This is a genomic window from Streptomyces sp. NBC_01089 (assembly GCF_045162975.1).
Taxonomy (GTDB): domain Bacteria; phylum Actinomycetota; class Actinomycetes; order Streptomycetales; family Streptomycetaceae; genus Streptomyces.
This window is the reverse complement of the sequence record NZ_CP108660.1, coordinates 1,031,489-1,089,159: the sequence shown is the minus strand read 5'-3', so window position 1 is coordinate 1,089,159 and position 57,671 is coordinate 1,031,489. Positions and strand designations below refer to the sequence as shown.

The window sequence follows — 57,671 nt, the reverse complement described above, 5'->3', positions numbered from 1 at the left end:
CGGCGCCCGGCTCACCCTCGCCATCCAGCCGGACGAACTGGGCCGGGTCCCCGCCGACGTCACCGCGCAGATGCTGCCGACGACGCTGTTCGGCGAGCGGTACGTGGCACTCGTACCCCCGGCCCACGCCGCCACCCGGGCGCTGCGGGCCGGCGACACCATCCCGCAGGACCGCTCCCGCAACGCCATCGAACTGGAGCAGGTGCTCGACCACGTACTGCCGCTGCTCACCGCGGTCGAGCCGCAGAAGCTCTCCGCCACACTGACCGCGGTCTCACAGGCCCTGAGCGGACGGGGGCAGCAGCTCGGCGACACCTTCGTCACGCTCGACACGTACCTCAAGAAGCTCAACCCTCAACTGCCCACGCTCAACCGGGACATCGCGGAACTGGTCAAGGTCACCAAGGTCTACTCGGACGCGGCGCCCGACATCCTCACCGCGCTCACCGACTTCACCACCACCAGCTCCACCCTCGCCGAGAAACAGGCCCAGCTGGCGGGCCTGTACGGCACCACCACCAAGACCGCGCAGGACGTCACGGCCTTCCTCCAGCAGAACAAGGACAACATCATCCGGCTCTCCGCGACCGGCCGGCCGACCCTGGAACTCCTCGCGAAGTACGCCCCCGAATTCCCCTGCACGCTGAGCACCCTGGCGGGCTTCGTCCCCGCCATGGACAAGGCGCTCGGCAAGGGCACGGACCAGCCGGGACTGCACGTCAGCCTCGACTCCGTCCCCTCGCTCGGGAAGTACACCCCGGGCAAGGACACCCCCTCCTACACCGCGAGCGGCGGGCCGCACTGCTACTCCGTCCCCTACATCGGCAAGACCATGCCGACCGCCGCCACCGCGACGGGCACGTCCGACAGCCTCGGGCTGCCCAACTCGCCCCAGGAGAACCAGCTCGTCAACGAACTGCTCGCCCCCGGCACGAAGACAGCGGCGCAGTCCCTTCCCGACTGGAGCAGCCTGCTGGCAGGCCCGGTCTTCCGCGGTGCGGAGGTGAAGCTCAAATGAAGCGCCGCAGCCTGACGGCCCCGCTCGTCAAGTCCCTGGTCTTCATCCTGGTGACCTCGCTCGCCACCGTGGTGCTCGGGCTGAGCATCGCCAACACGGACGTCGGCGACACCGTCTCCTACCGGGCCCGCTTCACCGACGCCACCGGGCTGGTCGAAGGGGACAGCGTACGGATCGCCGGGGTCAAGGTCGGCCAGGTCGAGTCGGTGAAGGTCGCCGACCGGCGGCTCGCCGAAGTGCGCTTCGCGGTGCGGAAGGGGCGTACGCTGCCCGCTTCGGTGACCGCGTCGATCAAGTACCTCAACATGGTCGGCCAGCGGTACGTCGACCTGGAGCAGGGCAGCGGTCCCGTCGGGAAGCTCTTCCCGCCCGGCCACACCATCCAGCTCTCGCACACCACACCGGCCCTGGACCTCACCGAGCTGTTCAACGGCTTCCAGCCGCTCCTCCAGGGGCTGGCACCGGCCGAGATGAACCAGCTCGCCAACTCCATCGTGCAGGTGCTCCAGGGCGAGGGCGGCACCGTCGACAGCCTGCTCCAGCACGTCGGATCGCTGACCACCACGGTCGCAGCCAAGGACAAGGTCATCGGGCAGGTCATCAAGAACCTCAACACCGTGCTGACCACGGTCAACAGCCGGGAGTCCCACTTCAATGACCTCGTCGTCACCCTCCAGCAGCTCGTCTCCGGCTTCGCCGCGGACCGCAAGCCCCTGGGTGACGCGATCACCGCGATGGGCGCGCTGACCACATCGACCGCGGGACTGCTCCAGGACGGCCGGGCGCCCCTGAAGAAGGACATCAGCGAACTCGGCCGGGTCTCGAAGCAGTTGGGCGACAGCACACCCCAGCTGCAGGACTTCCTGCGCAACACACCCGCCAAGATGCAGGCCGTCACCCGGCTCGCCTCCTACGGATCGTGGCTCAACCTCTATCTCTGTGAGGCCCGGGTGACGGGTGTGACCACATCGGACGGCAGCAAGCCGCCCACCGGCATCGGGGTCACCGAATCGAGGTGCCAGGGATGAACCGGCCCCGTCCGCGGCTCCCGCGGATCAAGCCCGTACGGGAGCGCAACCCGGTCGCCGTGAGCCTCGTCGGGCTGCTGGTCCTCGCACTGATCGGGCTCGCCGCCTACCGCGCCGACTCACTGCCCTTCATCGGCGGCGGCACCACGTACACCGCCGACTTCACCGAGTCGGCCGGGCTGGGCGCGGGTGACGAGGTACGGATCGCCGGGGTCAGGGTCGGCCAGGTGAAGGCGGTCGCGCTCGACGGCGCCAAGGTCAAGGTGTCCTTCAAGGTCAAGGGCGCCTGGGTCGGGAACTCCAGCACGGCAGCCATCGCCATCAAGACACTCCTCGGCGACAAGTACCTGGCACTCGACCCGGTCGGCACCGGCCCGCAGGACCCATCGGCCAGGATCCCGCTGAGCCGCACCACATCTCCGTACGACGTCACCCAGGCGTTCAGCGGGCTCAGCGACACCATCGGGGACCTCGACACCAAGCAGCTCGCGAAGAGCTTCGAGACGATCTCGGACACCTTCAAGGACTCCCCGCCCGATGTGAAGAACGCGGCGACCGGCCTCTCCGCGCTGTCGCGGACGGTCTCGCAGCGCGACGCCGAACTGGCGAAGCTGCTCAAGGGCAGCAAACAGCTGACCAAGACACTCTCCGACAAGAACAGCAGCTTCGACGCCCTCCTCAAGGACGGCAATCTGCTGCTCGGCGAGATCCAGAACCGGCGGGACTCCATCCGCAGGCTGCTCACCGGAACCACCGACCTCGGCACGGAACTGACCGGTCTTGTCAAGGACAACAACAAGCAGCTGAAGCCGACCCTGACCGCACTCGACAAGGTCACGGCCGTCCTGCTGAAGAACCGCAAGAGCCTGGACAAGGCGCTGTCGCTGGCCGGTCCCTACTACCGGCTCGTCGGCAACACCCTGGGCAACGGCCGCTGGTTCGACACCTACATCTGCGGGCTCGTCCCGAAGAACTACCTGCCAGCGGGGACACCTCCGGCCACCGGATGTGTGTCGCCCCGGCAGCCCGAGGGAGGCAGCCGATGAACTACACCACCAGGCGGCTCGTGGGCATCGGAGCAGGACTCGTCCTGGTTGCCGGGGTGACCACCACCGGGGTCCTCGCCCTCGACAGCTCCGGCGGCCACCGGATCACCGCCTACTTCGACCGGGCCACCGGCCTCTACGCGGGCTCCGACCTGCGGATCCTCGGAGTGAAGGTGGGCCGGGTCGACTCCGTACGGCCGGAGGGCCGCGAGGTGCGGGTGGTGCTCGTCCTCGACCAGGGCGTGAAGGTGCCCGCCGGTGCCCGCGCGCTGATCGTCGCACCGAGCATCGTCGCCGACCGGTACGTCCAGCTGTCACCCGCGTACGCGGGCGGCCCGCAGCTCAAGGACCGGGCGACGCTCGCCGCCGACCGCAACGCCGAACCGGTCGAGGTCGACCAGCTGTACGCGAGCGTGACCCAGCTGGCCACCGCACTCGGGCCGAAGGGCGCCAACTCGCAGGGCGCGCTGAACGATCTGCTCAAGACCGGCGCGGCCAACCTGGACGGCAACGGCAAGGCGATCGGCGACTCGATCGAGCAGTTCGGCAAGGCGGCCAAGACGCTCGACAAGAGCAGCGGCAACCTCTTCGACACCCTGGCCTACCTCCAGTCCTTCACCTCGATGCTCAAGGGCAACGACGGAAAGGTGCACACGGCGGAGCAGCAGCTCGCCACCGTCTCCGGCTTCCTCGACGACGACAAGGACGACCTCGGCACCGCGCTCAAGCAACTGGGCACCGCGCTCGGCCAGGTGAAGACCTTCATCGAGGAGAACCGCGGCTCCCTCAAGAAGAGCGTCAGCCGGCTGCGGCCGATCACCGACACCCTGGTCGAACAGCGGGCCTCACTCGCCGAGATGCTGGACGACGCCCCGCTCGCCGCCGACAACCTGCTCAACGCCTACGACCCCGTGCACCGCACCATCGACGGCCGGGGCAATCTCAACGAGATCAGCATGAACGGCCAACTCAACGGTACGGGCGCCGCCTCCACGAACGGAGCCGGGACCGGAACCGCGAGCGGAGCCGCCGGTGGTGTCCCGGCCGGGGCCGGGCTCGACGGGCTGGTCCCCGTACAGCCGTCCCAGCAGAAGGCGCTGCCCACGCTGCCGCTCCCGGCGGTGGGTGACGTGTACGGCTCCCCGGCGAAGACGGCCGCGAAGCCCACCGGCCACAAGGGGGCCGAGCGATGAGCCGTACCTCCCGTACCTCCCGTACGGGGATCGCCGTCGCGGTCGCCCTGGCTCTCGGCTGCACCGTCGCCATCGGCGGCTGCGCCGCGCCGTCCTTCTCCGGCGTCGAGAACCTGCCGCTGCCCGGCGGAGCCGACCTCGGCGCCCACCCGTACGAGATCACCGCCGACTTCGCGGATGTCCTGAACCTCGTCCCGCAGGCCGCAGTCAAGGTGAACGACGTGGCCGTCGGCCGGGTCTCGAAGATCACGCTCTCGCCCGGGCACTGGTCGGCGCGGGTCACCATGCGCGTCAACGGCAAAGTACGCCTGCCGCGCAACGCCTACGCCCACCTCGAACAGTCCAGCCTGCTCGGCGAGAAGTTCATCCAGCTCACCGCACCGGACCAGGGCGCCTCGGCCGACCGGCTCACCGACGGCCAGACCATCCCGATCTCGCGCACCAACCGCAACCCGGAGGTCGAGGAGGTCTTCGGCGCGCTCTCGCTGCTGCTCAACGGCGGCGGGGTCCAGCAGCTCAAGACCATCAGCACCGAACTCAACAAGACCCTGGGCGGCCGGGAGCCGCAGATCCGCTCCACCCTCCGGTCCGTCAACACCCTGGTGACCAGCCTCGACGGGCACAAGAGCGACATCACAGCGGCGCTCGACGGAGTCAACCGGCTCTCCGCGACCCTCGCCACCCGCAAACAGGACATCGGCAAGACGCTCACCGGCCTCAGCCCAGGACTGAAGGTGCTGGAGAAACAGCGCGGCTCCCTGATCACCATGCTCAAGGCCCTCGACACCCTCTCCGGGGTCGCCGTCGACACGGTGAACAAGAGCAAGGCCGACATGGTCGCCGACCTCAGGGCGCTCGCGCCGACGCTCCAGCAGCTCGCCGACTCAGGCAAGGACCTGCCCGACTCGCTGCAGGTGCTCTTCACCTACCCGTTCACCGACGAGGTGCTGCGCGGGGTGAAGGGCGACTATCTCAATGTCTATCTGGATGTGACGGCCGTGCCGGGGACCCGGATCGTTCCGCCGATCACCCTCACCGGGGGAGGGGCCCAGACCGGGGGCGCCACAGCGCAGAAGCCCGGCGCCGGTGCGCCGCCCCTGCCGCTGCCCTCCGTCACCGCACCGTCCACGGAAGGCGGCCACTGATGGTCACCAGGGCCACCCGGCTGAAGAACATCGCCTTTCTGCTGCTCACGGTGCTCGTCCTGGGCTACCTCGGGGCCCGCTACGCCGACCTGGGGCATCTGGTCGGGCTGCGCGGCTACTACGTGGTGAAGGTTGAACTCCCGGAGACCGGCGGCCTGTTCACCCACGCCAACGTCACCTACCGGGGCGTCTCGGTGGGGCGGGTCGGACCGATCCGGCTCACCGGCGACGGGGTCGAGGCCGATCTGCGGATCAGTAACTCGGCGCCCCCCATCCCCGCCGACCTCAAGGCGTCCGTCGCCAACCTGTCGGCCGTCGGCGAGGAGTACATCGATCTGCGGCCGGCCGCCACCGGCAGCCCGTATCTGGAGGACGGCTCCCGGATCACCCGGGCCGACGCCAGTATCCCGGCCCCGGTGACCAACGTCCTCACCAGCGTCAACGACCTGACGTCATCGGTGGATCTGGACGCCCTGCGCACGGTCGTGGACGAGTCCGGTGCCGCGTTCGACGGGCGCGGCGAGGACCTCCAGGTCCTGATGGACAGCAGCAAGGACTTCCTCAAGGCGGCGGACAAGGCGCTGCCCACCGACACCAAGCTGATGACCGACGGCGAGACCGTGCTCCGCACCCAGACCCAGGAGGGCGACGCGCTCAAGTCCTTCGCCAGGGGCGCCAAGGGGCTCGCCGGGCAGCTGGTGGAGTCCGACACCGATCTGCGGGCGCTCATCGCGGCCACACCGGAGGCGGCGACACAGGTCAGCGGATTGCTCAGAGATCTGAACCCCGATCTGAGCGTGGTCGTCGCCAATCTGCTGACGACATCCGATGTGGCGGTCACCCGGCAGCGCGGCACCGAGGAACTGCTGGTGAAACTGCCCGCGGTGGCCGCTGCGGGGTCGACAGCGATCAACGCCGATGGAGCACGTTTCGGGATGGCCGTCACCTTCTTCTCACCGCTGCCGTGCACCGCCGGGTACGGCGGGACGACGTACCGCAACGGTCTGGACACCAGCGCCACTTCGGAGCTGAACACCGCTGCCCGCTGCACCTCGCCGCCCAGTACGGGCAAGGAGGTGCGCGGTTCGGCGAACGCACCGAGCGGCGGCCCGGTCCCGGCGCCCGCCAAGCCCGGATCCCTGCTCCTGGGGACCGACGCGGGAGGGGCTGGCTCGCTCCCCGGAGCCCTCGGCTCACCCGCGCTCCCCGCCGCCGGCCCCACCGGTCTGGGCGGCCTGCTCGGTCTTGGAGGCCGCTCATGACCACCCGTACGAAGGCGCTGGCCTGGGTGGCCTGCGCGGTGGCCGTCCTCTTCTGTGCTGTCGCCGGCCGGGTGTACTGGCTGGCGCGCCAGGACGATTCCCTGCGGTACGCGGCGTCCCGGGACGCCGCGCTGGCGGCCGGCCGCGAAGGGATCGCCGAGCTCAACACCCTGGACGCGAAGAACATCGACAGCGGGCTTGGGGTGTGGCTCCACGCCTCGACCGGCGCGCTCCACGACAAGCTGGCCGCCAGCCGCGCCACCGACCGCACCACGCTGGCCAAGGCGGGGACCTCCGCACGCGGCACCGTCACGGATGCCGCGCTCACGGCGCTCGACTACCGGGCGGGCACCGCGGCGCTGATCGCCACTGTCAAGGTCGCGGTCACCCCCAGGGGCGGTACGGCCACGACCGACCGCAAACGCTTCACGGCCACGCTCGCCCGTACCCGGGAAGGCTGGAAAGTCACCGCACTCAGCGCAGTGCCGGTCGGTAAGGAGGGCACGTGAGCAGCACCGTCGAGGACAGCGGAGTGGACGCCTCCGGCGCGTCGGACGAGCCGGAGGCCCCGGATGCGCCCGACGCCCCGGAGGCGGAGGCGCTGGATGCCCCTGATACCCCTGATGCCCGTGAGACGGGGGCGCCGACCGCGCCGGGTGGCCGTGGGCACCGCCGGGCTCTGATCGCCGGGGGCCTGGCCGTGCTGCTGGTGCTCGGCGGCGCCGGGATGCTGTTCCGCGCCCACCAGTTGAGGAACACCCCGGCCGCCGGCAACCGGGCCCTGACCGACACGGAGGCCACCTCGCAGGTCACCGGGGACGTCAGCGACACGCTCGGCAAGGTCCTCTCGTACACACCGCAGGCCACCGACGTCACGGCCCAGTCGGCGCGCGCACTGCTCGCGGGGAAGGCCGCGAAGCAGTACACGGCGCTGTTCGGACAGGTCGGGAAGCGCGCGAAGGAGCAGCAGCTGACGCTCACCACCCAGGTGGTACGGGCCGGAGTCACCCGGCTGACCGGCACCGAGGCGCGACTGCTGGTCTTCCTCGACCAGACCGCACAGCGCAAGGGGAAACCGGCCGGGGTGGTGGCCGCGCAGCTGTCGGTGACCGCCGAACTGCGCGGCGGCAACTGGCTGATCACCGACATCACGGCCCGCTGAGGGAGACGTACATGACGCCCACATCGCTGAGGACACTCAGGACACGCAGGACGCCCGAGGTGCCCAAGGCGCTCAGGACGGCAAGGAATCCGCTGACGGTCGTGGCACTCACGCTGGCGCTGCTGGCCGCCGGTGCGGCGGGCTGGGGCGGATGGTCCTGGTATGCGGCCGCGCACGACGACTCCGCCGCGTACGCACGGTCGCGTGACCGGGCGCTGGCGGCGGGGGAGCAGGCCGTACAGAACATGAACACGCTTGACCACCGGAAGCTCGCGGCCGGGCTCGACACGTGGGAGGCGTCGACCACCGGAGATCTGCACAAGCAACTCACCGACGGAAGGGCCGGGTTCGAGAAGCAGATCAAGTCGGCGCAGACCGTGTCCACGGCGAAGGTGCTGTCCGGAGCGGTCACCGAACTGGACGACCGGGCGGGCAAGGCGAGCGTGATGGTGGCGCTGCGGATCACGGTGACCGCGCCGAAGGGCAAGCCGGCCGAGAAGGAGAGCCGGCTGCTCGGCGAACTCACGCGTACGTCCGGGGGCTGGAAACTCAGCGGCCTGGGCCAGGCGCCCGTCGGCAACACCGCCGGCTGACCAGGAGAGGAGCTGAGGACGACATGTCGACCACCCGTCATCTCATCAACCGGCAGCGGCGCCTGGCGGCCGTGGCCCCGGTGCGCGTCACGCCACGGGGGACGGAGGCACCGCCGCCGTCACCGCGAGCGGAGCCCGGGCCGCCCGGGCCGCCCGGGACACCCGACGAGACCGGCCCGGACCAGTCAGCCGCGGAGCAGTCAGAGCCGGACCAGGCAGCCGCGGACCGGACCGGCCCGGACCAGCCAGCCCCGGAGCAGTCAGAGCCGGATGCGGCCGGGCCGGATGCTGCCGGTGCCGCGTCCGGGAGTGTCCCGGCGGCGCGCCGTCCGCTCCGGGCCTGGGTGCGGCTGCCTGTGGTGCTGGCCGTTCTCACCGTGCTGCTCGGCGGGTTCGCCGCGTACGCATGGACACAGGCGTCCGCGCTGCACGACGACGACGCGGCCAGCAATGGCGCGCTGAGCGACGTGGCCCGTACGACCGAGGTGAAGGGCCAGGTCACCAGCGCCGTCAACGCCCTCTTCTCGTACGACTACGCCAACACGGCCAAGGCCGACCGGGCCGCGGCGACCCTCCTCACCGGCAAGGCCGTCGAACAGCACAAGGACATGCTGGCGGCCGTACGCGCGCAGGCCGCCAAGCAGAAGCTCGTGCTGACCACCACCGTCACCCAGAGCGGGGTGGAGCTGATCGACGGCGACCGCGCCCGGGTGCTCCTCTACGCCGACCAGAGCAACACCGGCACGGCGGCCAAGAAGGACCGGACGACCTATGCGGCGGCGATGTTCGCCGTCGACGCGGTGCGCGGCGGCGGCAAGTGGCGGATCGCGGACATCGACACCTTCACCCCCTGATCCCTGATCCCCGATTCACCCCCTGATCCCTGACCCCATGACCCAGCAGAGGGAGCGGCGTATGAGGCACGTGCGGCGGATGCGGCGAGGACTGGGGGGCAGCGCGGTGGCCGCGGTGGCCATGGCGGCGCTCACCGCCTCGCAGGCGCCCGGGCTCGTTCACCATCAGCAGCCGCTGCAGGGGAGAGCGTCCGTACCGGCGGGCGAGCCGACGGCACAGGTCGCGGGCCCCACGGACAACTCGTTCCACACCGAGATCCCGCCCCTGGTGACCCCGCCCCCGCCGGGCAACCCCGTCGACGCCGGTGACGCGGGACCTGTGTACGAACAGTCGGGGATCCCGGCGACCGTGCTGGCCGCCTACCGGTCGGCCGAGGCACAGCTGCGGCGCAGCGACCGGGCCTGCGGACTGCCCTGGCAGCTGCTCGCGGCCATCGGCAAGGTCGAGTCGGGGCAGGCGCGGGGCGGGGCGGTCGACAAGCACGGCACCACCCTCGCGCCGATCCTCGGCCCGGTGCTCAACGGCTCGGGCTTCGCACACATCCCGGACACCGACCACGGGGCGTACGACGGGGACACGACGTACGACCGGGCGGTGGGCCCGATGCAGTTCATCCCGTCCACCTGGGCCACCTGGGGACAGGACGGGAACGGCGACGGCAAGAAGGACCCCGACAACGTCTTCGACGCCGCGCTCGCCGCCGGTCACTACCTCTGCGCGGGCGGCCGTGATCTCCGCAGCGGCGACGGCCTGGACAGCGCGGTCCTCAGCTACAACCACTCCGACGCCTATCTGCGGCTGGTGCTGTCCTGGCTCTCCTTCTACCGGAACGGGACGCATGAGGTCCCGGACGGCGAAGGGGTCCTGCCGCACAGCCCGGGCGCGGGCAGCGCGTCCGACGGCACACCGTCCGCCAAGAGCCACGGACACGGGGACGGACACGGAGACGGGCACGGCGGACATGCGGGCGGCGGACATGCGGGCGGCGGACACGGTGACGGGGGCGGCGGCGGGATCGTCATCGGCCCGCCGCCCTCCCACACCCCGTCCCCGAGCCCGACCGGCGGCGGCACACCGACGCCGCCGGGCAGTTCACCGGGCGAACCGGGCGATCCGGGCGGCTCGGGCTCGCCGTCGTCCGGTCCCACATCGGGGCCGCCGGACACCTCGTCGCCCGACCCCGGCAGCGGCGGCAGCACACCGCCGGACTGCCCCACGCCCTCCCCGTCCCCGACCCCGTCCGACTCGCCCACCGCGGACCCGAGCCCGTCGGGTACGCCCGGCGACGGCTGCCCCTCCGCTCCCGGGGCCCCGGGAACGCCGTCCTGATCCGTACCGACTGTGCCGTTCTGTAGGGGGCGGCGGGTGCGGGTGCTCCACATTGTCCGGTCACGCGGGCCGCGGATTCCGTGAGGCTGGGGTGCATGCTGCGCAACTACATCAACGGTGAGTTCAAGGAGGCGGCCGACGGCCGCGCTCTCGATGTGATCGACCCCTGTACCGGAGAGGTGTACGAGACGTCCGCGCTGTCGGGCGCCGCCGACGTCGACGCCGCCATGGAGGCCGCGGCCGCCGCGTTCCCCGCGTGGCGCGACGCGACCCCCGCCGCCCGGCAGAAGGTGCTGCTGCGTGTCGCGGACGTCTTCGAGGAGCGGGCGGCCGAGCTGATCGCGGCCGAGGGGCGCGACACGGGCAAGCCGCTCGCACAGCTGACGGACGACGAGATCCCGCCGGTCGTGGACCAGCTCCGCTTCTTCGCGGGTGCGGCCAGGCTCCTGGAGGGCCGGTCGGCCGGTGAGTACATGGAGGGGCTGACCTCGATCGTCCGGCGCGAGCCGGTCGGCGTCGTGGCGCAGGTCGCACCCTGGAACTACCCGCTGATGATGGCGGTCTGGAAGTTCGCCCCGGCCCTCGCGGCCGGCAACACGGTCGTCATCAAGCCGTCCGACACCACCCCCGCTTCGACCGTCCTGGTCGCGGAGATCATCGGCGGTGTGCTGGCCGAACTCGGCCACAGCCAGGGCGTGTTCAACGTCATCTGCGGGGACCGCGAGACCGGCCGGCTGATGGTCGAGCACGCCACCCCCGCGATGGCCGCGATCACCGGCTCGGTGCGGGCGGGCATGCAGGTCGCCGCCTCGGCGGCCAAGGACGTCAAGCGGGTCCACCTGGAGCTGGGCGGCAAGGCACCGGTCGTCGTCTTCGACGACCTCGACGGCGAAGCCCTCACCAAGGCCGCCGACGACATCGCGGTGGCCGGTTACTTCAACGCGGGCCAGGACTGTACGGCGGCGACCCGTGTCATCGTGCACGAGTCCGTCCACGACGCCTTTGTCGCGGCCCTCGCCAAGGCAGCGGCAGCCACCACGACCGGCGGCCCCGACGTCCCCGACGCGTTCTTCGGCCCGCTGAACAACGCGAACCAGCTGGCCCAGGTGACCGGCTTCATCGACCGGCTCCCCGGCCACGCCACGGTCGAGGCGGGCGGCCACCGGGTCGGCGACCAGGGGTACTTCTACGCCCCCACGGTCGTCTCGGGGCTGCGCCAGGACGACGAGATCATCCAGAACGAGGTGTTCGGACCGGTCATCACCGTCCAGTCGTTCAGCACCGAGGAGCAGGCCGTGGCCTACGCCAACGGCGTCGACTTCGCCCTCGCGTCGTCGGTGTGGACCAAGGACCACCAGCGCGCGATGCGGATGTCCAGGAGCCTGGACTTCGGCTGTGTGTGGATCAACAACCACGGCGCGCTCGCCGCGGAGATGCCGCACGGCGGGTTCAAGCTCTCCGGCTACGGCAAGGACCTCTCGGCGTACGGCTTCGAGGACTACACGCGCATCAAGCACGTCATGACCGCGCTCTGACACCCGGCAGCGCGCGGTCGGGTGCTGACACCCGGCAGCGCGCCGTGCCACCGGTGAAGGCCCGCGGAGACGCGGGCCTTCACCCTTCCCCGGCAGTCTCCGGCGCGGGCAGCGGCTCCGGCTCAGGCTCCGGCTCCTCGGGAGCGGCAGGTCCGGGAACGGCCGCCCCGGGCGCGCCCTGCCGCGGGATCTCCCGCCCGGTGCTCTCCTGTGTCGCCAGGAACAGGCGCAGCTGCTCCTCCTCCACGATCCGCCGGGCCAGGCTCCCGTCGGAGACGTCCACGGCGTCGGGCGTCGCCTCGGCGACCTCGCTGCGCCGGGCGTACGCGTCGAACAGCCGCGTCTTGTCGGCCAGTACGCCGAGTATCCGCGTATCCACGCTGTCGGCGGCCAGCAGCCGGTGCACCCGCACCGTTCTGACCTGGCCCATCCGGTGGGCGCGTGCCACGGCCTGGTGCTCCATGGTCGGTTTGATCTGCGGCTCGCACAGGATGACGACGGAAGCCGCCTGCATGTTGAGGCCCACCCCGCCCGCCTGGAACTGGCTGAGCAGCACCGCGTGCCCGGGGGCTGCCGAGAACGCGTCGACCAGTTCCTGGCGGCGGGCCGCAGGCAGAGCGCCGTCGACCGGCCCGTAGGCCGTCCCGCCGAGTGCCGACCCCACCGTGGCCAGTACCTCGCGGAAGTACGAGAAGACCACGACCTTCAGCCCGTTGGCCGCGGCTTCACCGACGACCTCGCGCAGCCGTCTGAGCTTCGCCGAGCCCTCCGGGCTGGCGTACGCGGCCCGGCGCATCCGCATGAAGTGCCCGTCGGCCACGGCCTCCCGATAGGCAGCCAGATCCTCCGCGCTGAGCTCCTCCCACTCGTCCACGTGCACCAGCGCGGGCAGCTCCATGAGGACGTCCTCCTGGTTACGGCGCAGATAGGCCGGAGCGACAGCCCTGCGGAACACCTGGGAGCCGGCCGCCGCGTCACGGTCGCGTACCGCGGGCACCAGCTCGGGCTGGAGCCGGTCCACCAGACTGCGGAACTCCTCGACCCGGTTCTCCATCGGGGTGCCGGTCAGGAAGAGCACCCGCCCGGACACGCCGGCCCAGTCCGCCACGGCCCTCGCCCGCCGGGTCTGCGGGTTCTTGACGAAGTGCGCCTCGTCGACGACGAGCATCTCCGGGCGCACGTCGTCCGGGACCGTGAGCAGATGCAGCACATCGAAGGTGGTGACCGCCACCCCGCCCTGCTCGCACCACTCGGCGAACGCCGCCCGGCGCCCAGGACCGTGGACCGGCCGGGCGGTCAGCGTGGAGCGGGATCCCACCTCGCGCGTCCAGTTGATCAGTACGCTCGCCGGGCAGACGACCAGGAAGTGTGTCGCGCCGCCCGCCGCCAGGTGGGCCAGCGCCGCGATGGCCTGGACCGTCTTGCCGAGCCCCATCTCGTCCCCGATGATCACCCGGCGCTGCACCAGAGCGAACCGCGCCCCGAAGGACTGGTAGCCGCGCAGGGAGACCCGCAGCCTGCTGTCGTCCAATTGCTGGGCACGGACCCGCCCGGCGATACCGGAGGGTACGAACCCCTCGGCCGCGGCGAGATCGGGGCCCTGGCCGGCGAACTCCGCCAGCAGGCTGTAGTAGTCGGCCGAACTCAGCTCGAAGCCGACCCATGCCTCGGCGTCGGACGCGGGCACCCGGAGCAGATCGGCCGAGACCTGGGCGAACAGCAGCGGCAGCCCGTCCGCCGCCGACTGCCCGACGAGGTCCCCGACGGCTTCGAGCGCGGCGAGCGCCTCCGCACGCCTGGTCCGGCCCGCCAGCGCCATCCGGAACCTGCTGCGGGCCGGCCCGGCCTGCGGCAGGAGCCCGTCGAGCCCGGCCGTGAGCCGCTGCGCCGTGTCGTGGGCGCGGCGCAGCTCGGGCCCGGCCTGCGCCAGTACGTGCAGGGCTCTGACGAGCGCCGTCGTACGCGGCTCGGGGCGGTCTATGTCGATCCGTACGGTGACGGTCTCCTCCACCGCCCTGGCGATCTGCCCGGCGGCGGCGACCGCCTGGTCAGCGGTGTGGGCGCCGACGCCGGGCAGCTGGCGCAGCGCGTAGCGGCCGGCGTCGTGCACCTGGGCGACCGTGGTGAAACCGGCCTGCTCCAGGGCGCCCAGCCGCAGCCGCCCCTCGGTGACGTCCCGCAGGCGTGACAGCGGGATCGGCTCCAGCTCGCTCCTGGCCAGCTCCCGCTGGAGCGGGGCGAGCGCATCGCGTACGGCGCCGGCCGCGGCGGCCCGGTCGGTGACGACGGCCCGCGCCGCACCGAGCAGCCGCTCCGCCTCCAGGAGGAGGGCCCGGGCCGTTCTGCCGTCTCTTCGGCCGGCCGGGGCCGGGCCGCGCATCTCGCCGCTCACCGGACGGATGATGTCACGCGGTACGGGGCCAGGGCCTTCTGTTCTGATCGGGCCGGCGTCCGGAAGCGGGAAGGGCGGCTGCGGACCGTCCGGGATGTGCGCCAGGTACGCCATTGGGGTCGCCCGGCTACCCGCCCGGCCGTACCCGGAAGCCCTTGGCGCGCCGGACTGTCAGTGCCCGGTGCAAGACTCGGAAACGCAGTCCGACAGGGGAGACCGCCCCAAGCCGAGGAGCGCACCATGCTGAGCATCCCGTTCGTCGCAGGCTCGCCCAACTGGATCGATCTCGCGACCCCCGACCAGGAGGGGGCCAACGCCTTCTACGGCGGGCTGTTCGGCTGGGACTTCCTGTCGGCGGGCCCCGATTTCGGCGGCTACGGCATGTATGTCCTGGACGGGAAAATGGTCGGCGGGGTGATGCAGGGGATGGAGGGCCCGGCGGGCAAGGGGGCCTGGAACGTCTACTTCCAGACGCCGGACGCCGAAGCGACCGCGCGAGCCGTCGAAGCGGCGGGCGGCGGCTCGCTGTTCGGACCGCACGACGTGGCGGCGCTGGGCCGCATGTCCGGATTCACGGACACGACAGGTGCGCCCTTCTCGACCTGGCAGCCGGGGGAGAACAGAGGCATGGGCGTGGTGAACGACCCGAACGCGCTCTGCTGGACCGAGCTGTACACCACGGACATCCCCGCCGCCGCGGCCTTCTACCACGCGGTCTTCGACTGGGAGACCAACTCCGCGCCCTACCCCGGGGGTACGTACACGATGGCGGCCCCGGCGGGCCGCGGCCCCGAGGCCAACTTCGGGGGCTTCGTCCAGACCGGAGCGGCCGACGCCGGCTACTGGCTGCCGTATTTCGAGGTGTCCGACACCGACGCGGCGGTGGCATCGGCCCAGCGGCTCGGCGGCTCCGTCGTCATGGAGCCGGTCGATCTGCCGGGCGTCGGCCGGATCGCCAAGGCGAACGACCCCTATGGAGCGAGGTTCGCGCTGATCAAGGGCGAATCCGGCGGCGCGTGAGACCCGCTGCAAGAGTCTCGTTCATCGTTTGTTGAACGGACATTGATCGCCGCCGGGCACTGTGTCCAGCATGTCGATCACCACCAGCAACGCGCCTGAGCTCGCCTGGCAGGAGCGGGCGCTGTGCGCCGAGACGGGGCCGGAGTTCTTCTTTCCCGACCCCGGAAGCTCCACCCGGGAGGCCAAGCGGCTCTGCGGAATCTGCGAGGAGCGAGTGGCCTGCCTGGAGTACGCACTCGACCACGACGAACGGTTCGGGGTCTGGGGAGGACTCTCCGAGAAGGAGCGGTACGGCCTGAGACGCGCGGCGAGCTGACGTACCCCGCCCACCACTCCGCCACCCGCCACTCCGCCACCCGTTGACGCCGTCACCCCGGCCCGGTGTCCGCTCCGTGCGGCACCGGCCGGGGTGAGACCGGCGTACGGGGATGAACGTGGGGCTACGAAGCGGCGGCGCGGGCGGCCATCCGGGCCTTGCGGGCCGCGAGCTTCGCGTCGAACTTGGCGGCCTCGGCGTCCAGACCGCCCATGTACATCCCCAGCTCCTCCTGCGCCTTGAGTCCCTCCGGGCCGAGCCCGTCGATGTCCAGGACCTTCAGATAGCGCAGGACGGGCTGGAGCACGTCGTCGTGGTGGATCCGCATGTTGTAGATCTCGCCGATGGCCATCTGCGCCGCTGCCCGCTCGAAGCCGGGCATCCCGTGTCCGGGCATCCGGAAGTCGACGACGACGTCACGCACCGACTGCATGGTGAGATCCGGGGCGATCTCGAAGGCGGCGCCCAGCAGATTGCGGTAGAAGACCATGTGCAGGTTCTCGTCGGTCGCGATCCGCGCCAGCATCCGGTCGCACACCGGGTCGCCCGACTGGTGGCCGGTGTTGCGGTGCGAGACCCGGGTGGCGAGCTCCTGGAAGGCGACGTACGCCACCGAGTGCAGCATCGAGTGCCGGTTGTCGGACTCGAAACCCTCCGACATGTGCGCCATCCGGAACTGCTCCAGCTTGTCCGGGTCGACGGCGCGCGAGGTCAGCAGGTAGTCGCGCATCACGATGCCGTGCCGGCCCTCCTCGGCCGTCCACCGGTGCACCCAGGTGCCCCAGGCGCCGTCGCGCCCGAAGAGTGAGGCGATCTCGTGGTGGTAGCTCGGGAGGTTGTCCTCGGTCAGCAGATTGACCACCAGCGCGGTCCTGCCGATGTCCGTGACCTTGGACTGCTCGGGCTCCCACACCTTCCCGTCCTCGAAGAAGCCGGGGAAGTTACGGCCGTCGGAGAACGGCACGTACTCGTGGGGCATCCAGTCCTTGGCCACGGAGAGATGGCGGTTGAGTTCCTTCTCCACCACCTCTTCCAGCGCATACAGCAGCCGGGCGTCTGTCCACGCGTCCGTACTGCCGAGGTGGGGAGAGGTGATCGTCACGGGGGCTCCTGGGGACGGGAGTAGTTACCTACGGATTCGTAGGTTACGTATCCGTAGGTTAAGGCGGCAGTAAGCCTCAGCCAACCCCCGGTTCCGATATGTACCGTTACGGTCTGTTATGCGCCCAGGTCGGGCCTCGGTACGGAGAGCCACATCACGCCTCACCCCCGGGACATTCGTTCTCGCCCAGGGTGAGCCACCGGGTGATCCCGACCGACTCCAGGAACGGCAGGTCGTGGCTCGCCACGATCAGCGCCCCCTCGTAGGACTCCAGCGCGGCGGTCAGCCGGCGCACGCTCGCCATGTCCAGATTGTTGGTCGGCTCGTCGAGCATCAGCAGCTGCGGGGCGGGCTCGGCCAGCAGCAGCGCGGCGAGAGCGGCCCGGAACCGTTCGCCGCCCGACAGCGTGCCGGCCGGCTGGTCGGCACGCGCCCCCTTGAAGAGGAACCGGGCGAGCCGCGCCCGGATCAGGTTGTTGCCCGCGTCCGGCGCGTTGCGCGCCACATTCTCCACGACGCTCAGCTCGTCGTCGAGCACATCGAGCCGCTGCGGCAGGAACCGCAGCGGCACATGCGCCGTGGCCTCTCCCGACACCGGCTCCAGCAGGCCCGCGATGGTCCGCAGCAGCGTGGTCTTCCCCGCGCCGTTCCGTCCGACCAGGGCGATCCGTTCGGGTCCGTGCGCGGTGAACTCGCCCTCGACGCCGCTTCCGTACGGCAGCCGGAGCTCCCGCAGGGTCAGCACGCTCCGGCCAGGGTGGACCCGGGTGGACGGCAGCTCGATGCGGATCTCGTCGTCGTCGCGCACCGCGTCCGCCGCCTCGCTGAGGCGCTCCTTCGCCTCGTCGAGCCGCTCGGTGTGCATGATGCGGTGCTTGCCCGCCGACTCCTGCGCCGCGCGTTTCCGCGCACCCATCACGATCTTGGGCTCGCGCTTGTTCTCCATCATCTTCTGCCCGTACCGCTTACGGCGGGCCAATTTGACCTGGGCGTCAGCCAGTTCGCGTTTCTGCTTCTGCACATCGGCCTCCGCGACGCGCACCATCCGCTCGGCCGCCTCCTGTTCCACGGCGAGCGCCTCCTCGTACGCGGACAGGGCTCCGCCGTACCAGTGGACCTCGCCGTCCCGCAGATCCGCGATCTGGTCGACGCGCTCCAGGAGTTCACGGTCGTGACTGACCACCACCAGCACGCCAGGCCAGGCGTCGACCGCCGCGTACAGCCGCTGTCTGGCCTGCCGGTCGAGGTTGTTGGTCGGCTCGTCGAGCAGCAGTACGTCGGGCCTGCGCAGCAGCAGCGCCGCGAGCCTCAGCAGGACGGACTCACCGCCCGACACCTCGCCGATGGTCCGGTCGAGACCGACCGATCCGAGTCCGAGCTGCCCGAGTACCGCGTGGGCGCGCTCCTCCACGTCCCAGTCGTCGCCGACCGCGGTGAAGTGCTCCTCGCTCGCGTCACCTGCCTCGATGGCGTGCAGCGCGGCACGCTGGACATCGATGCCCAGCGCCTGGTCCACGCGCAGCGCGGTGTCGAGCACGAGATTCTGCGGGAGGTAGCCGATGTCGCCGGTGACCCGGACGGTGCCACCGGCCGGCGTCAGCTCCCCGGCGATCAGCCCGAGCAGGGTCGACTTGCCCGAGCCGTTGACGCCGATGAGGCCCGTCCTGCCGGGGCCGACGGCCAGCTGGAACCCGTCGAGTACCGACGTACCGTCCGGCCAGGAGAAGGAGAGCGCGGTGCAGGAGATATGGGTGGACGAATGGGTTGACATACGGGTCTCCCGGTTGCTGCGAAAAGGGGTGAGGGCAACGGGTGGAGACACCGCAGGACACAGAGAAGGCCCTGTTCCGGGAGGACAGCTCGAATACCGAGGTCACACGCGGTGCGCGCAGGTGTGGTCACTGCACGGCACGGTGTCTCAAGACCTCAGTAGCGCAATGTCCTACTCCGATCAACGACAACAGGGCCGGAGAGAACGTTACGGCCGATCGGACCCGGCCGCAAAGTGATTTACCGTAAGCGGCCTACCGTGCCCGCTCCGGTGCGGCAGCGCCGTCCTGTGCCGGCCGGCGCCCCCAGGCGGAGATCATGGGGGATGTCGCCAGGTCGAGCCGGCCGGTCGCGACGTTCGCCAAATGCTGGTCGATCTCCTGGTCGGTGGCGAGCCCGGCGGCCACGAGGCGGGCGCGGATCTGGCGCACGGTGGCGGCCTCCAGCCTGGTGCAGGCCGGGGATGTGAGGGGGAAGTAGGCGTCCGCCCGTACGTCGTCGAGACCGGCTTCGCGCAGCAGCCGGGGCAGGGTCCGCCCGTAGGCGAGATCCGCCCCGCGCGCGGCCATCAGCTCGCGGAAACCGGTCCGCAGCCGGTTGGCGAGCCGCTGCTCGGGGCCGGACTCGTCGGGGCACAGGAGCGGCTGCAGCCCGGGGTCGGCGTCCTCGACCAGCAGCCATCCGCCGGGGCGCAGCGCCCGCACCATCCGGCGCAGCGCTTCGGCCCGGTCGGTGACGTGCACCAGGACCAGGCGCGCGTGTACGAGATCGAAGCCGCCGGGCGGCGGCGGGTCGGCCGCCACGTCGTGGCGCAGCACCTCGATGGTCCCGCCTGCGGAGGTGAGCGCGGCCTCGGTCCAGGAGGTGTCGATGTCCGTGGCGAGCACGGTGCCCGCGGGGCCGACCCGTGCCGCCAGGCCCTTGGGCACGCTGGGGCCGCCCGCGCCGATCTCCCAGCACCGCATGCCGTCCGTGATGCCGAGCCCGTCGACGTGCCGGAAGGTCACCGGATCGAACAGCTCGGCCAGCGCGTCGAAGCGGACACCGGCTTCCGCCTGCTGGTTGTCGAGCAGATATCCGCGGTCCGCGCCGTCATCAGCCATGCGGTGAGTATCGCCGATCGGTGGTCCTGACCGGTCACAGCCCTGCGGGTGAAGCCCTCAGCAGGCGTCCCGCAGCAGTTCCACGACGTCCTGGTCCACATCGAGGTAGCGGTGCTCGCGTCCGGCGGGGACCACGGTCTCGGTCCGTTTCAGGAAGTGGCGCAGTTCGGAGGTGTGGATATGGACCATCGCGACGCCTTCGCGGGAGTGGAACTCGAGGACGGTCCTGTCGTAGCCGAAGGGCCGGATCCGTACGTCACCCACACCAGCGGGCGTACGGATGCCCGTGGCCAGCAGATCGCGTGCGAACGCCCAGGAGACCGGCTCGCCCGCCAGGGTGGCCTGCGGCGGGAAGCCGACGCTGACCGCGAAGGGGTCCGTACGGTCGTAGCGCAGGGTGGCCGGGACGGTCTCCATCCGGGGTGCGGGTGTGACCAGGCGAGCCTGGACTGCCTGTTCGACGGTATGAGGCAAGGTCTCGCTCCCTTCTCGCGGTTCGGCCGACGGTGTTCCCTCGAAGGGTCAGACGTCCGGCGGGACCGTTCCGTGCACCGGGAGAGTGGGTGACATCCATCACCCTGCCGGAGAATGGTGCATACCAATGCGCGTATCTGCTCGAAAAAGCCTTCCTGCGCGCATCATTGACACATAATCAGCCGAGTGGTCTAGTCCTCTACATCCCCGCTCAGGGGTCGGTGCCGAACCGTGGAGGATCGTCGATGTTCCGCAAAAAACCGGCCGGACCACAGCACAGCCCGCTCTCGGGACCCCTGCTCAGACCGCTCGTGGCCGGCCTCGCGCTGGCCCTGTCCACGGCCCCGCTCAGCGCGGTCACCGCCGGGACCGCGAGCGCGGCCCCGAAGACAGCGGCCCTCAAGACGGCAGCCCCCGAGGCGGCAGCTCCGAAGACGGCGGCTCCGAGGACCGCAGCTCCGAGGACGGCAGCCCCGAAGTCCACAGCGCCTGTCATCACCCCCACGCCCCGGTCCGAGTCCCCCCGCCCGGACAGCGTGCGCATCACCCCGTACGTCGACATCGTCACCGGCGGCTCCACCGACGCCGCCGCGCTCTCCCTGGTGGAGAAGTCCCTCAAGGCCGCCGGAGCCACCCATCTGTCCGTCGGGCCGAAGAGCACAGGACACGACCGGCTCGCGGTCTACGTCGGCGGCCCCGGCGAGAACCAGGCGTCCGCCACCGCTCTCACCGCACTCGGCGCCCAGGGCCCGCAGGGTCTCGCCGCCGAGGGCTATGTCCTCGCTGCGGGCCGCGCGAAGGGGGACAGCGCCGGCCGGATCGTGCTCTCCGGGGCCGACGCCACCGGGACGTACTACGCCGCCCAGTCGCTGCGCCAGGTCCTCCCGCGGCACTCCGGGCCCGGCGCGTCCGTGCGCGGCCTGGCGGTGCGCGACTGGCCGGCCACACCGGTACGCGGCACCATCGAGGGCTTCTACGGCACCCCCTGGTCGCAGGCCGCGCGCCTGGACCAGATGGACTTCTACGGCGCCCACAAGATGAACATCTACGTCTACTCGCCGAAGGACGACGCCTATCTGCGCGACAAGTGGCGCGACGCCTACCCGGCAGACCAACTGGCCACCATCAAGGAGCTGGTGGACCGGGCGCGCGCCAACCACGTCCAGTTCACCTACGCCCTCTCGCCCGGGCTGAGTGCCTGCTACAGCTCGGACGCCGACCTCAAGGCGCTGGTCGACAAGCTCCAGACCATCTGGGACATCGGCGTACGGCAGTTCGCCATCCCGCTCGACGACATCAGCTACACCAACTGGAACTGCGACGCCGACAAGGCGAAGTTCGGTACGGGCGGCGGCGCTGCGGGCGCGGCCCAGGCGTATCTGCTCAACCGGGTCAACAAGGAGTTCATCAAGACCCACGAGGGCGCGCAGCCGCTGGAGATGGTGCCGACCGAGTACTACGACGTCGCCCCGTCCCCGTACAAGACCGCCATCGCCGGTCAGCTCGACAAGGACGTCCTGGTGGAGTGGACCGGCGTCGGTGTCGTCGCACCGGCCATGACGGTCGCCCAGGCGAAGTCGGCGCGGACGGTCTTCGGCCACCAGATCCTGACCTGGGACAACTACCCGGTCAACGACTACGCGACGAACAGGCTGCTGCTCGGCCCGTTCAGCGGCCGCGAGAAGGGGCTCGCCGAACAGCTCGCGGGGATCACGGCCAACCCGATGATCCAGCCGTACGCGTCGAAGCTCGCCCTGTACACGGTCGCCGACTACACCTGGAACGACGCCGCGTACGAGGCGGACCGCGCCTACGGGCAGGCCGTGCACGAACTCTCGGGCGGCAGCCCGCGGGTGGAGCGGGCCCTGCGGGCCTTCAGCGACGTCAACTACAGCTCGGCGCTGAACAAGCAGGAGGCGCCCGAGCTGTCCGCGGTCATCTCCCGCTACTGGGACGGCAAGGCGTCGTCCGGCACCCTCGCGGCAGCGCTGCGCGAGCTGCGGGACGCCCCCGGTGTGCTCCGTGCGGACCTGCCCGACAAGGGCTTCGTCACCGATGCCGGGCCGTGGCTCGACTCGGCGCAGGCGTGGGGCACGGCGACACTCGCGGCGCTGCGCATGCTGGACGACGCGAAGGCCGGACGCGGCGCGGCCGCCTGGCAGGAGCGGCAGCAGCTGGCCGGTCTCGTCACGAAGGCCCAGGCGCCGGTCTACACCGACATGAACGGCGGGAAGATCCCGGTCGTCGTGGGTGACGGGGTGCTCGACGCGTTCGTGACACGGGCGCTCACCGAGGAGGGCAGGCTCATCGGGCTGCCGCCGCAGCCGGCGGGCCAGAGCGATCTGGGTGTCTACTCGGGCAACGCCCCGGCCCGGATGACCGACGGCGACGACTCCACGTACTTCTGGAGCAGCGCCGCGGCCGCCAAGGACGACTGGGTGGGCGTGGACCTCGGAGCCGAACGCGCCATCAGCGATGTCACCGTCACCATGGGCAAGCCGGGCAGCGAATCCGACTACCTCCACCAGGGTGTGCTGGAGTACTCGTCGGACAACAGCACCTGGCACACGCTCGGCTCGTTCAAGGACACGCCCACGGCCACGGCCAAGGCCCCGGCCGGCACCACGGCGCGGTACGTACGGGCCAGGGCGACCGCGGACCAGACGAACTGGGTGGTGGTACGGGAGTTCCACGTGGGCGGTGCGGACGCGCCGGCGGTGACGGGCAATCCGCCGGCGGCGGACGGCAGCAGCCTGGCCGCCGCGGCGGACGGGAACGCGGAGAGCGTCTACCGCGCAGCGCGCGCGCCCGCGGCCGGTGAGTCCCTCGGCATCACGCTGCCGCAGTCCAGGACGGTGCACTCGGTGACCGTGCTGGCGCCCGAGGGTGTGAAGGGCGCCGGGGCGGCCGTGCAGGTGCGGACCGGCGGCCGGTGGCGGACGCTCGGCGCGACGACCGGTCCTTACACGCACCTCACGACCCGTGCGGTCACCGCCGACGCGGTCCGCCTGCTCTGGGCCGGGGGCCCAGCGGCACCGCAGATCAACGAGGTGGCCGTGCAGTAGCCGCGGGAACACCCGCGCGGCGGCGTGGGGGCCCGGCGGCCACGAAACCCCGGGCCCCCATGGCGTACCCCCGTCGCGCACTCCCGTACCGGCACCGGGCCGGGGGCCGCTCAGCCCGCCCGCTGCTCCGTGTACGCGACCGGGTCGGCCAGTACCTCTTGCACGATCAGCGCCGCCGCACCCCGCGCGGCGTCCCCCGAGACCGATGAGGCGCGCAGCCTGCCGCTGCCGTGCGGCCAGAGTCCCGAGACCACCCGGCCGGTCAGTTCCCGGTCGGCGCCCGGCGACAGCCACGGCATCAGACCGCGGTAGATCCCGCCGAGCACCACCGCGTCCGGGTCGAAGAGGTTCACCGCCCCCGACAGCACCCGTCCGAGCATCACTCCGGCGTCCCCGATGGCGGCAACGGTGCGCTCGTCGCCCGAGCGGGCGCGCCGCTCCAGCTCCGCGACCCCGGAGGCCCCGGCGCCCTCGTCGATCCCGGCGGCCCACAGAAGCGCCGACTGGCCCGCGTACTGCTCCAGACAGCCCCGCGAACCGCACCGGCACTCCGGGCCTGCCGGGTCCACCACCACATGGCCGATCTCACCCGCGAACCCGTGCGCGCCGCGCAGCAGTTCACCGTCGAGCACCAGAGCGCCGCCCACCCCGATCTCACCGGTCAGATAGAGGAAACTGCGGACGTCGCCGAGCCCGCCGAACCACAGCTCGGCCAGCGCCGCCAGATTGGCCTCGTTGTCCGAACTGACCGGCAGCGGACGGCTGTCCGGGCGCAGCGCCGACAGCGCCTGCGCGAAGACGCCCTCGGCGGCCACCCGGTTCCAGCCGAGGTTGGGCGCCTGCCGCACGGTTCCCCCGGACACCAGACCGGGCAGCGCCAGCTGCACGCCGACGGGCCGCAGCTCCTGCTCGCGGGCCGACTCCAGCGCCCGCGCCGCGACCCGGGCGGCGCGCGCCAGCACACCGGCGGGCGGCGCGCCCCGGTTGTCGGTGTGCTCGGTCAGACGGACCCGGCCGGTGCCCGACAGATCCACCACGCACACCGACACATAGTCGACGTTGATCTCGACGCCGATCCCCGCGACCCCGGTGCGCGCCGGCTTGAGCACGGTACCGGGCCGGCCCGCCTGTCCGCTGAACGTCTTGCCCGACTCCGCGAGGAAGCCGCTCTCCAGCAGCTGCTCGACCAGCGAGGAGACGGCCGCCCGCGTCAGCCCCACCCGTGCGGCGACACCGGCGCGGGTGGCCTCGCCCTGCTCCCGTACGGCACGCAGCACCAGGCTGAGATTGTGCCGCCGTACGGTGTCCTTGTCGGCCTTGGGGCCGAGCGGCGTGAGGTGACTGGTCATATCGCCGCTGAGCCTATGCGACCTTGTACCGCGTCACTCGGGCGGGACGGCGCGAAAGATCCGGGTGCCGGTCAGCGTCCGGTCGCGGGTGCCCATTGGGTGGTGTTCGTGACATAGGCGGACAGGCCGTCGTTGTCGGAGTCCTGGTTCACCTGGAGGATCCAGAGCAGGTCGACGGTGCCTGACCTGGTCTGCACGCAGATCCCGGTGCCCGTGCGGAGCAGGTCCCCCTTCCGGATGTGCGCGATGGAGACGGGATTGGGCAGGTTGCCGGAGCGGGCGACCTTGCGGCAGTCGTTGGCTGAGATGTCGCGGTCCTTCGTCACTCCCCATGTGCCGCGGCCGTCCAGGAGCTTCAGTCCGCTCGTGGGGCCCGCGCCGCCCCGCGTGCCCTCCTCGCCGTAACTGCCGTCCGAGCAGTCGGTGTAGCGGAGGGTGTAGCCCGATGGCGCCTTGGCGTCGGTCGTGTCGACGTGCTCGGAGTCGTACTCCAGCGTGTCGAGGTTGATGAAGACGGACGTGGCCAGCGTGTTGACGTCGGTGATATGGCGGCAGATGCCCGCGTCCACGTACGAACTGGTGGTGTAGCGCGCGGCCTGGAGGGTGAACGCGTTGTTCTCGCTCTTGACGGTCAGGGGCACCGACGAGGTGTCGTGCGAGCCGCCCTTGCCCGGACCGCCGCCGCTGCCGCCGCTGTTACCGCTGCCGCCGCTGTCGAACGGGTTGTTCGCCCAGAGGACGCCCGCGGTCACCAGGATCATCGCTCCCACCACGGCGCCGATCACTCTGGCCCTGCCGCCGCGCGGTGTCTTCTTCGCCTCCGGCCCGGGGGAGGCGCCGGCGGGAGAGTCGGCGGGGGCCGGCCCGGGGGAGACCTCGGTGGGTGTGTAGGGCCGGACGTCCGGTGGCGCCGGCACGGCGGCTGTCTCCCTGCGGGTGGCCTCCGCCGCGACGGGCCGGGGCAGCCACCAGCCCTCTCCACGGGCCAGGTCCGCGCCCTGGGCCTCGGCCGCACGGCGGCACTCCTCGATGAGGCTCTCGGGCGACGGCCGCAGGTCAGGGTCCTTGGCGAGACACTGCTCGACGATCGGACGCAGTGAACCGGGGCATGCCGAGAGATCCGGGTCCTGCGCCACGATCCGGTACAGCAGCGCGTGCCCGGCGCCCTCGCCGAACGGGTGCGCGGAGGTGGCGGCGAAGTGGATGACGAGCCCGAGCGTGAAGACGTCGACCGCCGGGCCCGCCGTACGGCCCTCGACCTGCTCGGGCGCCATGTACCCGGGTGTGCCGAGCAGGACATCGGTGCCGGTGAGGGCCGTGGCGTCACCGGCACGCGCGATGCCGAAATCGATGACGCGCGGACCGTCGGATGCCAGCAGCACGTTCGACGGTTTGAGGTCGCGGTGGATGACCCCCGCGGTGTGCACCGACTGCAGTGCCTCGGCGACTCCCGCGGCGAGCAGAAGCACCGTCCTTGCGGGCAGCGGCCCGTGCCGCTGCACCGCGTCGGCCAGTGAGGGCCCCGGTACGTACGCGCTGGCGAGCCAGGGCTGGTCGCCCTCGGTGTCGCTGTCGAGCACCGCTGCCGTGTAGGCGCCCTGGACCCGCCGGGCCGCCGCCACCTCGCGCGCGAAGCGGCGCCTGAACTCCGGGTTCTCCGCGAACTCACGCCGGATGATCTTCAGGGCGACCGGCTGCCCGCCCCGGGTGTGGGACAGATAGACGCTCCCCATCCCACCGGCGCCGAGACGCCCGCGCAGCTGGTACCCGGAGATCTCCCGCGGGTCGTCCGACGACAGTGGCTCCACCAAGATGTCCGGCTCCCCCGAAACTCGACGCGTTCCCGGTCGGCCAGGTTAGTGGCAGTGGCCCCTGTGCTGAACCGAATTGGTGTCACAGCCCGTGGAGTTCAGCCTGGGGGCGGCCGCGGGGGCGTGCCGGCGGGCCGGTCAGAACGTGTGGGGCGCGGTGGTGGACGGCGGCACTCCGGCGTTGAACCTGGTGTCGACGAAGTCGGCGAACTTGAACTGCTTGGGGATCAGCTTCAGGCCCGCGAACTCGTCCGCGATCTGCTGCTCGGATGCGATGGCGGCCCGGTCGACGGCGACCCGTACCGTCGTGCCCGACGTACGCCGCACCGCGTCCAGCGCCACCTTGTACGGCACGCCGGTGTCCTTCGCCCACACCTTCGCCCACTGCTGCGGGTGCTGGTAGACCCACTTCCGGGCGCGCTGCAGCCGCTGCATGTAGTCCTTCATGGCCGACGCCTTCCCCTTGTCCGCCAGCGCGGAGGGGGCGGCGATGTCGAAGGTGAGGCCGTTGACCAGCCCCTGTCCGCTCACCAGGACGCGGGCGTCCCCGCCGTCCAGGGCCTGTGTGGTGGTCGGGTCGGCCGCCGCCCAGGCGTCGACGTCTCCCCGCTTGAACGCGGTCTTCGCCTCGGCGGACTGCAGGTAGTCGACCTTGACGTCCTTGATCGACATCCCGGCCTTCCTGAGCACGGCGAGCAGCAGGTCGTGCCCGGTGGTGCCCTGCATCACCGCGATCTTCTTGCCCTTGAGGTCCTTGACGCTCTTCAGCGGCGAGTTCTTCGGCACCAGGATGGCCGTGCCCGCCACCGAGCTGTGCATCGCGCCCACGACGGTGATCTTCGACTTGGACGCGGCGGCGAACACCGGGGGAGTGTTGCCGGTCCAGCCGAGGTCGACCGCCTTGGCGTTGACGGCTTCGAGGAGCAGCGGCCCGGAGGCGAAGTTCGACCAGTTGATCTTGTACGGCATGTTCTTGAACTCGCCGGAGGCTTCCAGCATCGCTCGGTCACCGCCCGTCTGGTCACCGACGTTGAGCGTCGTCGTGGTGTGTGCGGGCTTCCCTCCGCACGCCGTGGCCAGCAGAGCCAACGGGATGAGCAGGGCGCCGAAACAGCGTCGTTTCATGGGGAGCCTTCTTCGAGTCGAGCGGTCGAGCGGTCGAGTGGTGTGGGGGCGTGGGGGTGTGGGGAGTCGCGAGGCGGTCAGGAGCGGGCCTGAGCCGCCACTACGCCAAGTTCGGTCAGGAGTCCGGCGCGCAGCAGGGTGAACTCCTGCGCGCCCACGTCCCGGGGGCGCGGGATGCCCACCTGTTGCTCATGGGCGATGACGCCGTCCTGCATCACCAGGACCCGGTCGGCGAGCAGCAGCGCTTCCTCCACGTCATGCGTGACGAGCAGTACGGCGCAGCCCCTGCGCTGCCACACCTCGGCGACCTGCTGCTGCGCCTTGATCCGGGTGAGCGCGTCGAGTGCGCCGAACGGCTCGTCGAGCAGCAGCAGGTCCGGTTCGCGGACCAGCGCCCGGGCCAGTGAGGCGCGTTGGGCCTCGCCTCCGGAGAGCGTCTTGGGCCAGGCGTCCGCCCGGTGTTCGAGGCCGACCTCGGCCAGCGCCCGTACCGCGGTCTCCCGCCTGGGGCGGCCCGGCAGGCCCAGTACGACGTTGCGCCACACGCGTTTCCACGGCATCAGGCGGGGCGCCTGGAAGGCCACCGCCCGGCGGCGTGGCACGAGCACGGCGCCGTCGATGTCCCGGTCGAGCCCGGCGAGTATCCGCAGCAGCGTGCTCTTGCCGCAGCCGCTGCGGCCCAGCAGGGCCACGAACTCGCCCGGCAGTACGGTGAGATCCAGCCCGTCGATGACCGCCCGGCCGTCGAAGGACCGGGTCAGACCGGTGATCTCGACGACCGCCCGGTCCGCGGTCACTTCCCGGTGAACGTCGGTCGCCATTGCAGCAACAGCCTCTCCAGCGTACGGACGACGACATCGGCGGCCAGGCCGAGAAAGGCGTAGACGATCAGGCAGACCACGATGACGTCGGTGCGGTAGTACTCGCGGGCCTGGTCCATCAGGAAGCCGATGCCGTCGCGGGCGTTGACCGTCTCGCCGAAGACCAGGGCCAGCCACGCCGAGCCCAGCGCGAAGCGCAGCCCGGTCAGCGCGCCCGGCAGCGCCCCGGGCAGCACCACATGGCGGATCAGGCCCCAGCGGCCCAGGCCCAGCGTGGTGCCGGCCTCGATCAGCTGCTGGTCCACGCCGCGGATCCCGGCGTAGGTGTTGATGTACAGCGGGAAGGCCGCGGCGAAGGCGATCAGCGTCGCCTTGACCGTCTCACCGATGCCCAGCCAGACGATCAGCAGTGGGATGAGCCCGGCGAACGGCACCGCGCGCAGCATCTGCACCACGGCGTCGATCAGGTCCTCGCCGATCCGCAGCAGCCCGGACAGCAGCCCGAGCCCGACCCCGGCCGCCGCGCCCAGCGCCAGTCCGACGGCGACGCGCTGCACCGAGACCGCCATCGCCGACGGCAGCGTGCCGTCGGCGATCAGCCCGCGCGCGGTACGGGCGATGGTGCCCGGGGAGGCGAGGACGTCCGCCGGGAGTGTGCCGGTGGCGCTGCACACCTGCCACAGGACCAGCAGCAGTACGGGCCCGGTGGCGCGCCGGAGCCAGCGTGGCACACCGCGGCGCCGGGACGACGCGGAGACGATGGGTTCCAGCTCGACGCCTGCCGCGCCGGGTGTGACCAGCGCTTCGGAAGCGTCGGCCGATGTGCGGGATGTACCGGATATGCCAGGTACGGGAGGTGTGTCGTCGGTGCGGGTGTTCATGGAGGGCTCCACGTCGGGGCAGGAGGGCGCGGACCCGCGGCAGCGTGCGGAGGAGGTCACGCTCAGCGGGCCGGTGCGACCGCCCGCAAAGGGACATCTCGTAAATGCGACATGAACACGCGCCAGAAGCTAGCAGGTGGGACCCTCGGGCGGTCAACGGCGTCTCGCCCATCGGACGTCCGTCTTATGTGCCGAACGCGGCTGGTCAAGGGGGCGGAGGCCCGGCGGCCGTTGTGCCGCCCCGGGCGACCGCCCCTAAGCGGATGCTCAGCCAAAAGGCTTGTGCGGAGTGGAACACGTTCTTAACATCATCGATGTCACATCAGTTGTGTCACAGTCCTGGGGGCGTGATGGCAGAGGCAGGGAACGGTCCGCTGGCGGGAGTCCGGGTGGTCGAGCTGGCGGGGATCGGCCCCGGCCCGTTCGCCGCGATGGTCCTCGCGGACCTCGGCGCCGACGTCGTACGCGTCGACAGACCGGGCGGCGCCGGGCTCGCGGTCGACCCGGAGTACGACCTCACCAACCGCAACAAGCGCTCGGTCCTCATCGACCTCAAGGCCGACGACGGGCCCGCCCGCGTCCTCGGCCTCGTGGAGCGCGCCGACATCCTGATCGAGGGGTACCGGCCCGGCGTCGCCGAGCGCCTCGGCGTCGGCCCGCGGGAGTGCCACGCCCGTAATCCGAAGCTCGTGTACGGGCGGATGACCGGCTGGGGCCAGGAGGGGCCGCTGGCCGGACGCGCCGGGCACGACATCGCGTACATCGCCGTCACCGGCACCCTCGGAATGATCGGCAGCCCCGGCGAGCCGCCCACCGTCCCGGCCAACCTGGTCGGTGACTACGCGGGCGGCTCGCTCTATCTGGTGATCGGGATCCTCGCCGCGCTCCAGCACGCGCGCACCGGCGGGGGAGCGGGGCAGGTGGTCGACGCCGCGATCGTGGACGGCGCCGCGCATCTCGCCACCATGATCCACGGCATGCTGGCGGCCGGCGGCTGGCAGGACAGGCGCGGGGCGAATCTGCTGGACGGCGGCTGCCCCTTCTACGGCAGCTACGAGACGTCGGACGGCGAGTACATGGCGGTGGGCGCCCTGGAGCCGCAGTTCTACGACGAGTTCGTGCAGCTGCTCGGCATCGCGGCCGAAGCCCCCGCCCGCAAGGACTTCGCCCGCTGGGACGGGCTGCGCGAGGCGATCGCCGCCCGCTTCCTGACCCGCACCCGGGCGGAGTGGACGGCGCTCTTCGAGGGGTCGGACGCCTGCGTGGCGCCGGTCCTCTCGCTGCGCGAGGCGCCGGCCCATCCGCATCTCGCCGCCCGTGGGACGTTCGTCGAGCACAGCGGGATCACCCAGCCCGCGCCCGCGCCGCGTTTCTCCGCCACCCCCGGTTCCGTACGGCTCGGACCCGCGCAGCCGGGTGCGGACACGGCCGAAGTGGCCAGGGACTGGGGCGTGCCTGACCTCGCGGGAGCGGCCGCCGGACCGGACAACACCACGTCGGATGAAGACCGTTGACAGCAGGGGGAGACCGTTGAAACGCCAGATCTTCACCGCGGAGCACGACGCGTTCCGGGAGACCGTCCGCACCTTCCTGCACAAGGAGGTCCTCCCGCACTACGAGCAGTGGGAGAAGGACGGCATCACCTCCCGCGACGCCTGGCTCGCGGCCGGCCGCCAGGGGCTCCTCGGGCTCGCCGTCCCCGAGGAGTACGGCGGCGGCGGGAACCCCGACTTCCGCTACAGCGCCGTGCTCGCCGAGGAGTTCGCCCGGGCCGGGGCGTCCGGGCTCGCGCTCGGGCTGCACAACGACATCGTCGTCCCCTATCTCACCGCCCTGGCCACCGAGGAGCAGCGCGGGCGCTGGCTGCCCGGCTTCTGCAGCGGCCGGACCATCACGGCGATCGCGATGACCGAGCCGGGCGCCGGGTCCGATCTGCAGGGCATCCGGACGTACGCCGAGGACCGCGGGGACCACTGGGTGCTCAACGGCTCCAAGACGTTCATCTCCAACGGAATCCTCGCCGACCTGGTGGTCGTGGTCGCCCGCACCTCACCGGACGGCGGTGCCAAGGGCCTGTCACTGCTGGCCGTCGAGCGCGGTACCGCCGGATTCGAGCGCGGCCGCAACCTGGACAAGATCGGCCAGAAGTCGCAGGACACCGCTGAGCTGTTCTTCCACGACGTCCGGGTCCCCAAGGAGAATCTGCTCGGCGAGCAGGACGGGGCGTTCATCCATCTGATGACCAACCTCGCCCAGGAGCGTCTCGCCATCGCCGTGGCCGCGATCGCCGCCGCCGAACACCTCCTGGAGATCACCACGGCGTACGTCAAGGAGCGCGAGGCGTTCGGCCGGCCGCTCTCGAAGCTCCAGCACATCCGCTTCGAGATCGCCGAGATGGCCACCGAGTGCGCCGTCACCCGTACGTTCGTCGACCGCTGCATCACCGAACACTCGGCGGGCGGGCTCGACGCCGTACACGCCTCGATGGCCAAGTGGTGGTCCACCGAACTGCAGAAGCGGGTCGCCGACCGCTGTCTCCAACTGCACGGCGGCTACGGCTACATGACCGAGTACCCGGTCGCCAGGGCGTTCACCGACGGCCGTATCCAGACGATCTACGGCGGCACCACCGAAATCATGAAGGAGATCATCGGCCGCTCGCTGCTCGCCTGACCTTCGCCCCTCCCTCGGGCGTCCCGTATCCCGCCGCCCGTGTCCCGCACCCCGATCCGCACTCCGAAAGGCCGCTGTCTTGAGTACCGAAGCGTTTGTGTACGACGCGATCCGCACCCCACGCGGGCGCGGGAAGGCCAATGGCGCCCTGCACGGCACCAAGCCCATCGACCTGGTCGTCGGGCTGATCCACGAACTGCGCCGCAGGTTCCCCGGTCTCGATCCGGCGGCCATCGACGACATCGTGCTCGGTGTGGTCAGTCCGGTCGGCGACCAGGGCTCCGACATCGCCCGCACGGCGGCCGTCGCGGCCGGCCTCCCCGACACCGTGGCCGGCGTCCAGGAGAACCGCTTCTGCGCCTCCGGCCTGGAAGCCGTCAACCTGGCTGCGGCGAAGGTGCGTTCCGGCTGGGAGGACCTGATCCTGGCCGGCGGGGTCGAGTCGATGTCGCGCGTCCCGATGGCCTCCGACGGCGGGGCCTGGGCGATGGACCCGATGACCAACTGGGACACCGGCTTCGCACCCCAGGGCATCGGCGCCGACCTCATCGCCACCATCGGCGGCTTCACCCGGCGCGACGTCGACTCCTACGCCGCGCTCTCGCAGGAACGGGCCGCCGAGGCGTGGAAGGACGGCAGGTTCGCCCGCTCCGTCGTCCCCGTCACCGACCGCAACGGCCTGATGGTCCTCGACCACGACGAGCATCTGCGGCCCGGCACCACCGCGGACTCGCTCGCCGCGCTCAAGCCGTCCTTCGCCGCGATCGGCGAGATGGGCGGCTTCGACGCGGTGGCGCTGCAGAAGTACCACTGGATCGAGAAGATCGACCACGTCCACCACGCGGGCAACTCATCGGGCATCGTGGACGGTGCCTCACTGGTCGCCATCGGCTCCGGCGAGGTCGGCGAGCGGTACGGATTGACGCCCCGGGCCCGGATCGTCTCCGCCGCGGTCTCGGGATCGGAGCCGACGATCATGCTGACCGGGCCCGCGCCCGCCACCCGCAAGGCGCTCGCCAAGGCAGGTCTGACCATCGGCGACATCGACCTGGTGGAGATCAACGAAGCCTTCGCCGGTGTCGTCCTGCGCTTCGCCCGCGACATGGACCTGCCGCTGGACAAGATCAACGTCAACGGCGGAGCGATCGCCCTGGGACACCCGCTCGGCGCCACCGGAGCGATGATCCTCGGCACCCTCGTCGACGAACTGGAGCGCCGCGACCAGCGGTACGGCCTCGCCACCCTCTGCGTCGGCGGCGGCATGGGCGTCGCCACCGTCGTCGAGCGTCTCTGACCGCGTCCCTCCCACCCACGGCCCTCACGGAGCAGCCACACCATGAGCGAGAACACCACCATCCGCTGGGAACAGGACGGGACCGGCGTCGTCACCCTCGTCCTCGACGACCCCAACCAGTCCGCGAACACCATGAACCAGGCGTTCAAGGACTCGATCGCGGCCGTCGCCGACCGCGCGGAGGCCGAGAAGGACTCCATCCGCGGCATCATCTACACCTCGGCGAAGAAGACCTTCTTCGCCGGGGGCGACCTCAAGGACATGATCAAGGTCGGGCCGGCCCAGGCCCAGCAGGCGTTCGACACCGGCACGGCCATCAAGAACTCCCTGCGGCGCATCGAGACCCTGGGCAAGCCGGTCGTCGCCGCCGTCAACGGCTCGGCGCTCGGCGGCGGTTACGAGATCGCCCTCGCCAGCCACCACCGCATCGCGCTCGACGCGCCGGGCTCCAGGATCGGCCTGCCCGAGGTCACCCTCGGCCTGCTGCCGGCCGGTGGCGGTGTCACCCGTACCGTACGGCTGATGGGCATCGCCGACGCGCTGCTCAAGGTGCTTCTGCAGGGCAACCGGTACAACCCGCGGCGCGCCCTGGAGAGCGGCCTCGTCCATGAAGTCGCCGCCACCGCCTACGAGATGCTGGCGCAGGCGCGTGCCTTCATCGACGCCCACCCGGAGTCGTGGCAGCCCTGGGACGTCAAGGGGTACAAGATCCCCGGCGGCACCCCGTCGAACCCGAAGTTCGCCGCCAACCTGCCCGCGTTCCCTGCGAATCTGAAGAAGCAGCTGCAGGGCGCCCCCTATCCCGCACCCCGCAACATCCTGGCCGCGGCCGTCGAAGGCTCCCAGGTCGACTTCGAGACGGCGCTGACCATCGAGGCCAGGTACTTCACCGAGCTGGTCACGGGACAGACCGCGAAGAACATGATCCAGGCGTTCTTCTTCGACCTCCAGGCCGTCAACGCGGGGGCCAGCCGCCCGCAGGGGATCGCACCCCGCGAGGTCCGCAAGGTCGCCGTGCTCGGCGCCGGGATGATGGGCGCAGGTATCGCCTACTCCTGCGCACGCGCCGGGATCGACGTCGTACTCAAGGACGTGTCGGCCGAGGCCGCGCAGAAAGGCAAGGCGTACTCGGAGAAGCTCCTCGCGAAGGCGCTCTCGCGCGGCCGCACCACCGAGGCACAGCGCGACGAGCTGCTGGCCCGCATCACCCCGACCGGGAACCCGGCCGACCTCGCGGGCTGCGACGCGGTGATCGAGGCGGTCTTCGAGGACGTGGCGCTCAAGCACAAGGTGTTCCAGGAGATCCAGGGCGTCATCGAACCCGACGCGCTGCTCTGCTCCAACACCTCGACCCTCCCCATCACACTGCTCGCCGAAGGTGTCGAGCGGCAGGGCGACTTCATCGGGCTGCACTTCTTCTCGCCCGTGGACAAGATGCCGCTCGTCGAGATCATCAAGGGCGAACGGACCGGTGACGAAGCGCTGGCGCGCGCCTTCGACCTCGTACGCCGGATCAACAAGACCCCGGTCGTCGTCAACGACTCCCGCGGCTTCTTCACCTCGCGCGTCATCGGCCAGTTCATCAACGAGGGCGTGGCGATGATCGGCGAGGGCGTCGAGCCCGCGTCGGTCGAACAGGCCGCCGCCCAGGCCGGTTACCCGGCCAAGGTGCTCTCGCTGATGGACGAGCTGACGCTCACTCTGCCGCGCAAGATCCGCAACGAGGCGAAGCGTGCCACCGAGGAGGCGGGCGGCACCTGGACCGGGCATCCGTCGGACGCGGTCATCGACCGGATGGTCGACGAATTCGGCCGGCCGGGCCGCAGCGGGGGAGCGGGGTTCTACGACTACGAGGACGGCAAGCGGACCGGACTCTGGCCGGGGCTGCGTGAGCACTTCACGAAGCCCGGAACGGACGTCCCCTTCACCGACATGAAGGAGCGGATGCTCTTCTCCGAGGCGCTGGACAGCGTCCGCTGTCTGGAGGAGGGGGTCCTGACCTCGGTCGCCGACGCCAACATCGGCTCGATCCTCGGCATCGGCTTCCCGGGCTGGACCGGGGGTGTGCTCCAGTACATCAACGGTTACGAGGGCGGCCTGCCCGGCTTCGTGGCGCGCGCCCGGGAACTGGCCGAGCGGTACGGGGAGCGGTTCACGCCGCCCGCGCTGCTGGTCGGGAAGGCCGAGCGGGGCGAGACCTTCAGCGACAACTGAGGCGGGAGAGCCGGAGAGCCGGTGAGCAGGAAGGCCGGGCCGGGCCGGGGCAGGTCCGGGCCCGGCCTTCTGGGTCAGGGGGCTGCGGGTCCGTCCGCGTAACGGGCCTGCAGCTCCTCCTTGAGCGACCGCTGGAACGCGGTCACCAGCGCCTGCACCACCATGGGCTGCATATCGGCGGAGAGCGTCTTCATCGCCTCCACCGCGTCGGGGTCGCTCTCCCGCTCCCGGTAGGGCCCCCACACCTCGTCCTGGAAGAGCCGGGTCAACTCCTTCGCCGCGGCCCGGGTGTGCTCAAGGACCACGGTGCGCGCGGCGAGGATCGTCTCGTGGGCGATCGGCACATCGAGCAGCTGCACACCGAGCGCGAGCAGCCCCGGATCCACCCGGAAAGCGTCCTTGTCGCCCTCGACCCGCTCCAGCACGTTCATCGCGGCCAGCCGGTCGATGTCCGGTTCGGGCAGCGGCCGGCCCGCCCGGCGCTCCAGCTCCGCGCGGGTCGCCTCGTCCGCACCCTCCGGCGCCCACGAGGCCACCACGGCGCGGTGGATCGCGAGATCATGCGCGCTCAGGCCCTCGGGGAGCTGGCGGAGATAGCGCTCGATCGCGGCCAGCGTCATCCCGTGGTGCTGCAACTCCTCGACGAGCGCCAGCCGGGAGAGATGCGCGGGGCCGTACAGCCCGACGCGGCGCGGCCCGATCACCGGCGGGGGGAGCAGGCCGCGTGCGCTGTAGAAGCGGACGGTGCGGACGGTCACCCCGGCGCGCGCGGCCAGCTCGTCGACCGTGAGGGCCGCGGCCGTGTCCGGGCCCGTGCCGTCGGGGCAGGTCGCCATTGCTTGTGCCTCGTTTCCCGGATACCCGGTCGGTCGGGGTCGATCACTCGGTCCGGTACAACAGTATTGCTGTCGCACCACCCTTGTGAAAGTCCGGGGCGGCCGTGGGTAACCGTCAGGAGCGGTAGGCGCGCTTGGACCGGCGGCTCATCCTCGTGTTCTGGAAGGCCACGCATTCCCAGCGTCCGTCCTGGCGGTGCAGCGTGAACGTCTGGAACTTGTCGAAGCCGATCCGGCTGCCCTTGCCGACGCCGCCGACGGTGGTCACCACCGCCGTGGACTCGTCCGGCATCCGCACGTCGATCGGCTTGACGGTCATGCGCGTGCCCTTCTGCCACCGGGTGAACACCTCATGGTGTGTCCGCTCGATGGCGGCGCGCCCGAGCATGGCGTCCCCCATGAAGATCACATATGACGCGTCCTCCGCGAACTGTGCCGCGTAGCCGCTCGCGTCCCCCGCGTCCCAGGCATCCCGGATCCGTTCCAGGAATCCTTCGACCGTGTCCTGATTCGTGACCGCCATCGTCGTCTCCTCGGTCGGGTGTGGTCGGCCGCCTCACGGCAGCACCATTGCTTCCCACCGAAACTATTCCTACCGAAACGATTTGCGCAAGCCCCTGCCGGTCACCGGATCGGGGACGACCCGGACCGGGGACCCGGACCTGAAGGGCCGGTCACCAGGCCCGGACGGGACGACCTTCGGGCTCGACGGCGACATTGGCGTAGACGATGCCGAGCAATCTGCGCAGCTCGGACCGGTCGTCGGCCGTCAGCCCCGCGGTCAGCCGCTCCTCCGACGCGCCCGCGAGCCGGATCAACTTCTCCAGTTCCATCCGGCCCTCCTCCCGCAGGCGGACCAGTTTCACCCGGGCGTCGGCCGGCGACTCGCGCCGCTCCACCAGGCCACGCTCGATCAGCAGCGCGAGCAGCCCCACCAGACGGCTGGCCGGAATACCCAGCGATGAGGCGAGCTGTTGCTGCGCGTGTTCCTCGCCGTCACGCAGCCCGCGCAGTACGGCGAAATGCCGCGGCAGCAGATCCTCCGCGGCCAGGGCGGACTCGAAGGCGAGGGCCGCCGCGTTGCCCGCCGAAGCGATCACGAAGCCGAGTGGCTCGTCGGCGCCGGCGCTTCGCGTGGCAGGTCCTTTCCTCACCCGGGAAACGTAGCAGCTGACCGTTCCCACCGAAACGGCCCTGCCCTGGCGCCCGGTTGTCACCCGGTCGCGCATGACAAATGACATGGGTCCGGGCCGTGGACCGGTGCTGCAATGAGGTCATGTTGCACGCGAAGAGGATTCATCCGCCGAGCCAGGACTACGAGCTGACCGAGGACGGCCGGGCGCTGACGACGTTCTCGTTGCGCCGAGGCCGCATCGGCGCACGGTTCACCCTGAGCGGGGCCGACTACCAGGTCCGCACGCACCGCTTCAGTGGTGTCTACGAACTGCTCGACGCCGGCGGGTCCGTCGTCGCGACCACGGACCGGGTGCGCCGCAGCTGGAACATGACGTGCTCCGGGCGGGTCATCCGGTTCCGGCAGACCGCGGCGGCGGGCCGGGAGTACACCATGGCCGGCGACGACGGTGTGCCCGTCGGCACGATCCGCCGCACCGGACACGTCCACTCCGAGACCACCGCCGACCTGCCGGGCCTGGACCCCGCGCTCCAGGTCTTCGCGCTCGTCGTCGTGCTGCTGCGCAGGCGCCGCAAGCGGGCGGCGGCCATCCGGTCGACCTCCCTCGCGGGTGGCTGACGCCCGGCCGAAGCGCCGGCCCCCACTGCACTCCAGCTCCACTGCTTTATCGAAGTGAGGAGAACAACCATGCGCAGGACCTGGCTCGCGGCGCTCGCCGTCACGGTGGGCGCGGCCGCGGTGACCTCGGGTGTCTCGCAGATGGCCATGGCGGGGGCGTCGTCCCGGTCGCAGGAGGGCGCGCCCTCCAGGTCGCCGCTGCGGTGGGGCGCGTGCCCCAGCCCGACGGAGGCGGCCCTGCGGTGCGCACGGCTCGCGGTGCCGCTCGACTACGGTCACCCCGACGGGCGGACGATCGAAGTCGAGGTGTCCCGTCTGGCGAGCACGAAGCCGGCCGAGAAGCGCGGCGTACTGCTGCTCAACCCCGGGGGCCCCGGCCTGCCCGGGCTCCCCGTCCCCGCGTTGATGAAGCTGCCGCAGAAGGTGCGCGACCGCTATGACGTGATCGGTTTCGACCCACGGGGCGTCGGCCAGAGCACCCCGCTGACCTGTGGCTTCACCAGTGCTCAGGGCGAGGTGGCGGCCAACCCGCCCAACCCCGGCAGCTCGGCCGACGTGGCGAAGCAGGCCGTGACCGCGAAGAGTCTCGCCACGGGGTGCGCCACATCGAAGACCGCGGACCTGCTGCCGCACATCACCACCGCGAACACCGCGCGCGACATGGACCGGATCCGGGCGGCACTGGGCGTGCCGAAGATCTCGTACTACGGCGAGTCCTACGGGACCTACCTGGGCGCGGTGTACACCTCGCTCTTCCCCCGGCGCGGCGACCGCATCGTGCTCGACAGCAGCCTGCCGCCCGAGGGCTACGACGTCGCGGCGCTGCGCGGCCAGGGCACGGGCTTCGAGACCCGCTTCCCCGACTTCGCGAAGTTCGCCGCCGCCGCACCCCAGCAGTACCACCTGGGCAGCACACCGTCCGCGGTCCGTGAGAAGTACTTCCAACTCGCCGCGCGCCTCGACAAGAAGTCCGTACAGGGATACGACGGCACGACCTTCCGCGTCGTCACCGCGGGGGCCATCCGCGACGACAGCGACTTCGCCTACCTCGCCGCCACCTGGCACGCCCTGGACACGGATCAGCCGCCCCCGGGCTCCGGCGACACCGGCGGCGGGGGCGCGTACAGCGACAACTTCCCCGCCGCCTACCTCGGGGTGATCTGCGGCGACTCCCGCTGGCCGACGGCCCTCGCGACCTACCAGCACAACGTCGCGGTCGACCGCGTCCGCCACCCGATGTACGGCGCGTTCGTGGCCAACATCCGGCCGTGCGCCTTCTGGCCGGCCCCCGCCGAGCCGAAGGTGAGAATCACCGACCGTGGACCGTCGAACGTCCTCATGGTGCAGAACCTCCGCGATCCGGCGACGCCGCTGGCCGGGGCGCTGCGGACGCGCCGGGCCCTCGGTGAGCGGGCCCGGATGGTCACCGTCGACCAGGGCGGGCACGTGGCCTATCTGACGGGCTCGAACGCCTGCGGGAACGACGCGGTGACCGACTACCTGGCCACCGGGAAGCGGTCCGCACACGACAGCTACTGCCCCGCGGAGCCGGCCAGTCCCTGACCGTTCGAGCGGCCCGCCCGGCCTGCGCCCTGGTCGCGCGGGCCGCGGTCCTCCTGCCCCTTCCCGCTCCCCGCGCCGCTCCGGCCTCGGCCGTCGCATACTGGACGCAGGGGAGGACGGGCCGCGGGCAGGAGCCCGCTACGACCGACGGGAGCAGCGACGGGAGTCCGTGTATGAGCAGCCGCACCACACCGGACGGGCCGCCGCCACCGCCGCCGGGCGGGGTGCTGTGGAGCGAGGTCGGTGATATCCGGGTGCTGCTCACGCTTCCCGCGGCGCTGACCATGCAGGTGGCCCACCCGGCGGTCGGCGCCGGTGTCGACACGTACTCCGTCTTCCGTACCGACCCCTGGGGCCGCGGCGAGCGCTCCCTGCGGTCGATGCAGCTCTGGGTGTACGGCGGGGAGGCCGCCGCCGAAGAGGGGCGCAGGCTGCGCCGGATGCACCGGACCATCAGCGGCACCGACACCCGTGGCCGCCCCTACCACGCCCTCGCCCCGGCCACCTTCTCCTGGGTGCACGCCACCGGCTTCCCGGCCTTCCTGCAGGGCCGTAAGTACCTCGGGCGCCCCTACACGGACGCGCAGGAGCGGCAGTTGTACGCGGAGTGGCTCCAGGTCGGGCGGGTGCTCGGGATCAACGACCGGGACATGCCGCAGACCATTGAGGAGTTCTGGCCGTACTACCGGAAGATGCTCGCCGACGAGATCGAGGCGACCCCGGTGGTGCGGGAGCTGACCGATCCGCACAGCCCCGTACCGCCGCCCGACCGCGGCCCGCGCCCGCTCCGCGTGCTGCTCCGGATGTGCTGGCCGGTGCTCCTGCCGCCGCTGGCACGCTTCCGGCACTTCGTCACGGTCGGGCTGATGCCGCCGGACGCACGTCAGGCGATCGGCCTGGAGTGGACGGACGCCCAGGAGCGGGCGTTGCGCCGTTTCGGCCGGTGTGTGCGGGCGGTGGTGCCGGTGCTTCCCGAGCGGGTGCGCTTCCTGCCGCTGGCCCGTGCGGCACGGGCCGAGCACCGGGCGGAGCACCGGGCCGCGGTCTCCGGTGGCAAGCCGGACGTCACGCGGAGACCCGGCGCACCAGATCGGTCGGCATGATCACCGAGTCCGGTGCGGCGGCGCTCGCGCCGTCCAGTCCGCGTACCAGCATCCGGACCATCAACCGCCCCATGCCCTCGATGTCCTGACGGACCGTCGTCAGCGGCGGGTCGGTGCACTCGGCGACCTTCTCCATGTCGTCGAACCCCACCACCGCCACATCGTCCGGCACCCGTCTGCCGTGTTCCCGCAGGACCTGGAGCGCCCCCGAAGCCATCAGATCGTTGGCCGCGAAGACCGCGTCCACCTCGGGCCGCCGCTCCAGCAGCCCGGACATCGCGGCGGCGCCGCTCTCCGCGGTGAAGGTCCCCTGCACGGTGAGCCCGGGGTCGACGTCGATGAGCACATCGCGGTAGCCGTCCCGCCGGTCTATCCCCGATGTCTGGTCCTGCGGGCCCGCGATGTGCGCGATGTGCCTGCGCCCGAGCGAGACCAGATGCCGGACGGCGGCGCGGGCGCCGCCCCGGTTGTCACAGTCGGCGTAGGGCAGCGCGAGACCGGACTCCGGGCCCGCCCAGGCAGGCCGGCCGCCGAAGACCGTGGGGATCCCGGCGCGGTGGATCACGGCGGGCAGCGAGTCCTCGGTGTGCAGCGAGAAGGCCAGCGCACCGTCCACGTGGCCGCCCGCCAGATAGCGGCCGATCCGGTCGTAGTCCTTTCTGCCCTCCACCAGAAGCAGCACCAACTGCGAATCATGCGCGGTCAGTTCACGGCTGATGCCGCGCAACTGCTGGGAGAAGAAGGGGTCCGAGAAGATCCGGATCTCCGGCTCCGCGATGATGACCGCGACCGCGCCGTTGCGCCGGGTGACCAGCGTCCTGGCCGCGTGATTGGGTACGTAGCCCAGTTCATCGACCGCCAGCCTGACCCGGTCCACCAGGGGCTGCCGTACCCCGGCGCCGCCGTTGACGACACGCGAGGCCGTCGCCCGCGACACACCCGCGCGGGCCGCTACGGCTTCCAGGGTCGGCCGGGAGCCATGGGTCGGATCGGGCAAGGGTGCTCCTCGTCGGGCGCGGCCGCAGGCACGCGGGTCTCGTTCCGCGGCGGCCTCGTGCCGCGGTGCCGGAGCAGCCTAACCACCAGCCGCCGCACGCAGGAAGCCGCGCCGCCCGGTCCACCGGCGCGGCGCGGCCTCCCGCACGGGTCAGTGGTCGTGGACGGTGTGCGCCCGCTCGATCCGCTGCCAGGACTTCGGCGCCACGGGCCGCGCGTCCGGGTGCGCGATCCGGGCCTGCCGCGCCGCACCCGCGGCCGGCTTGGACGGGGTGAACAGCCAGGTGTCGAAGAAGGCCGCCAGCGGCTTCCCGGAGACCTGCTCGGCGTACTTCTCGAAGTCGGCAACGGAGGCGTTGCCGTAGGCGTGCTCGGCCGGCCACCCCTTGAGGATCTTGAAGAACGCGGTGTCACCGACCTTGTCGCGCAGCGCCTGGATGGCGAGCGCGCCCCGGTCGTAGACGGCGTCGTCGAACTGGTTCGCCGCACCCGGGTCGCCGGGCTTCACCGTCCAGAACGCGTCGTCGGCCGGGTGCGAGGCGTACACGTAGTCCGCCAGCTCCTGCGCGGTCCCGTCGCCCTGGCTCTCCGACCAGAGCCACTCGGCGTAGGAGGCGAAGCCCTCGTTGATCCAGATGTCCTTCCAGCCCTTGAGCGACACGTCGTCGCCGTACCACTGGTGCGCCAGCTCATGGACGACCACCGAGACATTGGCGCCGTTCGCGAACTGCTTGGGGCTGTAGAACGGCCGGGTCTGGGTCTCCAGCGCGTACCCGGTGTCGGTGTTCGGCACATAGCCGCCGAGCGCGTTGAAGGGGTAGGGGCCGAAGTACCCGCTCAGCCAGTCCGCGACCTCGCCCGTCCGCTCCACACTGGCGCGCGCCGCGCCCGCGTTGTCGCCCAGGTCCTTGCTGTACGCGTTGGTGATCGGCACACCGGACTCGGTGGTGCCGGTGGTGATGTCGAACTTGCCGACCGCGAGCGTGGTCAGATAGGTGGCCTGCGGCTTGTCGGAGCGCCAGTTGTACGTGGTCCGGCCCAGCTGCGAACGCTGCGACTGGAGCACGCCGTTGCTGATCGCCTGGGTGCCGTCGGGCACCGAGACCGACACGTCGTACGTGGCCTTGTCGAGCGGGTGGTCATTGCTCGGGAACCACCACCAGGCCGACTCGGGCTCGTCCGCGGCGACCGCGCCGTCCGGGGTGCGGTGCCAGGTGGAGAAGCCGTACGCCGACTTGGTCGACGGCACCCCGCTGTAGCGGACCACGATGGTGACGGCGGAGCCCTTGGCCAGGCCCTTGGCCGGGGTCACCACCAGCTCGTGCTGGCCCGATGTGGCGAAGGACGCCTTGGCGCCGTTGACGCGCACCTCGCTCACATCGAGCAGGAAGTCCAGATCGAACCGGGAGAGGTCCTGGGTCGCGGTGGCCAGGATCGTCGCGGTGCCGTCCAGCCGGTCGGTCGACGGCTGGTACTTCAGCTTGAGGTCGTAGTGCGAGACGTCGTATCCGCCATTGCCGTACGCGGGGTAGTACGGGTCGCCGATGCCCGGAGCCCCGGGCGTGAAGCCGGCCGCCGATGCCGGGATCGCCAGCAGAAGCGAGGCGGCCGCGAGCACGCTCGGGACGATGAGTCTGCGGTGCACTGAAGCTCCAAGTCGTGGGGGTCGTCGTTGTGTTCGACCCTATTCAGCCCAGCTGCCCCTGGTCATGTCCACGGTCACAGCTGTCACAGGATCGCCATTCGGCCGACATAGACCCTGCCGCACCGCCCAGGGCCGTGCCGCCCGCCCCGCCGGAGCGCGGGCCGCCTGGTCCCGAGCGCCCGCCGCACCCCGATTAGGATCGGTCCCCTCATGACTGCAACCCTTGTCGCCAAAGACCTCGCCGCGGGCCACGGTGACCGCTCGCTCTTCTCCGGCCTCGACCTCGTCGTCGCTCCGGGTGAGGTGATCGGTCTCGTCGGTGTGAACGGCGCGGGCAAATCGACCCTGCTGCGCCTCCTCGCCGGGCTCGACACCCCCGAGGAGGGCGAGCTGAGGCTCTCCCCGCCCACCGCCACCGTCGGGCACCTGCCGCAGGAGCCGGAGCGCCGCGAGCACGAGACCGTACGCGCGTTCCTCGCCCGCCGTACGGGGGTGGCCGCCGCGCAGAGCGCCATGGACGAGGCCACCCAGGGCCTGGTCGACGGGGTCGCTGGCGCCGACGACGCGTACTCCACGACGCTGGAGCGCTGGCTCGACCTCGGCGGGGCGGACCTCGACGAGCGTGCCGAGGAGGTGGCGGCTTCACTGGGTCTCACCGTCGGCCTCGACCAGCCGATGACCTCCCTCTCCGGTGGCCAGGCGGCCCGCGCGGGGCTCGCCTCGCTGCTGCTCTCCCGGTACGACGTCTTCCTGCTCGACGAGCCGACCAACGACCTCGACCTGGACGGACTGGACCGGCTGGAGCGCTTCGTCGGCGGGCTGCGCGCGGGCACCGTCGTCATCAGCCACGACCGCGAGTTCCTGACCCGTACGGTCACCAAGGTCCTCGAACTGGACCTCGCCCAGCAGCAGATCACCCTCTACGGCGGCGGGTACGCGGGATATCTGGAGGAGCGGGAGACCGCCCGCAGGCACGCCAGGGAGGAGTACGACGAGTTCGCCGACAAGAGGGCGGCGCTCGAAGGCCGGGCCCAGATGCAGCGCGGCTGGATGGACAAGGGCGTCAAGAACGCCCGCCGCAAGGCGTCCGACAACGACAAGATCGGCCGTAAGTTCCGCAGCGAGGCCAGCGAGAAGCAGGCGGCCAAGGCCCGGCAGACACAGCGCATGATCGAGCGCCTCGACGTCGTGGACGAGCCCCGCAAGGAGTGGGAGCTGCGCATGGAGATCGCGGCCGCTCCGCGCTCCGGCTCCGTGGTGGCCACGCTCCGGGACGCGACCGTCGTCCGCGGGGACTTCACCTTCGGGCCCGCGCACCTCCAGATCGACTGGGCGGACCGGGTCGCCATCACCGGAGCCAACGGCGCGGGCAAGTCCACCCTGCTCGGTGCGGTGCTGGGCCGCGTCCCGCTCGACACCGGGCACGCGGCGCTCGGCCCCGGCGTCGTGGTCGGCGAGGTCGACCAGGCCCGCGGCCTCTTCTACGGTACGGAGACGCTGCTGGCCGCCTTCTGCGCGGCGGTCCCCGACACCGAGCCCGCCGAAGTCCGTACGCTCCTCGCCAAGTTCGGCCTGAAAGCGGCGCATGTCCTGCGCCCGGCGACGACCCTTTCGCCGGGGGAGAGGACCAGGGCCGCTCTCGCGCTCCTCCAGGGCAGAGGTGTCAACCTCCTGGTGCTGGACGAGCCCACGAACCATCTGGACCTGGAGGCCATCGAGCAGCTGGAGTCGGCGCTCGACTCGTACGAGGGGACCCTGCTGCTCGTCACCCACGACCGCCGGATGCTGGACGCGGTCCGTACGACGCGCCGTATCGAGGTGGCCGACGGCAAGGTCACCGAGGTCTGAACCGGCCACGCATCTCGACCTCGTACGCCCTCAAGCACATCCGCTCATGCGCATCCGCTGACGCGCATTTGCCCACGCACAGCGCCGGGCGGGCCAGGACAGGCCCGTCCGGCGCTGTACGTCACGTCATCCGGCGGCGCGGACCACCGGTTCAGCCGCGGCCCTTGCCCTGCCCCGGGTCCGTGAGCCCGGCCCGGCGCAGCGCGTCCGCCATCGCGCTGTTGACCGGCGCCGGAGCGGAGGACGCCCGGCCGCCACCGCCGCCGCCGTTGCCACCGCGTCGGCCCCCGCCGCCCTGCCGCTGCTGCGGAGGCCGGCCGCCCTGGCCTCCCGGCCCGCCCTGGCCGTTCTGCGGCCGCTTGCCGCGGTCCTGCCGGTCCTTGCCGCCGCCCGGCTTGGCCCCGGCCTCGTCGTCGAGCCGCAGGGACAGCGAGATCCGCTTGCGCGGGATGTCGACGTCCATCACCTTCACCTTGACGATGTCGCCCGGCTTCACCACATCACGCGGGTCCTTGACGAACGTCCTGGAGAGCGCGGACACATGCACCAGGCCGTCCTGGTGCACCCCGATGTCCACGAACGCGCCGAACGCCGCGACATTGGTGACCACACCCTCCAGGACCATCCCGGCCGTCAGATCGCCCAGCTTCTCGACGCCCTCCTTGAAGGTGGCCGTCTTGAACGCGGGCCGCGGGTCGCGCCCCGGCTTCTCCAGCTCCCGCAGGATGTCCGTCACCGTGGGCAGCCCGAACGTGTCGTTCACGAACTCCGCCGGGTCCAGCGAGCGCAGCAGCGCCGCGTTCCCCACGAGGGACCCGCCGCCCGCCTTCTTGGCCATCGTCCGCACCACCGGGTACGCCTCCGGGTGCACGCTCGACGCGTCCAGCGGGTCGTCGCCGTCCCGGATGCGCAGGAAGCCCGCACACTGCTCGTACGCCTTGGGGCCCAGCCGCGCGACGTCCTTGAGCGCCTTGCGCGAGGTGAAGGGCCCGTTGGCGTCACGGTGGGCCACGATGTTCTCGGCGAGCCCGGAACCGATCCCGGAGACCCGGGAGAGCAGCGGGGCCGACGCGGTGTTGACGTCCACGCCGACACCGTTCACACAGTCCTCGACGACCGCGTCCAGCGACCGGGAGAGCTTCACCTCGGAGAGGTCGTGCTGATACTGGCCGACCCCGATCGACTTGGGGTCGATCTTGACCAGTTCGGCGAGGGGATCCTGGAGCCTGCGGGCGATCGACACGGCGCCCCGGAGCGTCACATCCATGTCGGGCAGCTCCTGCGAGGCGAAGGCGGACGCCGAGTAGACGGACGCGCCGGCCTCCGAGACCATCACCTTGGTGAGCTTCAACTCGGGGTGCTTCGCGCACAGTTCACCGGCGAGCTTGTCGGTCTCGCGCGACGCGGTGCCGTTGCCGATCGCGATCAGGTCGACCGCGTGCTCCTTCGCCAGCCGGGCCAGCTTGGCCAGCGCCTCGTCCCACCGGTTCGCGGGGACGTGCGGGTGGATCACGTCCGTGGCCACGACCTTGCCGGTCGCGTCGACGACGGCGACCTTCACACCCGTACGGAACCCGGGGTCGAGGCCGAGCGTGGCGCGGGTCCCGGCCGGCGCGGCCAGCAGCAGGTCGCGCAGATTCGACGCGAAGACCTTGACCGCTTCGTCCTCGGCGGCCGTCCGCAGCCGCAGCCGCAGGTCGATCCCCAGATGGACCAGAATGCGGGTGCGCCAGGACCAGCGCACCGTCTCGGCAAGCCACTTGTCGCCCGGCCTGCCGCGGTCGGCCACCCCGAAGCGCCGGGCGATCATCGACTCGTACGCGGTGGGACCCGCGGCGTCCGACGGCTCCTCCGGCTCCAGGACCAGGTCGAGCACGTCCTCCTTCTCGCCCCGGAGCATCGCCAGCACCCGGTGCGAGGGCAGCGCGGTGAACGGCTCGGCGAACTCGAAGTAGTCGGCGAACTTGGCGCCCTGCTCCTCCTTGCCCTCCCTGACCTTCGCCGTCAGCCGGCCGCGGGTCCACATCCGCTCGCGCAGCTCACCGATGAGGTCGGCGTCCTCCCCGAACCGCTCGGTGAGGATGGCACGGGCGCCTTCCAGGGCGGCGGCCGCATCGGCGACGCCCTTGTCCGCGTCGGCGAACGCCGCAGCGGCCGTCAGCGGCTCCACCGACGGGTCGGCCAGCAGCCCGTCGGCGAGCGGCCCGAGACCGGCCTCCCGGGCGATCTGCGCCTTGGTCCTGCGCTTCGGCTTGAAGGGCAGATAGATGTCCTCCAGCCGCGCCTTCGTCTCGGCGGCCCTGATCCGCGCCTCCAGCGCGTCATCGAGCTTGCCCTGCTCCCGTACGGACTCCAGGACGGCCGTCCGCCGCTCCTCCAGCTCCCGCAGATAACGCAGCCGCTCCTCCAGCGCGCGCAGCTGCGCGTCGTCGAGCATCTCGGTCGCTTCCTTGCGGTAGCGCGCGATGAACGGCACGGTCGAGCCGCCGTCGAGCAGCTCGACAGCGGCCTTCACCTGCCCTTCCCTGACGCCGAGCTCCTCCGCGATCCTGCTTTCGATGGAAACTGGGGTGGTCGTGGTCACGATCCCGTACCGCCTTCTCGCTGAGCTTGCCGCATTCTTCCGGAGCAGCCTCCGGACCCCGCCGGGTGAACGGACCGCCGGTGGGGGCCGGACCGCCGTGCGGGGAAACAGTGCATCAGCATTGTGGCAGGCGGCGCCGACAGAGTGGGGAGCACGCCCGCACGCGCCGATCGGCCCGGTGCCCCGGGCCGGGCCGGTTGTGGGCAGGTCAGCTGAGGCCGGACGGGAACGCTCCGGCGGCCGCGGCGGTGGTGAGGAAGCCGCGCGCCAGCTCGGTGAGGCGCTCCACGCCGTCGGCGCCCAGGTGTTCGTACGGTGCGAGGTCGAGGCGGTCGGTGTCCGACTCGACGTCCTCGCGCAGCCGGGTGCCCGCTTCGGTGAGGCCGCCTTCCGCGTCCAGCAGCCCGCGCCCGCGCAGCCGCTCGACAGCCGCGTCCCAGTCGCTCCGGTGCCAGCCGCGCGTGGCGAGGATCCAGCGGGGCGCCATGCCCTTGCCGGTCGCCGTGTGGCTCACCAGCGCCTCCAGCGGGTCGAGCCCGGCGGCGAGCAGCACGGCGAGATGGCCGTCGCCCCGGTGCTCGCGCAGCAGCGTCGCCGCGTGCCAGAAGGCGAGGTGGGGCTCGGCGGGGACCGGCAGATCGGCGTGGGCGGAGTACAGCGGCCGGGCGTGCCGGGTGCAGGCTTCGGCCGCGCGCAGCGCGAGTTCGGCCGCTTCGGCCATGGCGTCCGACGCGACCGCCTCTTCGCCGAGGAGCCGCCTGAGCGTGGCGTCGGCGGCGCGCAGCCGGGCGTCGAGCACCTTCTGCGGTGCGGCCGTCTCCCATACGGCCGGGACGTGCCGGGCGATCAGCTCGGGGTTGAAGTTGTAGAAGGTGGCGGCGACGGTGCCGGGGCCGACGGCCCCCATCGCCGCACCGCGCCCGGCGAAGTAGGCCGCGGCCGCGTCGTCGATCCCGATACCGGCGAGCTGCTCGGTGAAGTCGGGGGAGAAGTAGAGCGTCGAGTGGAGCGGGTTGACGGAGTGGTGGCAGCGACGGCCGGCGCGCGGCTGGAGGGAGGTCATGCCCCGAAGGTTACCGACTGGTCGGTACGTGAGGAAGGGCGGGCGGAACGGGGGAGTGGGGGAGGGCCCGGGCGGAGCCGCTTCACCCTCCGGTGGTGCCCCCCGGGGCGGTCCCGGGGCGCGGCGCCCAGGTGAAGCAGGGCTCCCGCCGCTCCAGGAAGGCCGCCACCCCCTCCGCCGGGTCGCCGGAGTCCCGCGCCGCCGCCCGCCAGTACGCGCCCCGGTCGTCGCGGCCCGCGGCGAACTCCTTGGCCGCGGCCTGCGTCAGCTGTGAGCGCGAGACCAGCACCCGGCTGAACTCCGCCACCCGCGGTCCGAGCGTGTCCCCGGGCACCACCTCGTCCAGCAGCCCGGCCCGCAGGGCGTGGTCCGTACCGATCAACTCGGCCGAGAACAGCAGGTACTTGGCGGTCGCCGGGCCCACCAGGGACACCAGCCGCGCGGTGGAAGCCGCCGGGTAGACGATCCCGAGCTTCGCCGGGGTCACCCCGAACAGCGCCCCTTCTTCGGCGAACCGCAGATCGCAGGCGGCCGCCAGCTGGCAGCCGCCGCCCACGCAGTATCCGCGCACGGCGGCGAGTGTCGGTTTGGGGAAAGCGGCGAGTGCCTCCTCGGCCCGGACCGCGAGCCGCTGGGGGTCCTCACGGGGATCCGGGTCCCGCAGTGTCGATATGTCGGCGCCGGCGCAGAAGGTGTTCCCGGCGCCGGTCAGGACCAGGACCCGGACCGCCGTGTCCTCCGCCAGCCCGTCGAGCAGCTCAGGCAGGGCCCGCCACATGGCCGCTGTCATGGCGTTGCGCTTGGCGGGGTTGCTGATCACGACGGTGGCGACCCCGTCGGCGACGCTGTGCTGCAGCTGCGGCTCCATGGGCCGGATGCTATCCGCAGCACCTGGCCCCACGATCAACAAGGCGCCATCACCGGCGCCAACACGGACAGAAGTGGTCGCATCTCTGGCAGGAGCAGACGTGTTCCATCGAATAGCGACGATTGGTGCTGACTTCTGTTCAGCTGCCCGGCGCGGACCAGCTCATTCCCAACACTCGATGCGTGGTCATCAGCGAGCGCGAGGGCGGGAGCCGGGATATGGAGAGCCGCGGGAGCAGTAGCCCGCCCGACCCGGCGGTCGCCGACTCCCTGCCCTACGAAGGTGTCTGGCGGTTCACCGCCCCGGCGGTCGACATGTCCGTGCCGCAGGCCCGGCACGCCGTACGGGACCTCCTGACGCGGCAGCAGGTCCCGGTCGGCGGTGACACCGTCCAGGGCCTGCTGCTGATCGTCTCCGAGCTCGTCACCAACGCGGTACGCCATGCCGCGCTGCTCTCCCCCGAGGTGGCCGTCGAGGTCGCCGTCGGGGCCTCCTGGATCCGGGTGTCGGTGGAGGACAACCACCCCTACCGGCCGAAGGCGCTGGACGCGGACCAGGGGCAGACCGGCGGACGCGGGCTGATGCTCGTACGGGAGATCACCGCCGAGGCCGGCGGGACCTGCGGTGTCGAGCAGACGGCGAGCGGCGGCAAGGTCGTCTGGTCCGCGCTGCCGCTCGCCCCCGTCGTCACCAGCCCCCGCTCGGCCCCGTCAGCTCTCTGACCGCGGGGCGCGCGGCGTCGAGCACCGTCATGAACCACGCGGAGAACGGCGCCGACGCGTGCCGCTCGGCGAGTTCACCGGCGGTGACGAACGCCGTGTCGTCCACCTCGTCGGGGTCGGGCCGCAGTTCCGCCTGGGCGAGTCCGACGAACAGATGGTTGAACTCCTGCTCCACCAGGCCCGAATCGGGGTCCGGGTGGTTGTAACGCACCGTGCCCGCCTCGGCGAGCAGCGCCGGCGAGATCCCCAACTCCTCGTAGGTGCGCCTGGCCGCCGCAGCGAAGGGGGACTCACCCGGATAGGGGTGCCCACAGCAGGTGTTGGACCACACGCCGGGGGAGTGGTACTTGCCGAGTGCCCGACGTTGGATCAGCAGCCGCCCCGCTCCGTCGAAGAGGAAGACCGAGAAAGCCCGGTGCAGCTGACCGGGGGCCTGGTGTGCGGCGAGCTTCTCCGCCGTTCCGATGGTCCTGCCGCTCTCATCGACCAGTTCGAGCATGATCGCTTCTGCTGCGCCGTTCGACATAACCATCCTTCGCATCGGGCGTCACCGGCTCCTCAGTCTGCCGTACAAAAGCGGCTTGTCCGCACTTCGGAGCGCGGGACGTGTCGGTGCCCCCGCCACACTGCGTGGCGGGGGCACCGACCGGAATATCAGAATTCGCCGTCCGCCGGGAAACCGGCCCCGTGCATCGGGCGCAGCACATAGGCTGCGTAGCCGTATTCGGCGCCGTGCTCGCGGTACATGGCGAGTTCCTCGCGGCTGCCCGCCAGCGCCTGCTCCATGGCGGGCCCTTCGGGCACCTGGGCGGCCACCCGCTCGGCGAACGGGCCGTAGTACTCGTCCCAGTCGCTCGCGGGCTGCTCGTACATCCCGAGGACGCGGTAACCCGCGGCCTCGGCGGCCAGCGCGGCCTCACCCGCGGTGCGCAGCGGTGAGCCCGCCGTCTCCCAGAAGGCCCGGCACTCGGCGGAGGGCTCGTCGGTGGTCCACACGCACTCGGTGACCACCAGGGCGCCGCCGGGCGCGAGGAGCCGCCGCCAGCTGCGCAGGGCGTGGTCGGCGCCGATGATGTACGCGGACCCCTCGGCCCAGACAAGATCGAACATTCCGTCGGAGAGGGGGAGTTCGGCCATGTCCGCCACGAGCGTGCGGATCGATCCGGTCAGCCCGCGGTCCGCGGCGCTCCGGCGCAGCTCCGCCAGGAACGGCTCGTGCAGATCGACGGCGGTGACGTCGGCGCCCGCCTCGGCGGCGAGCAGAAGTGAGGCACGGCCGGGGCCGCAGCCCAGATCGAGTACGCGCGGCCGCTCGGGCAGCGGTCCCGTGAACGAGAGCAGGGTGCGGGTGGTCGCGTCGGAACCGGGGCTCTGGCGCGGCAGACCGTGGTGCAGGGCGAAGAAAGCTTCAGTGACAGAGGTCTCTGACAACGTGGTGATCCTTGGACGAGGAGCTGTTGGGGCGGGGTCGGGCGCTGCGCGGGGCAGCGTTCACGGCGACGGTCATCAACCTCAGCTCCTTCCAAGGACGGCCCCCGAGGCTAACATCCGGCGCCCCCGGCCTCCGTGGCCCGGCCGGACCGGACCCTCGCCGCGCTCTCCCCGCCCGCTCCTCTCCCCGCCCGTTCAGTGGCAGAGCTTCGCCTCGTGCTCCGCGTGGCCACCCGGCTCCAGCTGGAAGGTGCAGTGCGCGACATCGAAGTGGGTGCCCAGACAGCCCTGCAGGTCGTGCAGCATCTTCTCGTGCCCGATCGCGTCCAGTACGTCCGGGCTGACCACCACATGCGCGGAGAGGACCGGCATCCCGGAAGTGATCGTCCAGGCGTGCAGATCGTGGACGTCGGCCACTCCGGGAAGGCCCAGGATGTGCGCCCGGACCTCGCCCATGTCGACGTTCTTCGGGGCCGCCTCCAGCAGTACGTCGAGCGTCTCGCGCAGCAGCTTGACGGTACGCGGGACGATCATGAGGCCGATGACGATCGAGGCCACCGGGTCGGCCCCCCGCCAGCCCGTCGTCAGGATCAGCGCGGCCGAGATCAGCACGGCGACCGAGCCGAGCGCGTCGGCCATCACCTCCAGATAGGCGCCGCGGACATTGATGCTGTCCTGCTGCCCCCGGACGAGGATGGAGAGCGAGATCATGTTCGCGACCAGCCCGATGAGGCCGAAGACGATCGTCAGGCCGCCTGCTGTATCGGCGGGCGTGATGAACCGCTGGATCGCCTCGTACAGGACGTATCCGCCGACGCCGAGCAGCAGAAGGCAGTTGGCGAGCGCGGCCAGGATCTCCGCCCGCGCATAGCCGAAGGTGCGGTTCCCGGTGGCCGGGCGGTTGGCGAAGTGGATCGCGAGCAGCGCCATCGCCAGCCCGAGGGCGTCCGTCGCCATGTGCGTGGCGTCCGCGAGCAGGGCCAGCGAGTCGGCCAGCAGGCCGCCGGCGATCTCCACCACCATCACGGTCAGCGTGATGCCGAGCGCGATCCGCAGCCGGATCCGGTGAGCGGCGCCCGCGGTCCCGGCCGGCGGCGGCCCGCCGTGTGCGTGCCCGTGGTCGTGCCCAGCCCCCATGAGAGCGCCTCCCGATCGTGAGCGTGCCGGTCCGAGAGGTCAGCCAACTACGGGGCAGGGGTATCGGGCAACACGAGACCGAACACCATTGTCAGCTACTCTGACCTGCGGAAATCATGGCAGGTCAGGGCAGGGCGCGAGATCATTTACCGCGAGCCCCGGGGTGTCGCAGACACCAGCCGTCCCAGGCCGACTCGACCATTTCGCGCACCCCGCGTGTGGCCTTCCAGCCCAGCTCCCTGGCGATCAGCTCGCCCGACGCGACGGCCTTCGCCGCGTCCCCCGGGCGGCGCTCCTCGATCACCGGTGACATCGGCAGCCCGGTGACCGAAGCGACGAGGTCCGCCAGCTCACGTACCGATACGCCCGCACCGCGCCCGACATTGAGCGTCAGATCCCCCGGTACGTCGTCGGCGGCCAGCTTGGCGGCCACGGCGAGATGGGCGTCGGCGAGATCGGCGACATGGATGTAGTCGCGGATGCAGGTGCCGTCCGGTGTGGGGTAGTCGGCGCCGAAGATCCGCGGTTCGTCGCCGTGGGTCAGCCGGTCGAAGAACATCGGGATGACGTTGTACACACCGATGTCGGCCAGCTCGGGCGCGGCCGCACCGGCCACGTTGAAGTAGCGCAGACAGGCCGTCGACAGGCCGTGCGCCCGGCCCGCCGCCCGTACCAGCCACTCACCGGCCAGCTTCGTCTCGCCGTACGGATTGATCGGCGCGCAGGGCGTCGCCTCGGTGATCAGCTCCGCATCGGGGACGCCGTAGACCGCGGCAGACGAGGAGAACAGGAAGCGCCGTACCCCGGCCGCGACCGCGGCCTCCAGCACCACCGTCAGGCCGTGCACATTGTCCCGGTAGTAGCTCAGCGGCTGCTCGACGGACTCGCCGACCTGTTTCCTTCCCGCGAGATGCACCACACCGGAGATCCCGTGGCCGGCCAGGGTCGCGTCCATGAGTCCGCGGTCCAGGACCGAGCCGCGCACCAGCTCCACCCCGTCGGGAAGACGCTCGGCCAGCCCGCTCGACAGGTCGTCGATGACGACCACACGCTCGCCGGCCGCCTCCATCGCCCGCGCCACATGCGCTCCGATGTACCCCGCACCACCTGTGATCAGCCACGTCATACCGGCCAGCCTAAGGGGGACCCCACCGGCCCCCTGCTCCCCGGGCGGACCCGAGCGCGGTTTGTGGGGTGAGGCATGGATCGATCATGATGACCGCGGCAGGTGGCGCGGGGTCATGCCCACCCGGATCGGGACGTAAACGGGCCGTGAACTCCTGCTTCCGTCCATCGGATAGCCTCTGCCGACATGCCGCCCGCCCCTGCCGGGAGCGGGCCGTCTCCGCGTGTGTCACGCCAGCTCCAAGGAGTGAGTTCGTCTGTCGACCGCCATCCTCGCCGGTGTGCCGGTACCCGGATCGTCGCTGGAGGGCGATCTGCGGTCGCTGGGCTTCGACGTACGCACCGCAGCCGACGCGGCCGAGACCGCGAAGCTGCTCACCGCCGCACCCGCCGACGAACGCGTGGCGGTCGTCGACACCCGGTTCGTCGGCCACCTCCACTCGCTCCGCCTGGCGCTGACCGACCCGCGCTTCGCCGCGGCCGCGGTCCCCGGGGCGCTCGCCGTCCAGCCCGAGGCGCGCCCCGCCCTCAACCGCGTACTGGCGAGTGCGGGGCCGGGCCCCGACGCCCTGGCCACGGCGCTGGACGGCGCCGGGACCCCGGTCCAGCGCCCCGAGCTGGGCAGCCTGGTCGCCTCGGTCCCGCAGGACCCGCAGAGCCGCCACGAGGCCAGGGCCGCCGTCGCCGCCGTCGACGACGAGGCCGTACGGCTGCGTACGGCCGTGAAGTCCCGTGACGGCTTCTTCACGACGTACTGCATCAGCCCCTACTCGCGGTACATCGCCCGCTGGTGCGCCCGCCGCGGGCTGACCCCGAACCAGGTCACCACCGCCTCACTGGTCACCGCGCTCATAGCGGCGGCCTGCGCCGCGACCGGCACCCGCGGCGGTTACATCGCCGCCGGTGTCCTGCTGATCTGCTCCTTCGTGCTGGACTGCACGGACGGCCAGCTCGCCCGGTACTCGCTCCAGTACTCGACGCTCGGCGCCTGGCTCGACGCGACCTTCGACCGGGCCAAGGAGTACGCCTACTACGCGGGGCTCGCACTGGGCGCGGCCCGTAACGGCGACGACATCTGGGTGCTGGCGCTCGGCGCGATGGTCCTGCAGACCTGCCGCCATGTCGTGGACTTCTCCTTCAACGAGGCCAACCACGACGCCACCGCCAACACGAGCCCCACCGCCGCGCTCTCCGACAAGCTCGACAGCGTCGGCTGGACGGTCTGGGTGCGGCGCATGATCGTGCTCCCGATCGGGGAACGCTGGGCGATGATCGCGGTGCTCACCGCGGTGACCACCCCCCGGATCGTCTTCTACGCGCTCCTCATCGGCTGCGCGCTCGCCGCCTGCTACACCACGGCCGGCCGGATCCTGCGCTCGCTGACCCGCCGGGCCACCCGTACCGACCGGGCCGCCCAGGCCCTGGCCGACCTCGCCGACTCGGGCCCGCTCGCCGAGCTCTTCGCCCGGTTCGTCAAGGGGCCGCGCAGCGCCCTGCCGGTGATCGCGTTCGCGGGCGGCGCCCTGGTGGTGGCCGTATCGCTCTTCGCCCCCGTCGGCAGCTGGTGGCCCGCCGTGGCCGCCGCCGTGTACTGCGTACTCTCCGGCGCGGCCGTCTCGCGCCCCCTCAAGGGCGCGCTCGACTGGCTGGTGCCGCCGGTCTTCCGGGCGGCCGAGTACGTCACCGTGCTGGTGCTCGCGGCCCGCTCCGATGTCCACGCGGCCCTGCCCGCGGCCTTCGGACTCGTCGCGGCCGTCGCCTACCATCACTACGACACGGTGTACCGCATCAAGGGCGGCACCGGCGCGCCCCCCCGCTGGCTGGTGCGTACGATCGGCGGCCACGACGGCCGGACCCTGGTGGTGGCCGTACTCGCCGCCGTACTGACGACACGGCACACCACGGGGAACGGCTTCGCTGTCGCCCTCACGGTGTGCGCCGCGGCCGTGGCGGTCGTGGTGCTCGCGGAGAGCATCCGCTTCTGGGTGTCATCCGGCGCACCCGCTGTACACGACGAAGGAGAACCCGCATGATCGGCCTCGTACTGGCGGCCGGCGCAGGCAGGCGTCTGCGTCCCTACACCGACACGCTGCCCAAGGCCCTCGTGCCCGTCGGCCCCGAGGGGGAGGGCGAGCCGACCACCGTTCTCGACATCGCGCTGCGCAACTTCGCCGAGGTCGGGCTGACCGAGGTCGCCGTCGTGGTCGGCTACCGCAAGGAGGCGGTGTACGCGCGCCGTGCGGAGTTCGAGGCCAAGTACGGGGTCACGATCACGCTGATCGACAACGACAAGGCCGAGGAGTGGAACAACGCCTACTCCCTCTGGTGTGCCCGTGAGGTGCTCAAGCAGGGCGTGATCCTCGCCAACGGCGACACCGTGCACCCGGTCTCCGTGGAGAAGACGCTGCTCGCCGCCCGCGGCGAAGGCCGGCGGATCGTCCTCGCCCTCGACACGGTGAAGCACCTCGCCGACGAGGAGATGAAGGTCATCACGGACGGCACCGACGCCGTGACCAGGATCACCAAGCTGATGGACCCGGCGACCGCCACCGGTGAGTACATCGGCGTCACCCTCATCGAGCCCGAGGCCGCCGAAGAGCTCGCGGACGCGCTCGAGGTCACCTTCGAGCGCGACCCGGACCTCTACTACGAGGACGGTTACCAGGAGCTGGTGAACCGCGGCTTCCGGATCGATGTGGCCCCCATAGGGGACGTGGCCTGGGTGGAGATCGACAACCACGACGACCTCGCGAAGGGCCGTGGCATCGCGTGCCTGTACTGACGAGGCTCATCCCGTCCCCGGTCGTCGTGGACATCAGCAGCGGCGCCCTCGACGACTTGGCGGGGCTCCTCGCCGACCAGCGGATCTCGGCCTCGGGCAAGCTCGCCCTCGCCGTCAGCGACGGCTCGGGCCGGGCGCTGCGCGAGAAGCTCGCCCCGGTGCTGCCGGGCGCCGACTGGTACTCGGTCGCCGACGGCACCATCGACGCCGCGGTGCGGCTCGCCGACGGCATCAAGGGCAAGCGGTACGACGCCGTGGTCGGCCTGGGCGGCGGCAAGATCATCGACGTGGCGAAGTACGCGGCGGCCCGGGTGGGCCTCCCGATGGTCGCCGTCGCGACGAACCTCTCGCACGACGGCATCTGCTCGCCGGTCTCGACCCTGGACAACGACAACGGACGCGGCTCGTACGGGGTCCCGACCCCGATCGCGATCGTCGTCGACCTCGATGTGATCCGCGAGGCACCGCCCCGCTTCATCCGCTCCGGCGTCGGCGACGCGATCTCCAACATCTCGGCCATCGCCGACTGGGAGCTGTCGCACAAGGTCAACGGCGAAGCGGTCGACGGACTCGCCGCGGCCATGGCCCGCACCGCGGGCGAGGCGGTCCTGCGCCACCCCGGCGGGGTCGGCGACGACG

General features: G+C 71.3%; 48 protein-coding genes and 1 pseudogene (2 of these 49 running past the window's edge). 27 read left to right on the top strand and 22 right to left on the bottom strand.

Going from position 1 to position 57,671, the window contains the following annotated elements:
* From OG510_RS04815 to OG510_RS04760, 12 genes are all read left to right on the top strand, one after another.
* Window positions 1-1,018: the 3' portion of an MCE family protein gene (locus OG510_RS04815; RefSeq protein WP_406135452.1), read on the top strand. Its footprint begins 224 nt before the window's first position; 1,018 of the gene's 1,242 nt are visible here — the last part of the coding sequence; its start codon lies off the left edge, out of view; its stop codon occupies window positions 1,016-1,018.
* Window positions 1,015-2,046 (top strand): MCE family protein, encoded by a 1,032-nt coding sequence (locus OG510_RS04810; RefSeq protein WP_406135451.1) that lies wholly within the window; start codon window positions 1,015-1,017, stop codon window positions 2,044-2,046. The genes OG510_RS04815 and OG510_RS04810 overlap by 4 nt, the downstream gene beginning before the upstream one ends.
* Entirely contained in the window at window positions 2,043-3,092 is a 1,050-nt protein-coding gene (locus tag OG510_RS04805) for an MCE family protein (protein WP_406135450.1), read from the top strand. Before OG510_RS04810 ends, OG510_RS04805 begins: the two co-directional genes overlap by 4 nt.
* A complete protein-coding gene (locus OG510_RS04800; protein ID WP_406135449.1) occupies window positions 3,089-4,285 on the top strand; it encodes an MCE family protein in 1,197 nt (398 codons plus the stop codon). The genes OG510_RS04805 and OG510_RS04800 overlap by 4 nt, the downstream gene beginning before the upstream one ends.
* The gene (locus OG510_RS04795; RefSeq protein WP_406135447.1) at window positions 4,282-5,430 is read left to right on the top strand and encodes an MCE family protein; all 1,149 of its coding nucleotides are present in this window, start codon (window positions 4,282-4,284) and stop codon (window positions 5,428-5,430) included. Before OG510_RS04800 ends, OG510_RS04795 begins: the two co-directional genes overlap by 4 nt.
* Complete coding sequence (locus OG510_RS04790) at window positions 5,430-6,692, top strand: MlaD family protein (RefSeq protein ID WP_406135446.1); 1,263 nt, start codon at window positions 5,430-5,432, stop codon at window positions 6,690-6,692. The genes OG510_RS04795 and OG510_RS04790 overlap by 1 nt, the downstream gene beginning before the upstream one ends.
* A complete protein-coding gene (locus tag OG510_RS04785) occupies window positions 6,689-7,201 on the top strand; it encodes a hypothetical protein (protein WP_406135445.1) in 513 nt (170 codons plus the stop codon). Before OG510_RS04790 ends, OG510_RS04785 begins: the two co-directional genes overlap by 4 nt.
* Window positions 7,198-7,854, top strand: a complete 657-nt coding sequence (locus OG510_RS04780; RefSeq protein WP_406135444.1) for a hypothetical protein — start codon at window positions 7,198-7,200, stop codon at window positions 7,852-7,854. The genes OG510_RS04785 and OG510_RS04780 overlap by 4 nt, the downstream gene beginning before the upstream one ends.
* A gap of 11 nt (window positions 7,855-7,865) precedes the next feature.
* Entirely contained in the window at window positions 7,866-8,447 is a 582-nt protein-coding gene (locus tag OG510_RS04775) for a hypothetical protein (protein WP_406135443.1), read from the top strand.
* A 23-nt stretch (window positions 8,448-8,470) separates the two neighbouring features.
* Entirely contained in the window at window positions 8,471-9,301 is an 831-nt protein-coding gene (locus tag OG510_RS04770) for a hypothetical protein (protein ID WP_406135442.1), read from the top strand.
* Window positions 9,302-9,362: 61 nt separating this feature from the next.
* Window positions 9,363-10,631 carry a lytic transglycosylase domain-containing protein gene (locus OG510_RS04765; protein ID WP_406135441.1) on the top strand — a complete coding sequence of 423 codons (1,269 nt, stop codon included), beginning with the start codon at window positions 9,363-9,365 and terminating at the stop codon, window positions 10,629-10,631.
* A gap of 95 nt (window positions 10,632-10,726) precedes the next feature.
* Window positions 10,727-12,166 (top strand): gamma-aminobutyraldehyde dehydrogenase, encoded by a 1,440-nt coding sequence (locus tag OG510_RS04760; protein WP_406135440.1) that lies wholly within the window; start codon window positions 10,727-10,729, stop codon window positions 12,164-12,166.
* Between the two features lie 79 nt (window positions 12,167-12,245).
* Here OG510_RS04760 and OG510_RS04755 read toward each other — a convergent pair whose 3' ends face one another.
* Window positions 12,246-14,546 (bottom strand): DEAD/DEAH box helicase, encoded by a 2,301-nt coding sequence (locus tag OG510_RS04755; RefSeq protein ID WP_406142306.1) that lies wholly within the window; start codon window positions 14,544-14,546, stop codon window positions 12,246-12,248.
* Window positions 14,547-14,798: 252 nt separating this feature from the next.
* Between OG510_RS04755 and OG510_RS04750 the strand changes: the two genes are divergently transcribed.
* A complete protein-coding gene (locus tag OG510_RS04750) occupies window positions 14,799-15,578 on the top strand; it encodes a VOC family protein (protein WP_406135438.1) in 780 nt (259 codons plus the stop codon).
* A 70-nt stretch (window positions 15,579-15,648) separates the two neighbouring features.
* Window positions 15,649-15,894: a WhiB family transcriptional regulator gene (locus tag OG510_RS04745; RefSeq protein WP_164264601.1), complete on the top strand. Its 246-nt coding sequence runs from the start codon at window positions 15,649-15,651 to the stop codon at window positions 15,892-15,894.
* A gap of 124 nt (window positions 15,895-16,018) precedes the next feature.
* Here the strand turns inward: OG510_RS04745 and OG510_RS04740 are convergent, their stop codons facing one another.
* The 4 genes from OG510_RS04740 to OG510_RS04725 all read right to left on the bottom strand — a co-directional run bounded on the left by OG510_RS04740 (window position 16,019) and on the right by OG510_RS04725 (window position 20,343).
* The gene (locus tag OG510_RS04740; protein ID WP_406135437.1) at window positions 16,019-16,996 is read right to left on the bottom strand and encodes an acyl-ACP desaturase; all 978 of its coding nucleotides are present in this window, start codon (window positions 16,994-16,996) and stop codon (window positions 16,019-16,021) included.
* Window positions 16,997-17,150: 154 nt separating this feature from the next.
* Window positions 17,151-18,767, bottom strand: coding sequence for an ABC-F family ATP-binding cassette domain-containing protein (locus OG510_RS04735; protein ID WP_406135435.1), 1,617 nt, complete (start codon window positions 18,765-18,767; stop codon window positions 17,151-17,153).
* Window positions 18,768-19,020: 253 nt separating this feature from the next.
* Window positions 19,021-19,869: a methyltransferase domain-containing protein gene (locus OG510_RS04730; RefSeq protein WP_406135434.1), complete on the bottom strand. Its 849-nt coding sequence runs from the start codon at window positions 19,867-19,869 to the stop codon at window positions 19,021-19,023.
* Between the two features lie 57 nt (window positions 19,870-19,926).
* Window positions 19,927-20,343, bottom strand: a complete 417-nt coding sequence (locus OG510_RS04725; protein WP_406135432.1) for an SsgA family sporulation/cell division regulator — start codon at window positions 20,341-20,343, stop codon at window positions 19,927-19,929.
* A gap of 245 nt (window positions 20,344-20,588) precedes the next feature.
* Here OG510_RS04725 and OG510_RS04720 point away from each other — a divergent pair, with 245 nt between their 5' ends.
* A complete protein-coding gene (locus OG510_RS04720; RefSeq protein WP_406135431.1) occupies window positions 20,589-23,408 on the top strand; it encodes a beta-N-acetylglucosaminidase domain-containing protein in 2,820 nt (939 codons plus the stop codon).
* A 110-nt stretch (window positions 23,409-23,518) separates the two neighbouring features.
* Here the strand turns inward: OG510_RS04720 and OG510_RS04715 are convergent, their stop codons facing one another.
* The 5 genes from OG510_RS04715 to OG510_RS04695 all read right to left on the bottom strand — a co-directional run bounded on the left by OG510_RS04715 (window position 23,519) and on the right by OG510_RS04695 (window position 29,395).
* Complete coding sequence (locus tag OG510_RS04715; protein ID WP_406135430.1) at window positions 23,519-24,757, bottom strand: ROK family protein; 1,239 nt, start codon at window positions 24,755-24,757, stop codon at window positions 23,519-23,521.
* A gap of 71 nt (window positions 24,758-24,828) precedes the next feature.
* The gene (locus OG510_RS04710; protein WP_406142305.1) at window positions 24,829-26,565 is read right to left on the bottom strand and encodes a protein kinase domain-containing protein; all 1,737 of its coding nucleotides are present in this window, start codon (window positions 26,563-26,565) and stop codon (window positions 24,829-24,831) included.
* 141 nt (window positions 26,566-26,706) lie between these two features.
* Window positions 26,707-27,693: an ABC transporter substrate-binding protein gene (locus OG510_RS04705; RefSeq protein ID WP_406135429.1), complete on the bottom strand. Its 987-nt coding sequence runs from the start codon at window positions 27,691-27,693 to the stop codon at window positions 26,707-26,709.
* A 77-nt stretch (window positions 27,694-27,770) separates the two neighbouring features.
* Window positions 27,771-28,514, bottom strand: a complete 744-nt coding sequence (locus OG510_RS04700; RefSeq protein ID WP_406135428.1) for an ABC transporter ATP-binding protein — start codon at window positions 28,512-28,514, stop codon at window positions 27,771-27,773.
* A complete protein-coding gene (locus tag OG510_RS04695; RefSeq protein WP_406135426.1) occupies window positions 28,487-29,395 on the bottom strand; it encodes an ABC transporter permease in 909 nt (302 codons plus the stop codon). The genes OG510_RS04700 and OG510_RS04695 overlap by 28 nt, the downstream gene beginning before the upstream one ends.
* A gap of 350 nt (window positions 29,396-29,745) precedes the next feature.
* Between OG510_RS04695 and OG510_RS04690 the strand changes: the two genes are divergently transcribed.
* From OG510_RS04690 to OG510_RS04675, 4 genes are all read left to right on the top strand, one after another.
* Complete coding sequence (locus OG510_RS04690) at window positions 29,746-30,909, top strand: CaiB/BaiF CoA transferase family protein (RefSeq protein WP_406135424.1); 1,164 nt, start codon at window positions 29,746-29,748, stop codon at window positions 30,907-30,909.
* 16 nt (window positions 30,910-30,925) lie between these two features.
* Window positions 30,926-32,068 (top strand): acyl-CoA dehydrogenase family protein, encoded by a 1,143-nt coding sequence (locus tag OG510_RS04685; RefSeq protein WP_406135422.1) that lies wholly within the window; start codon window positions 30,926-30,928, stop codon window positions 32,066-32,068.
* Between the two features lie 79 nt (window positions 32,069-32,147).
* Complete coding sequence (locus tag OG510_RS04680) at window positions 32,148-33,362, top strand: acetyl-CoA C-acetyltransferase (protein ID WP_406135420.1); 1,215 nt, start codon at window positions 32,148-32,150, stop codon at window positions 33,360-33,362.
* 42 nt (window positions 33,363-33,404) lie between these two features.
* Window positions 33,405-35,576 (top strand): 3-hydroxyacyl-CoA dehydrogenase NAD-binding domain-containing protein, encoded by a 2,172-nt coding sequence (locus OG510_RS04675; protein WP_406135419.1) that lies wholly within the window; start codon window positions 33,405-33,407, stop codon window positions 35,574-35,576.
* Window positions 35,577-35,650: 74 nt separating this feature from the next.
* On the opposite strand, the gene OG510_RS04670 is transcribed toward OG510_RS04675, so the two are convergent.
* The 3 genes from OG510_RS04670 to OG510_RS04660 form a co-directional block, all read right to left on the bottom strand.
* A complete protein-coding gene (locus OG510_RS04670; protein ID WP_406135418.1) occupies window positions 35,651-36,412 on the bottom strand; it encodes a MerR family transcriptional regulator in 762 nt (253 codons plus the stop codon).
* 115 nt (window positions 36,413-36,527) lie between these two features.
* Window positions 36,528-36,935: an SgcJ/EcaC family oxidoreductase gene (locus OG510_RS04665; protein ID WP_406135417.1), complete on the bottom strand. Its 408-nt coding sequence runs from the start codon at window positions 36,933-36,935 to the stop codon at window positions 36,528-36,530.
* Window positions 36,936-37,086: 151 nt separating this feature from the next.
* Window positions 37,087-37,566 (bottom strand): MarR family winged helix-turn-helix transcriptional regulator, encoded by a 480-nt coding sequence (locus OG510_RS04660; RefSeq protein ID WP_406135416.1) that lies wholly within the window; start codon window positions 37,564-37,566, stop codon window positions 37,087-37,089.
* Between the two features lie 122 nt (window positions 37,567-37,688).
* Here OG510_RS04660 and OG510_RS04655 point away from each other — a divergent pair, with 122 nt between their 5' ends.
* The 3 genes from OG510_RS04655 (at window position 37,689) to OG510_RS04645 (ending at window position 40,831) form a co-directional block, all read left to right on the top strand.
* Entirely contained in the window at window positions 37,689-38,165 is a 477-nt protein-coding gene (locus tag OG510_RS04655; RefSeq protein ID WP_406135415.1) for a hypothetical protein, read from the top strand.
* Between the two features lie 69 nt (window positions 38,166-38,234).
* Window positions 38,235-39,728 carry an alpha/beta hydrolase gene (locus tag OG510_RS04650; RefSeq protein ID WP_406135414.1) on the top strand — a complete coding sequence of 498 codons (1,494 nt, stop codon included), beginning with the start codon at window positions 38,235-38,237 and terminating at the stop codon, window positions 39,726-39,728.
* Between the two features lie 173 nt (window positions 39,729-39,901).
* Complete coding sequence (locus OG510_RS04645) at window positions 39,902-40,831, top strand: oxygenase MpaB family protein (RefSeq protein ID WP_406135413.1); 930 nt, start codon at window positions 39,902-39,904, stop codon at window positions 40,829-40,831.
* Here the strand turns inward: OG510_RS04645 and OG510_RS04640 are convergent.
* Both OG510_RS04640 and OG510_RS04635 read right to left on the bottom strand, forming a co-directional pair.
* Window positions 40,794-41,828: a LacI family DNA-binding transcriptional regulator gene (locus OG510_RS04640; protein ID WP_406135412.1), complete on the bottom strand. Its 1,035-nt coding sequence runs from the start codon at window positions 41,826-41,828 to the stop codon at window positions 40,794-40,796. The genes OG510_RS04645 and OG510_RS04640 overlap by 38 nt on opposite strands.
* Before the next feature lie 150 nt (window positions 41,829-41,978).
* The gene (locus OG510_RS04635; protein WP_406135411.1) at window positions 41,979-43,472 is read right to left on the bottom strand and encodes a M1 family metallopeptidase; all 1,494 of its coding nucleotides are present in this window, start codon (window positions 43,470-43,472) and stop codon (window positions 41,979-41,981) included.
* 210 nt (window positions 43,473-43,682) lie between these two features.
* Here OG510_RS04635 and OG510_RS04630 point away from each other — a divergent pair, with 210 nt between their 5' ends.
* The gene (locus OG510_RS04630; RefSeq protein ID WP_406135410.1) at window positions 43,683-45,320 is read left to right on the top strand and encodes an ABC-F family ATP-binding cassette domain-containing protein; all 1,638 of its coding nucleotides are present in this window, start codon (window positions 43,683-43,685) and stop codon (window positions 45,318-45,320) included.
* Window positions 45,321-45,471: 151 nt separating this feature from the next.
* On the opposite strand, the gene OG510_RS04625 is transcribed toward OG510_RS04630, so the two are convergent.
* The 3 genes from OG510_RS04625 to OG510_RS04615 form a co-directional block, all read right to left on the bottom strand.
* Entirely contained in the window at window positions 45,472-47,904 is a 2,433-nt protein-coding gene (locus tag OG510_RS04625; RefSeq protein ID WP_406135408.1) for a Tex family protein, read from the bottom strand.
* Window positions 47,905-48,112: 208 nt separating this feature from the next.
* The gene (locus tag OG510_RS04620; protein ID WP_406135406.1) at window positions 48,113-48,967 is read right to left on the bottom strand and encodes an SCO6745 family protein; all 855 of its coding nucleotides are present in this window, start codon (window positions 48,965-48,967) and stop codon (window positions 48,113-48,115) included.
* Between the two features lie 82 nt (window positions 48,968-49,049).
* On the bottom strand, window positions 49,050-49,835 hold the full coding sequence (locus tag OG510_RS04615; protein ID WP_406135404.1) for an enoyl-CoA hydratase/isomerase family protein: 786 nt from the start codon (window positions 49,833-49,835) through the stop codon (window positions 49,050-49,052).
* Between the two features lie 218 nt (window positions 49,836-50,053).
* Here OG510_RS04615 and OG510_RS04610 point away from each other — a divergent pair, with 218 nt between their 5' ends.
* Window positions 50,054-50,557 carry an ATP-binding protein gene (locus OG510_RS04610; RefSeq protein ID WP_406142304.1) on the top strand — a complete coding sequence of 168 codons (504 nt, stop codon included), beginning with the start codon at window positions 50,054-50,056 and terminating at the stop codon, window positions 50,555-50,557.
* Here the strand turns inward: OG510_RS04610 and idi are convergent.
* The 4 genes and pseudogenes from idi to galE form a co-directional block, all read right to left on the bottom strand.
* On the bottom strand, window positions 50,523-51,098 hold the full coding sequence (gene idi / locus OG510_RS04605) for an isopentenyl-diphosphate Delta-isomerase (RefSeq protein ID WP_406135403.1): 576 nt from the start codon (window positions 51,096-51,098) through the stop codon (window positions 50,523-50,525). The two genes, OG510_RS04610 and idi, sit on opposite strands and share 35 nt — an antisense overlap.
* Before the next feature lie 152 nt (window positions 51,099-51,250).
* A pseudogene (locus OG510_RS04600) lies at window positions 51,251-51,988 on the bottom strand (class I SAM-dependent methyltransferase); the annotation flags it as partial.
* A 195-nt stretch (window positions 51,989-52,183) separates the two neighbouring features.
* The gene (locus OG510_RS04595; protein ID WP_406135401.1) at window positions 52,184-53,125 is read right to left on the bottom strand and encodes a cation diffusion facilitator family transporter; all 942 of its coding nucleotides are present in this window, start codon (window positions 53,123-53,125) and stop codon (window positions 52,184-52,186) included.
* A 142-nt stretch (window positions 53,126-53,267) separates the two neighbouring features.
* Window positions 53,268-54,251 (bottom strand): UDP-glucose 4-epimerase GalE, encoded by a 984-nt coding sequence (galE, locus tag OG510_RS04590; protein ID WP_406135400.1) that lies wholly within the window; start codon window positions 54,249-54,251, stop codon window positions 53,268-53,270.
* A 256-nt stretch (window positions 54,252-54,507) separates the two neighbouring features.
* Here galE and OG510_RS04585 point away from each other — a divergent pair, with 256 nt between their 5' ends.
* The 3 genes in view from OG510_RS04585 to OG510_RS04575 are tightly spaced (each overlapping or abutting the next) and all read left to right on the top strand, a layout consistent with a single transcriptional unit that may run on beyond the window.
* Complete coding sequence (locus tag OG510_RS04585) at window positions 54,508-56,283, top strand: DUF5941 domain-containing protein (RefSeq protein ID WP_406142303.1); 1,776 nt, start codon at window positions 54,508-54,510, stop codon at window positions 56,281-56,283.
* Window positions 56,280-57,032 carry a sugar phosphate nucleotidyltransferase gene (locus OG510_RS04580; RefSeq protein ID WP_406135399.1) on the top strand — a complete coding sequence of 251 codons (753 nt, stop codon included), beginning with the start codon at window positions 56,280-56,282 and terminating at the stop codon, window positions 57,030-57,032. Before OG510_RS04585 ends, OG510_RS04580 begins: the two co-directional genes overlap by 4 nt.
* Window positions 57,020-57,671, top strand: the 5' portion of a protein-coding gene (locus OG510_RS04575; RefSeq protein WP_406135398.1) for an iron-containing alcohol dehydrogenase family protein. The gene runs 410 nt beyond the window's last position; 652 of the gene's 1,062 nt are visible here — the first part of the coding sequence; its start codon is at window positions 57,020-57,022; the stop codon falls past the right edge of the window. The genes OG510_RS04580 and OG510_RS04575 overlap by 13 nt, the downstream gene beginning before the upstream one ends.

Bases quoted from the DNA above. Each gene is read 5' to 3' on its own strand.
- OG510_RS04810 (WP_406135451.1), top strand. From the start codon at position 1,015: ATGAAGCGCCGCAGCCTGACGGCCCCGCTCGTCAAGTCCCTGGTCTTC.
- OG510_RS04805 (WP_406135450.1), top strand. From the start codon at position 2,043: ATGAACCGGCCCCGTCCGCGGCTCCCGCGGATCAAGCCCGTACGGGAG.
- OG510_RS04800 (WP_406135449.1), top strand. From the start codon at position 3,089: ATGAACTACACCACCAGGCGGCTCGTGGGCATCGGAGCAGGACTCGTC.
- OG510_RS04795 (WP_406135447.1), top strand. From the start codon at position 4,282: ATGAGCCGTACCTCCCGTACCTCCCGTACGGGGATCGCCGTCGCGGTC.
- OG510_RS04790 (WP_406135446.1), top strand. From the start codon at position 5,430: ATGGTCACCAGGGCCACCCGGCTGAAGAACATCGCCTTTCTGCTGCTC.
- OG510_RS04785 (WP_406135445.1), top strand. From the start codon at position 6,689: ATGACCACCCGTACGAAGGCGCTGGCCTGGGTGGCCTGCGCGGTGGCC.
- OG510_RS04775 (WP_406135443.1), top strand. From the start codon at position 7,866: ATGACGCCCACATCGCTGAGGACACTCAGGACACGCAGGACGCCCGAG.
- OG510_RS04770 (WP_406135442.1), top strand. From the start codon at position 8,471: ATGTCGACCACCCGTCATCTCATCAACCGGCAGCGGCGCCTGGCGGCC.
- OG510_RS04765 (WP_406135441.1), top strand. From the start codon at position 9,363: ATGAGGCACGTGCGGCGGATGCGGCGAGGACTGGGGGGCAGCGCGGTG.
- OG510_RS04760 (WP_406135440.1), top strand. From the start codon at position 10,727: ATGCTGCGCAACTACATCAACGGTGAGTTCAAGGAGGCGGCCGACGGC.
- OG510_RS04755 (WP_406142306.1), bottom strand. From the start codon at position 14,546: ATGCGCGGCCCGGCCCCGGCCGGCCGAAGAGACGGCAGAACGGCCCGG.
- OG510_RS04750 (WP_406135438.1), top strand. From the start codon at position 14,799: ATGCTGAGCATCCCGTTCGTCGCAGGCTCGCCCAACTGGATCGATCTC.
- OG510_RS04745 (WP_164264601.1), top strand. From the start codon at position 15,649: ATGTCGATCACCACCAGCAACGCGCCTGAGCTCGCCTGGCAGGAGCGG.
- OG510_RS04735 (WP_406135435.1), bottom strand. From the start codon at position 18,767: ATGTCAACCCATTCGTCCACCCATATCTCCTGCACCGCGCTCTCCTTC.
- OG510_RS04730 (WP_406135434.1), bottom strand. From the start codon at position 19,869: ATGGCTGATGACGGCGCGGACCGCGGATATCTGCTCGACAACCAGCAG.
- OG510_RS04720 (WP_406135431.1), top strand. From the start codon at position 20,589: ATGTTCCGCAAAAAACCGGCCGGACCACAGCACAGCCCGCTCTCGGGA.
- OG510_RS04715 (WP_406135430.1), bottom strand. From the start codon at position 24,757: ATGACCAGTCACCTCACGCCGCTCGGCCCCAAGGCCGACAAGGACACC.
- OG510_RS04705 (WP_406135429.1), bottom strand. From the start codon at position 27,693: ATGAAACGACGCTGTTTCGGCGCCCTGCTCATCCCGTTGGCTCTGCTG.
- OG510_RS04700 (WP_406135428.1), bottom strand. From the start codon at position 28,514: ATGGCGACCGACGTTCACCGGGAAGTGACCGCGGACCGGGCGGTCGTC.
- OG510_RS04695 (WP_406135426.1), bottom strand. From the start codon at position 29,395: ATGAACACCCGCACCGACGACACACCTCCCGTACCTGGCATATCCGGT.
- OG510_RS04690 (WP_406135424.1), top strand. From the start codon at position 29,746: ATGGCAGAGGCAGGGAACGGTCCGCTGGCGGGAGTCCGGGTGGTCGAG.
- OG510_RS04675 (WP_406135419.1), top strand. From the start codon at position 33,405: ATGAGCGAGAACACCACCATCCGCTGGGAACAGGACGGGACCGGCGTC.
- OG510_RS04670 (WP_406135418.1), bottom strand. From the start codon at position 36,412: ATGGCGACCTGCCCCGACGGCACGGGCCCGGACACGGCCGCGGCCCTC.
- OG510_RS04665 (WP_406135417.1), bottom strand. From the start codon at position 36,935: ATGGCGGTCACGAATCAGGACACGGTCGAAGGATTCCTGGAACGGATC.
- OG510_RS04655 (WP_406135415.1), top strand. From the start codon at position 37,689: ATGTTGCACGCGAAGAGGATTCATCCGCCGAGCCAGGACTACGAGCTG.
- OG510_RS04650 (WP_406135414.1), top strand. From the start codon at position 38,235: ATGCGCAGGACCTGGCTCGCGGCGCTCGCCGTCACGGTGGGCGCGGCC.
- OG510_RS04645 (WP_406135413.1), top strand. From the start codon at position 39,902: ATGAGCAGCCGCACCACACCGGACGGGCCGCCGCCACCGCCGCCGGGC.
- OG510_RS04630 (WP_406135410.1), top strand. From the start codon at position 43,683: ATGACTGCAACCCTTGTCGCCAAAGACCTCGCCGCGGGCCACGGTGAC.
- OG510_RS04620 (WP_406135406.1), bottom strand. From the start codon at position 48,967: ATGACCTCCCTCCAGCCGCGCGCCGGCCGTCGCTGCCACCACTCCGTC.
- OG510_RS04615 (WP_406135404.1), bottom strand. From the start codon at position 49,835: ATGGAGCCGCAGCTGCAGCACAGCGTCGCCGACGGGGTCGCCACCGTC.
- OG510_RS04610 (WP_406142304.1), top strand. From the start codon at position 50,054: ATGGAGAGCCGCGGGAGCAGTAGCCCGCCCGACCCGGCGGTCGCCGAC.
- idi (WP_406135403.1), bottom strand. From the start codon at position 51,098: ATGCGAAGGATGGTTATGTCGAACGGCGCAGCAGAAGCGATCATGCTC.
- OG510_RS04595 (WP_406135401.1), bottom strand. From the start codon at position 53,125: ATGGGGGCTGGGCACGACCACGGGCACGCACACGGCGGGCCGCCGCCG.
- galE (WP_406135400.1), bottom strand. From the start codon at position 54,251: ATGACGTGGCTGATCACAGGTGGTGCGGGGTACATCGGAGCGCATGTG.
- OG510_RS04580 (WP_406135399.1), top strand. From the start codon at position 56,280: ATGATCGGCCTCGTACTGGCGGCCGGCGCAGGCAGGCGTCTGCGTCCC.